The following is a 57,671-nucleotide window of genomic DNA, read 5'->3' on the forward strand; positions in this document are numbered from 1 at the left end:
CCAAGAGTTGGACACGCAGCAGCGGATCGGGCGGTTTCGAAATAGTGACTTTACTTTCCGCGGCTCGGTCAACGCGGTCGCTCTGGCATTGAAGATCGAGAAAAGTGGCAATGAGCGGCGATGTTCCCGACTGGCGTTCCGGTCGGAATCGCGAACCAAACGATGCACGCCCAGTTCACGCATTGTTGCGATCGACGGACCCTTCCACCGTTACGACACTTGCCCCTCGTCACCGCCAACCGGTTGGCCTGTAAGCGGTGTGATCGTCATCGTTCGCGCTGCATCACCGAAAACCGGAATTCAACTATTAATCTTTCTTTATGCCGTTTGAAGTGAATGGAGTAATGAGTCGTGTGTACACGTATTTTGTGGAACACCAATGGTTTGATGACGTCCGTCGGGCGAACAATGGATTGGGCGGAATCGACGGAACCGAAGCTCTACGTCTTTCCGCGAGGAATTTCGCGGGATGGCGGTCGGGTCGGGCCGGTTGAGGTCGTCGAGGTGAATCCGGCCAAATGGACTTCGAAGTACGGATCGGTCATTGTTTCCGCCTACGGACTCGCTTCGGTTGACGGGGTGAACGAAGCAGGGTTCGCAACGCACCTGTTGTTCCTCACTGCAACGGATTTTGGACCGCGCGACCCGAACAAAGCGGGTGTTCATGCGGGACTGTGGGGGCAATATCTGCTCGACAACGCTTCCACTGTTGAGGAGGCGTTAAGGCTGATGAAAGAGATTCAACCGATTATGGTCGAGCACGGTGGTTTTAAAACGTCGCTGCATCTGGCGATTGAAGACGCGACGGGAGATTCGGCGATCATCGAATACGTGGATGGGAAACCGACGATCTACCACGGGCCCGAACATCGAGTCATGACAAATGACCCACCCTATAGCGACCAATTGCTGGAACTGGAGAAATGGAATTTCGAGGACGCGACGCGCGAGACGCCGCTGCCGGGAAACGTCAATCCAATCGACCGTTTCGTGCGGGCCAACTACTTCCTGAAGACCCTTCGGAAACCACAGGATGAACGAGCCGCAATTGCGACTGTCTTTTCCCTTGCCCGCAACGCGTCCGTCCCTTTCAATGCACCCTACAAGAATCCCGGAACGATTTACGACACCGAGTACCGTACGGTTGCCAACTTGGACGCGAGGCGGTACTTCTTTGAGCTGACGACCAGTCCAAATGTCATTTGGGTGGACCTTGCCAAGCTGGATTTGTCATCGGGCTCTACCGTGGTGTCCCTCGATCCAGACAATATCGGACTATCGGGAAATGTGAATCAGCGGCTCGAAAGGGTGGCCACGCGACCGTTCTAGGTCATCCAGCGCGAGTCAGTAGAGATTTCAACGCGTTTCTAGCGTTGGACGGAGATCGTGAACGGGGGACGCCAGCTGGGTGACAGGCTGGCGTCGTCGATGTTGACCCCGGCTTCGCTGGCGCCGAGGTGATTGAACAACGGGTGGTCGGGCATCGAATCGAGTGCCTCGGCGCGGATGAATCGAATGCTGCCGTCTTCGTACAGCACGTTGATCCCCTGGCCGCTGTGACTGAAACGCAGCTTGCCGGGATCGTCGGCATGGCTGGCCGGCCCCAGTGGGGCATCGGACATGACGGCGAACGAAGCCCGGGCCTCGAATCGCGGCGACGAGAACCCTTGATCGCCGATCACGCCCAAGGTGTAGGCGTAGTGGCCGCCGGCAAGTTGTTGCACCTGCTTGAGTTCGTTGACCGACATCTGGTGAAGTGATTGCACCGAGGGCAAGGTGGAAAGGGCAACCGATGTCGGTTCGGCCAACGTGGAGTCGCCGACGGGGCTGATCGCCGGCAGGTCTGCCGACGGGCACCAACGCAGCTCGGGTTCGTCCAGCAATCCCGCATCGGCCAGGCGGACCGCAAACATCCCGGCAAAGGCTTCCGGCCCACTCTCGGCGACTTCGGGCAACCGTCCGTGCTCGCTGCGATAAACGTATTGCATCAACGCGTTCCAGTTCCGTCGCAAGCGGTCTTCGCACGCCACCTTTCTGGCTTCGAATCTGCCCGCGGCGATCGTCGGCAACAGCAGTGCCAGCAATGTGGCGACCGACAACAGCCCGCCGATCGAGTCCATCATGTTCCAGCGGTTGCCCCCCGCTCCGGCCTCGCCCGACAAATCCACGTCGGTCAGCATCACCGGGGCCGGCGGTCTGGCTGGGCCGTCCGATGCTTCGCCCATCGGCGGGATGCCGTCGGGGATCGCGGCCAGGGTGCGGGCCAGCAAGTCTTCGCTGGGTCCATCGAAATCGGGTCCATCGACGACGTCATCGCACTGTTCCAGTGGTTCCAGGCAGCGCTGGATTTCTGCGAGCTGTTCACGACCTTCGGGATTGTCGCGCAGCCAATCCGAAACGCGTTGCATTTCGTCCGGCTCAAGCGCTCCGAGTAGGTATCCAAGCAGATCTTCGTGCATCGGCAGGAAATGCGGCGGGCGAGTGAAGGATGGACTCTGCTGCGGATGCAGCGGTTTGCGAGTGTTGCTAAGTCCTACGCACAGTGGCCCGAACCGGTTCGGCGGATGGTTCGGGGCACGTTCCTGGTCCCGCGATTTTACAACATTCGCGCTCCCGGCGTGCTCAATCGCGAGGCGCGGCGTGGGATTCTTCCCACATCACGCCCAATCGCTGGACGGCGGCGTGCAACCGGCTCTTGACGGTGCCGACAGGAATCCCCAGGACTTCGGCGGCCTCGCGGTACTTCAGCCCCTGGTAGTAGACCAGCTGAATCACCTGCTGCATGGGCTGGCCGAGCGATGAAATGGATTCCTTCATCCAATCGCCATTTTCCTGCGATGACGCCGCGATCAAGGGGTCCGGGGTTCCGCCGACTAGTTTTTCGGCCCAGCTGGCATTGCGTTGTTCGCTGTCGTTGGGGGTGCGGTCCAGGCTGACCATGCGGTGCCGTTTGTTGCGGCGCTGGACGTCGATGGCCTGGTTGGTCGCGATCGCATACAGCCAGGGGCGGAAACGCCGCGAAGAGTCAAATTGTTGGCATTTCAGGTGAACTTGCAGAAACGTCCCCTGGAACGCGTCCTCGGCCATCTCGGTGCTGCCGATGTAACGCCGCAGGTAGCTGTAGATTTCACGCTGATAGCGTCCCATCAGCTGGTTGAACAACGATCGATCGCCGGTTTTACGATAGGCGGCCAGCAATGCCTCGTCGCTCAATTCCTCGGTTTCGGTTACCGAAGCGGGGCAGACAGAAGCGGTGGTGGAGGACATGGGCCGAGGTTCCGTTTAATCGGGCAGGTGGTCGAGCAGACAGATGGTTAATGGAAACGAGCGGTCCATAGCACGCGTCAAAAGAGCGAAGAAGCCGCCACTGCGAAGGAATAGGGTGCACGGAATTTCCCCTGCACCGTGGTACGTATTATCGCGCCCGATGGCCCATTCGTCAAAGCGCTTTTTCGCCGAATTGTCGCCTCCGGAGGGGGCGACGGCTGGATGACGGCTGATTTCAGGGATAAAAAGCCAAGGCCCGCATGGTTTTCAGACAGAGCCACTAGCCTTGAGGGACCGTCCCGCTCAGGGCGATCATCGTTTTGTGTACGATGGCCCCTGCCGGGCTGTCGTCCGTGGGACATCGGCGCGACGCCCTCGAAAGGACGTCGTCCATCCATCCCCTTTCACCCCCTTTCGCTGCTGTCCCTTTTTTCCGATGAATCTCTCTTGAACGCATCGAATCGAACGGGTCAACACGCCCATCGCTACGAGTGGTTGACGCCCGGTGATGTGAACGCATTCTTTGGGCTGATGCTGGACAACCTGACCGGCCTGTTTCTGGTGGTCATCCTGTTGGGAGGGTTCGGGTTTCCCACCGATTTCGCAATCTCTGCCTTGGTCCCCGGCACGGCCTTGGGCGTCTTGGTCGGCGACCTGGCGTTCGTTTACTTTGCGTTCCGGTTGGCCAGGGAGAAACAGTCCAGCGACGTGACGGCGATGCCGCTGGGGCTGGATACGCCCAGCGTGTTCGGCGTTTGTCTATTGATCCTGGGTCCGGCCTATCGTCAAGGCATCGATGCGTTGGGGTTGTCACAGATGGACGCGGCCTACCGGACTTGGCACATCGGAATCTGGTGCATCGTGATGAGCGGTGTGCTGAAACTGGCGTTGGCACCGGCGTCCAACTGGGTGCGCCGGGTGGTGCCGCGGGCGGGGTTGTTGGGGTCGCTTGCCGCAATCGCGTTGGCGCTGATCAGTTTCTTGCCGCTGGCCGAAATCCTGGGTCGGCCGCTGCCGGGGCTGGTCGCATTGGCGATCGTGCTGACGACGTTGATCGCCCGCGTGCCGCTTCCCGGGCGAGTGCCGGGAACGCTGGGGGCGCTGCTGGTCGCCGGTCTGATTTATTATCTGATGTGTGGATTGGGGATCGAGGGGTACCACTTTCCCACGCTCAGCACGATCGAGTGGTTTCCGACGCGGTGGATGCAATGCTGGGACGGTAGCTGGATCTCGGCCTGGTCGGAGGCGCTGCCTTACCTGCCCATCGCGCTGCCGTTTGCGATCGCCACGGTCGTCGGCGGAATTGATTGCACCGAGAGCGCCGCGGCGGCCGGGGATTCCTATCACACGCCGACGGTGATCGGTGTGGAAGCGGTGGCGACGTTGCTGGCCGGATTGTGCGGCGGAGTGATTCAGACGACGCCCTACATCGGACACCCGGCCTACAAGGCGATGGGCGGACGCGCCGGGTACACGCTGGGGACGGCACTGGTGATCGGGTCGGCGGGGCTGATCGGATACTTCACGTTCCTCAACGACATCATCCCCAAGCCCGCCGTGCTGCCGATCCTGGTGTTTATCGGGTTGGAGATCACGGCGCAAAGTTTTTCGGCGACACCCAAGCGGCATTACGCGGCGGTGGCGATCGCATGTTTGCCGGCACTGGCTGCCTTGGTGGTCAACTTCAGCGGTCAAGTCCTCGGCGATCAAGCGATGCGCAACGCCGGCGTCGGACTGTCGGATCTGAGTCCCGTGTTTCAAGAGAATTTTGCGACCATTTCGATGCTGGCCAGCGGGTTCATCTTGACCAGCTTGCTGTGGGCTTGGGGGTTGGCCGCATCGATCGATCGCAACCTGCGGACCGCGGGGATCGTGTTTCTGGTTTGCGCGGTATTTACACTGTTCGGCCTGATGCATTCGCCGCTGGAAGGCAGCCGGTTGTTTTTGCCGCTGGGGCCGGCGAGTTGGGAGGTGATCGTGTTGGCGGAGGAAAGCCGGGCGAAGGTGTTCGAGTTTGCCGCCGGTTACGCGGTCGTCGGCGTGATGTTGTTGGTATGGCGGCGTTGGATTCCCGCGTCGGATGCTGGGCTGGCCGAAGTGAACGATCCAACGGGACAAGATTGGGAGAACGATGCGGCGCACTGACCGACCAGACGATCAAAAAGCGCTGGGCGACGTGCGCCGGGCGATGGCGTTGGCGATGTCGATCACGATGTTGATTGCGGCGTTGTTGGCGTGGTGGTTTGCCAGCGACAGCACCGGAACGTTTGTCGCCGCAGCGTGCGGCCGGATCGGGTTGGTGTTGGGGGCGCTGTGGCTGGCATGGCCGTCGCTGAAACGTCCGGCGAAATGGCTGCCGGCTAGTGCGCCGGTGATCGGAGTGATCGCCCTGGTCGTGCTCGCCGCCCAGCCGCGGCTGATCATTCCGGCGATCCCGATTGTGGGTGGATTGATCACGGTGTCGGCGTTAGCCCGAGCGTTTCGACGGAAGTGAGGCTAGGTCTGTCGCTGGGAAGGGGGAAGAAGATGGGCCTCGTCGAACAGCCAGCTTGACGTGGTTGGCCGGTGGGGATTAGGGGCAGATGGCAGAATGATGGGGGCAAAACGATGGGGGCAAAACGATGAGTTGGCCGATCGGGTGAGACGTAATCAGCGGAAGGTGGTGCGACGCCCTTTCTAGCCGGTTCGGGTAAAGTCCAGTCGACGACAGCCCGGAAGGGCCATCGTGCGGGGAATGATCACCCTAATCTGGCAGCGTCCGTTTAGACCACCTCGTTGCCTTCGATCAGTGCCATGTCGGCTCCGTCGAGGAAGCTGGCCAGCGATCGGGCTCGATAGGGTTGTTGCAGTTTACGAACCGCTTTGCTTTCGATTTGGCGGACGCGTTCGCGAGTGACTTGGAAGATCCGTCCGACTTCTTCCAGCGTGTAGGTGTAACCGTCGGCCAGGCCGTATCGCAGTCGCAAGATTTCACGCTCTCGATAGTTCAGCGTTTCCATGGCCAGGTCGATTTGAGCCTTCAGGGCTTGGCGGTTGGTTTCCAACAACGGGTCATCGTCGCGGTGGTCTTGCAGAAATTCACCGAACACGCTGTCTTCGTGGTCGCCGACGGGTTGATCCAACGACAACGGCTGGCGGCTCATTTTCAGGATCACGCGGGTATCGTCCAGGCTCAGGCCGCTGCGGGCACAGACCTCTTCGGCCGTCGGTTCGCGTCCGTTCTCTTGAACCAGGTCACGGGTGATTTGACGGATCTTGTTCATCGTGTCGATCATGTGAACCGGGACACGAATCGTGCGGCTTTGGTCTGCGATCGCACGGGTGATCGCTTGGCGAATCCACCAGGTCGCGTAGGTGCTGAACTTGTAGCCGCGGGCGTGTTCGAATTTGTCGACCGCACGCATCAGTCCGGTGTTGCCTTCTTGGATCAGGTCCAAGAAGGACAGGCCGCGGTTGCGATACTTTTTGGCGATCGAAACCACCAGTCGCAAGTTGCCTGCCGACAAGACGCGTTTGGCCGCTTCGTAGTCTTCGCGAAGGGCTTCGCACGACGACACGCGTCGGCCCAACGTCTTGGGCGATTCGTAGGTCATCCGCATCAGGTAGCTCAATTCGCTGCGGAGTTCTTTTTCCGACGGCATGCCGGGCAGATCGGTCGGCGAACCTTCTTGCAGTTGTTTGCGGATTTCGTTCATCCGCCGTGAAGACTTCTGAAGCTTTTGGAAGATCGGCTGCAGTTTTCCGGTGCGAAGGTTCATTTCTTCGACCAAGCGGACGGCCTTGTTGCGGCGGATCACCAGGTTTTTCCAGGCCGCACGGCGTTGACGCATCGGCAGGCGTTTGTTGATCGCGGTGAAGTAATCCACCTTGTTCTGGCTCAACAGGTGTTCGAGCGTGCGAACGTTGGGGACGATCCGCTTCATGATCGCCTTCTTTTCAACCGCGTTGGTCACGCTGACTTCGATCGTGCGATCCAGTCGCAGCTGTTTGTCGCGGACTTGTTGCAGCAGTTTGAGCGAGCCCTGCAACATAAAATCGGTCGCGAGCATGCAGTGGCGGTACTTGTCACGGGTCTTTTCAATCTGCTTGGCCGCCGAAACCTCTTGGTCGCGGGTCAGCAAGGGGATTTGGCCCATTTGCATCAAGTACATTCGCACCGGGTCTTCGGTGGGATCGGCTTCGGATTCCATTTCGTCGGCGATGCCGCGGGCGTCTGCAGGGGCCTCCTCCAGGTGATCGTCGGCGAACTCTTCGCCCATCACCCGGGAGCGTCGGTCGACCGATTCTTCGGCTGCAAAGGCGTCGTCTTGTAAGCTGCGTCCGCTAATCCTGGTACCCATCAACATCGTCTCCTCTGATCCCGGCTTGGAATATTCGGTTTGGTCCGGGAGGGGTACAGCATCAAGGATGCCGGCCCCCGTTGATGAGAACGTATATGGCATTGCAAGTCGTTTGTGGGGTTGGGGTTGCGTTAATGACGCTGGCGTCGGTCGAGGGCGGAGTGTTGCAAAAAGCCCACGAAGGGGCGTCGCAAAAACTCAACGGAGGTGGCAACATTGGGCCTCCGGACGCCGGCAGCGAGTGGTTGCAGCGGGGCCGCTGGTTCGGCGGACAAATCTGGTCGCGTTCCCCCTGGCCGAGCCGGTGATGTTCAAATGTAGGTCACCGGACACGCACTTAACGGAAAACCCTCAGGAATTTAGACTAGGGAGTCCACGGAGAGTTCCCCAGCTTTTTCGCGACGCGGTACGGTTCGGTTGAATCGTGACGCGGAAGCGAGGGGGGGCTGAGTTGGCACGGCGGTAGGCGCTTCCAGATAGTTTTCGATTCCTCGTTCCTGACGATTCCCACGTGAAGCCGCCCATGTCGTCTTCGACCGACCAACCTTCCGACCACCCAGGCCCCGACGGACACGACGGCTCCGCGTTCGATTGGATCGATGTCAATCGCGTCGACGATTGGGCCACGACACGCCATCATCTCGATTCGATTTGGAATTGTGGTGCACCGGCGGATCTTTTGGACCTGCTGCGTGTTCGTTTGCAGCGTCATTTCGAAGATCTGGACGAGCTCGACGCGACGATCATGAACTTGGATCGTTTTATCGCGGCCAGTCGTTCGCCGACCTCGCTGCTATCCTTGTTCGAGCGTGACGAGGTGGCGTTGTCGGCGCTGTTGCAGATCTTTGCGACCAGCCAAACGTTGGCCAATCGTTTGATCGCCGACCCGGAAAGTTTTGACTTGATGCGGGCCAGCGATGGTCAGCCTGCCGAGCGAAAGTTCTTGGTGGACGAATTGGTCGCCGAGCTCGAAATGCTGGACAGCCCCAATCGGGCGGCGCTTGCGATTCGCAAATTCACCAGTCGTGAAATGGTGCGGATCGCCTATGGCGAATTCGTCCGCGATCTGAGCCCGGATCACGTCGGCCAGCAATTGGCGTTTGTCGCCGACGCCGTCTTGGAGGCGGCGCTGGAATTTGTGCTGCGACGCCAAGCCGAACGACTCGGCTTGCCGCGCCGCATCGACGGCCAGAGCGTCCAGTTGGCGGTGATCGGTTTGGGGCACTTGGGCGGAACCGAAATGGGATACGGCAGCCCCTTGGAATTGATGTTTTTGTACGATTCGATCGAAGAAAAGAACGAATCGCATCGCGAGTTCGTCCGCCAAGTGGTCGCCGATGTGATCGCGCTGGTCAGTTCCGAAGACGCCGCGGCACTGAACATCGCGATCGACACGTCGTTTCGACCGCTGGGCGATGACGTCGTCATCGGCAGCAGTTCGCTGACGGCCCGGCGATTGGAGTCCGAAGGACGGACCTGGCAGCGGATCAAATTGACCAAGGCACGCGTGGTCGCCGGCACGCATCAGTTGGGCCAGGATTTCCTGAGCCGATTGGAGCCTTGGATTTACCGCCGCTTTATGAGCCGCCAAGATTTCGCCGATGTGCGTTCGCTGCGACGCAAACTGCAACGCCGTTTTGATTCGCAGCAGACCGAAGGCGATGACGTCTTGATGGCGCCCGGCGGTCGGCGTGACATCGAGCTGATGATCCAGTTTCTGCAACTGTTGCACGGCGGAGAAATCAAATCCGTCCGCGTCGGCAGCACCGCCGAAGCGATCGATGCACTCGAGAGAGAAGGTTGCCTGACGCACCAGGAAGGCAGTTTGTTGTCCAAGGGCTACGCCAGACTTTGCCGATTGCAGCACCAGTTGTCGGTCATGTTCGGGCGTTCGACCAGCTGTTTGCCCAACGACGATTTGATGCGTCGACGTGTTGCCTGGCATCTGGGCATTCGCGACGCCCAGGGGCGTGCCGGCGATTTGGAGCGTTTCCAGTCGCAGTTGCGCGAGACGTTCCAGTTGAACCGCAAAGTGCTCAATCACCTGATGGTCGAAGCCCCTCGGGGTGACGATTCGGATTCGCCAGAAGACTTTGCCATCGAAACCGAGCTGGTGCTCGATCCGTCGCCGGATCCGGAACTGGTTCGCCAGACCCTGTCGCGTCACGCCTTGCGCGATCCCGAACGCGCGATGGATCACATCCGATCGCTGGCCACCGAATCGATTCGCTTCCTTTCGGCCAGACGCTGTCGTCATTTCTTTGCCTCGCTGGCGCCGCACCTGTTGGCGGAGATCGCCAAAACACCCGATCCCGATCGCACGCTGATCACGCTGGCCGAAGTGGCTGATTCGATCGGCGGCAAATCCAGCTTGTGGGAATTGTTCGGCACCAACCGGGCAACCATGCAGTTGATGATTCGGATGTGTGCGGCGACGCCGTATCTGAGCAACATCTTGATCGAGATGCCGGGCATGATCGACGAATTGATCGATTCGCTGTTGATGAACCGGTTGCCTTCGGCCGAGCGGCTGGACGCGCGTTCGAGTGATCTGTGTCGGCGTGCCAGCGACATCGACGTGGTGTTGCACGGTTTCAAAAACAGCGCGCATCTGATGATCGGCGTGCGGGATATTTTGGGCAAGGAGTCGGTGCAAGCCACGCATCGATCGCTGGCCGACACGGCGGAAGCCTGTGTGCGACGCGTCGCCGAGTACGAACAGGAACAGCTGGCGTTGCGCTTCGGTGATCCGGTCGGTGCCAATGGTCAACCGGCAGAGTTGTTGGCGGTGGCGTTGGGGAAATTTGGCGGCCGCGAGCCGAATTACCACAGCGATCTGGATGTCGTTTTCTTGTACACCGGCGACGGGCAAACCGAACGCCGTATCGGTGGGCCGCGCAAAACGATCACCAACGCCCAGTTCTTTAATCAGCTCACTTCGGCGATCATGACGCGGATCAACCGACCGGGCGAATACGGGCGGTTGTACGAATTGGATGGTCGGTTGCGGCCCACCGGCGAAGAAGGCGTCCTGGCGGTTTCTCTGGATCAGTTCACCAACCGATTCCAACGCAACATGGCGCCGCTGTGGCAACGGCTGGCGCTGTGCAAGGCCCGCGTGATTTCCGGATCGCGTCACGTTCGGCGGCACGCCGGCGAAACCATGCTGCGGATCTTGGCCGCAACGCAATGGCGACCGTCGATGGCCCAGGAGATCCGCGAGCTGCGTTTACGGATGGAAAAGACCGCCAGCGAAGAAAACTTGAAACGCGGCGTCGGCGGAACCGTCGATGTCGAGTTCATCGCCCAGAGGTTGACGCTTCAGCACATCAGCCAACATCCCGAGGTGCATGCCACCGGCACCATCGACTCCTTGCAACGCTTGTCCGACGCGGGGCTTTTGTCGGCGGACATTTCGCTGCGGCTGATCAACAATTATCGGACCCTGCGCCGCGTCGAAGCGAACCTGAGGCTGATGAATGTTTCCGCCCGGCACGAATTGCCGGATAAAGAATCGCAGATGCGGGATCTGGCGTTTTTGATGAACGAATCCGATCCGAAAATGAACGAAGCGTTGGTCCAGCAAGCCCGGGCCAGTAACCGTAAACTATTCAACGAGTTGTTTGACGACTGACACCATGCCCCAAAACTCTTCCCACGATCCGACACGTCTGCGTTCCCACCGTTGGTTCGGTCCCGACGACATGCGATCCTTCGGTCATCGTTCACGACTCAAGGGCATGGGGTTTGACGACATTGATTACCAGAACCGACCGGTCGTCGCGATCCTGAACACTTGGAGCGAGCTGAATACCTGTCATTCACACTTTCGCGATCGCGCCGACGAGGTCCGCCGTGGGATTCTGCAATCGGGCGGGTTCCCGGTCGAAGTGCCCGTGATGTCGTTAGGCGAAATGTTGATGAAGCCCACGACCATGCTGTACCGCAATCTGCTGGCGATGGAGGTGGAGGAGGTCCTGCGCTGTCACCCGATCGATGCGGCAGTGTTGATGGGGGGCTGTGATAAAACCGTTCCGGCGATGTTGATGGGGGCCATCAGTGCTGATATCCCATCGATCTTTCTGCCCGCCGGACCGATGTTGAAGGGACGCTGGAAGAACGAGACACTCGGCAGCGGCAGCGACGTTTGGAAGTATTGGGACGAACGGGTCGCCGGCAACCTGTGTGACCAGGATTGGAAGGGCATCGAAAACTGTATCGCTCGTTCGGCCGGGACCTGCATGACGATGGGGACCGCCAGCACGATGGCCGCGGTGACCGAAGCGATGGGGATGTCGCTCGGCGGGGCCGCCTGTGTTCCCGCGGTGTTTGCCGATCACAGTCGGCTGGCCACCCAGACCGGTCGCCGTGCGGTGGACATGGCGTGGGAAAACCTCAAACCTTCGGACATCCTCACGCGTCAATCGATCGAAAACGCTTTGATGGCTTCACTGGCGATCGGCGGCAGCACCAATGCGATCGTTCACCTGATTGCGATCGCCGGACGGTTGGGCATTGAACTGACGCTGGATCATTTCGACGAACTGTCGCGGACGACTCCGGTGCTGGGCGATATTCGTCCCGGCGGACGGTTTTTGATGGAGGACTTTTACAACGCCGGCGGTCTGCCGGCGCTGCTGGCGCGAATCAGCGATCTGCTGCACACCGACTGTCGCACCGTCGGCGGTGGAACGTTGGGGTCGCAAATCGAAGGTGCCGAAGCGATCGACGACGAAGTCATACGCACGCGTGAAAACCCGGTCTCGGCCGCCGGAGGCACCTGTTTATTGAAGGGCAACTTGGCGCCCAATGGTTGCGTGATCAAATCGATCGCCGCCGATCCGAAGCTGTTGACTCACCGCGGGCCGGCACTGGTCTTTGACGACTATCCGCAGATGAAGGCGACGCTCCATGACCCCGATTTGGACGTCACCGCCGACAGCGTTCTGATCCTTCGCAACGCCGGTCCGCTCGGCGCACCGGGCTTTCCGGAATGGGGCATGCTGCCGATCCCCAAGAAACTGTTGCAAGCCGGCGTCCGGGACATGGTGCGGCTGAGTGACGCGCGGATGAGCGGCACCAGCTACGGAACTTGCGTGCTGCATATCGCACCCGAAAGTGCCGCCGGCGGACCGTTGGCACTCGTCGAAACCGGCGACGAAATCGAAATCGACGTGCCCAATCGAGGGATCCATTGGCATGTCAGCGACGATGAGATTGATCGTCGACGCCAATCCAAAGACTTGGGCACGCTGCTGCCCGAGCGCGGCTACGGGCACCTGTATGCCAAGCACGTCACCCAGGCCGACCGGGGCTGCGATTTCGATTTCCTCGAAGGCCGTTCGCCGGGCCAAGAACCCGGGATTCATTGACGCAGCCGTGGGACAGGTCTTCTCGTATGCCGCCGCAGCTTGGTTCTCGCGTAGCGGAACTCGCCAAGAGTTTCGCACTGGCGCGGCGACGACAAACCGGGGAACCGAAAGCCTTGGCGGCTTCCGCTACGATACGAGCCCGATAACGAAGCTGGGGTAGACTGCGAGTGCTGCGACGACAGGCTGGAAGCCTATCCCACTGGCGTTGGCTTACGCCTTTGCGGTCGCGCGGCGTTTGTTCCAGCCGCCTTTGGCATAGCGTTTCTTGTGGTGAGGTCGCGATCCGTTGCGGCCGTTCGGCTTGCGCGATGCCGTCGCGTTGCCGGTCGGCTCGCTCAGCTTCGCGCCCGGGTTTTGGACTCGCAAGGGTTGGCCGATCAGTTTCTCGATCTCGCGAAGCTTGTCGCGCTCATCCGCGGTGCAAAACGAAATCGCGATGCCTTCGGCGCCGGCGCGGCCGGTTCGACCGACGCGGTGGACATAGCTTTCCGGATCGACCGGCATGTCAAAGTTGACGACGTGGGTGACGTCATCGATGTCGATCCCGCGTGCGGCGACGTCGGTCGCGACCAGGACGGAGATGCGGTTGTCACGAAACGCGCCGAGTGCTTTCTGGCGGGCCGACTGGCTTTTGTTGCCGTGGATGGCGACCGCGCTGATGTCGTTCTTTTCCAACTTGCGCGTCAACGCGTTGGCGCCATGCTTGGTGCGGGTGAAGACGATCGAGCGAATCACGTCGCCACCACGAAGCACCTTGACCAGGCGGTCCACTTTCTCGCTTCGTTCCATCATCCGGACACTTTGATCGATCTTGGCGACGCTTTTTGTTTTCGGCGTCACGTTGACTTGGAACGGGTTGAACAACAACTTGTCGGCCAGTTGACGGATTTTCGGCGGCATGGTCGCGGAAAAGAACAGCGACTGACGATCGTCGGGCAACTTGGCGATGATTTTGTTGATCGCCGGCATGAATCCCATGTCCAACATTCGGTCGGCTTCGTCCAGGACCAGGATTTCCACGTCGGAAAGCTGCACGTGGCCTTGGTCCATCAGATCGATCAGTCGCCCCGGGGTGGCGACCAAGACGTGGGCGCCTTTTTTCAACGAACGCACTTGTTCATTCTGCCCCACACCGCCGTAAACCAGGGTCTGGCGAAATCGGACATGTTTTCCGTAGGTGTGAAAACTTTGTCCGATTTGAATGGCCAGCTCACGGGTCGGTGCCAGGACGAGCACCAGCGGACATCCCGACGCGGCGCGGGGGGCGTCATGGCCCAGGTAGTCCAGGATCGGCAGCGCGAACGCGGCGGTCTTGCCGGTGCCGGTTTGGGCGCAACCCAAGACGTCTTTGCCTTCGACGGCGGCAGGGATCGTTTGTGCTTGAATCGGGGTCGGGACGGTGTAGTCCAGTTCGGCCAATCGTTTTTCCAGCGGCCGGTACAATTCCATTTCTTGAAATGATTTCAACGTTCGTCTCTTCAGTCGTTTGGGGAGGTGCGGAAACCATTCGTCCGCAAGATCCCGATGTGTGTTGATTGGCCGAATCTCGATAGACCGGCTCGGTGTTTCGATGCATGGCCGGCCAATCGGATCGTCCTTTCACGACGTACCGCGGGCATTCACTGCAATGCTCGATTCGCTCCCGGGCAAACAAGAAAGTCCCGGGGAGGGTTGCATCGGTTGATGCAATCAGCATTCAAAGAGCGGCCACCGTGGCCGAATGAAGGCAGCAAGGAGGGGGGCGTCTTCGCTCCAGTGGAAGATCGCACAGCGGGCCGCCGAGCATCCAGCTCAACTTGATCGGCTCGCGTCGGCCAGCAAACGTCGGTGACGTTTCTCGTTTTGATCTGGCCGGTTTTGATAGTGCAGCGAGCGCCTTGTTCGTCTCACTGATGCCGCAAGCGTACACGCGCCGTAAGGAACGGCCAACATGAATTCGGAGGAGATTTGCCGAATGTCGCGGATTGTCCCCTTGTGCGGTGACTATTCAGAGGATCAACAGGACTTCTGGGACACTGACGTCCCGTTTGTCCCGTTTGTCCCGTGTGTCTCATTGAGTTCTGACGATTCAGGTCCCGCAGCGTTTTCGGTCAGCAGGGTGGGTTAGGACACCGCCGGGCTCAAATGATCCGGTGCCGGTCGCGGCGGGGCGACGGTGTAGAGCCGTTCCAGTTTTTCGGGGCATTGGACGTGATGGTTGACCATTTGTTGGCACAACGCGTCGGCGTCGGCTTCCGCCTTGATGCAGTTCAACAAGCCGTCTTCGGCTGCCAGTTGATAGGGGAACAGGCCTTGCCGGCTGGCCAGTTCCGCCGCCCGCCGAAACGCCTCGATCGCTTCTTCGGGCGCGTCGGATAAACGCCGCTCAATGCCGCCGAGCAGTGCCGCGAGCATCTGAGCATACTCCGACGGCAGATTGGACAATCGACGCAAGCAGTTGGCGACCACGGCGGGATCCGTCAGCGGATCGTCGGATTGTTGATCGCGGAGGTGCAGCGAAACCAGTGCGGTCAGGTGGTCCAAGCAGACTCGCACCAAAGGCATCCGCCGGATCGGCGATTCGCCGATGGATTGTCGCATTTCGATCACCTGCCGCGAGGCCGAATCGAACTTCGCCAGGTAGATCGATTGCTGGACCGATTGCACCCACTGGAAGAAGTGGATCAGTTCCATTCGTCCCGTGTCGGTCATGATGCGACCGTTGTCCTCGCATCGCTGTCGCAGTTCATCGACATTGTCGGTCAAAAGAAACGCGTTGCCGCTGAACCCGACCGTTGCGACCAGCTGTTGATAGGAGTCGTTGCGGCGTCGGGCGTCATCGACCATCTCGTGGGCCATCGATCGCATCGTGTCCCAGCGTCCCAGGTGCCATTCGGACCACAGCCGCAACCATCGGGTGCGAGCGATTTCGAACCGCAGGGGTTTTTCGTCGGCGATGTAATCGACGATGCAGGCGTCGACGGCATCGGGAACGGCGCCCCACCGCATTGTCAAAGTTTCAACGAACGCGATCGCCGAGCGGATTTCAGCGGTCGACTTGCCGGCCGGTTGGGCATCTGCGCGAGCCAACATGTCGTCGAGCGCGTCACGATTTTGCTGCGCGGAGTCGATCTTGCGGCCGCAGAGCATCACGGACCAGATTTGGGCCATCGCGCCCTGGTGAATTCGGTCATTCATCGAGCCATGCTCCAGGGCGCATCGGGCGCCGTGCAGCACCAGCCGCATTGTGCCTTGAAAGTCCAACATCGCCATCGAGCGGCTGATTTCATTGCAAAAGTGCAGCTCGCATGCTTCGGTGGAATCGGCAACGTCGTTGGACGCATGGGGCGTTGCCTGATCCTCGGCATCGGCCAGCGGGGCGGCGTCCGGCGGAGGTGTTTCGATCAGGTTGACTTCCCCCAGGTCGCGCAGCCGCGCGGCCAACTGGGAAAGTTCCGCGCGGTCATCGAGTGATGGGCGCTCGGAACTGGGGGCGAGATGGATGTCAAATCGGCCCGCCAGATCGGCCAACAGCGGGCGAGCGCGATCCATTTGCCCGCTGCGAACAAGCAACTGGAGCGCCAGGGTTTGAAACCGCAGGCGTTCGTGCAGATCGGTCGACGACTCGGAAAGCGTCAGGTAGTGCTGGGCGGCTTTTTCCGGCAGGTCGGCCTCGTGGAAACAGCGTGCGGCATCGCGGAGGTGTTTTTCACGGGCATCCCCGGCGACCTGCCGCAGCACTTTCTCATGCCACTCCCCGGCCTCCGATTTGGCGAACGCGCGGTCGGCGTTTTCGGCGGCCATGATCGCGAACGGCAGCGCGGCGCCGTCCTGGTCGGCGGCGTAATAGTGGCCGGCGATTCGCGCCGCGAAGTCGCGTGGCCGATTCAGTTTCGATAGCAGGTCCGCCCAGGCCAGATGAGCTTGGTGCAGTTCGTCCCGGTCGAGGTTCTCGATCAAACCGTCGGCGATCTTGTCGTGGACGACCGTGATGCACTCGGTGCCGGTGGCATCGTCATTGACCAGGCGCTGATTGACCAATTCAACGATGGAGACGTCGACTCGGTCGCCATGCCCGGTCAAGTCCGCGAGTTGGCTGATCGAGACCGGGGCGGCGGCGGTCACGATGAACGCCAGAATCGACTTCGCATCGTCGCTCAATCGTTCAAACCGGGCGCGCCAGAGCCGATCGACATCGCCGAGATTCGAGTTGGCGGCATCGTTGGATTCTTCGACCTGGTGCAGCATGCCTTCGGGGCGAAACTCTTCGGCCAGCTCTTGCAATCGAAAGGCGTTGCCGCGGGCGACTTCGATCAGTTCTTGCAGGCCCGCCGGATTGATGTTGGCGTCCCAGCGTGTTGCCGCCGTCTGCAAGAACGCGAGCGCCGCGTCGGCCGGCAGCGGGCCGACGTAAACGCGTTCGTCGGCCGGTTGGCGTTGATTGGTTTCTGGGTTTCGCGACGACGTGATGATCCCCAACGATCCGTCGGTGTCCTTCTGCAGTTCGTCCCAGACCGTGTTGCTGTCGTGATCGGACCACTGGGCGTCGTCGATGATGATGATCAATGGGCCGACTTTCCGCAGTTCACGGCTCAATCGCGATGCCGCCGAAAGCGCGTCCAATCGTTCCGGCGCCGCGGAGAACAGTCCCGATGTTTCGGCCAGATCCGTGACGATCACGTGTCGCAATTGGGGAAAGGAGTGGATCAAGATCGACGCGCTGACCGGATCCAGTTTCAGCGATTCGCGATCGGTGCGCGCGTACCGCTGGGCGATCTGGTCGGCGATCTGGTCCAACACCTGTAGCGTTTGGTTTTCACGCGACCGGCATTTGACGCGGAACACCTGGCCCCAGTTGTTCTGTCGCAATTGCCGCTCGAGCTCATCGAGCAAACGTGTCTTGCCGGCGCCGGCTTCGCCGTGAATATGAAGTCGGCCGGTGCGGCCGCGGTAGATCTCGCGGATCCATCGCTGGCACTGTTCCAGTTCCCGTTCGCGGCCGAACAGGTGGTGGGTCGTGACCAGCCGGATCGGATTGTCATCGGTTTTGGTCATCGCCACCAATTCCAGTGACGAAGGGCGTTTGGTGCGGTCGGCGCTCAACATCCCTGCGACCGCCATCCGCAGCAGCGGCGGGATGTCCTCGTTCATACCCGAAACGGCATCGGCGATCGTTTGCTCGTCTTCATCCCGCACCCAGTCGGCGAAGTCGCCCTGACGCAGCCACTGGTCGCTTCCAGAGATCTCGTTCAAGCAATCCAGCATCACCAAGCCCAGGCTGAACACATCGCCGGCCGGTGTGTAGCTTTGTTCCCACAAGGCTTCCGGAGAGAAATAACGCGGCGTCCCGGCGATGTAGGGACGCAAGCCGTCGGGATCGGTTTCCGGATCGCAGTTGGCCACCAAGCCATAGTCCACGATCACCCCGTGACCGTTATTGCGGACCATCAAGTTGGTCGGTTTCAAATCGCGATGCACCAAACCGCCGAAGTGCATGACGGCCAGCCCCACGGCGTAGTCGTGCAGCAACGAATGGAGCCGGCGATAGGCGTCCTGCGGAGGCAAGTCCTTCATCCGCAACGCCGCCGAATACAACGTCTCGCCCTCGATCTCCTCCATCGACAACACCGTGTGCTTCTCGATGATCTCGATCCGGTCGGTGCGCAGCAGGCAAGGGTGTCGAAACGGCGTCATGCGGCGAAAACCCAACTTGTTGCGATACAAGTCGTGCGACGACATGCGGCACAGCAGCTTGAGCGCGCAGCGCCGCTTGGCCAACAAGTCATCTGCCGAATAGACGAACCCCGCTTTGCCGCGACCGATCAGCCCACGAATGCGAAAATCGCCGAACCGCTGCCCCGCCTTGAGCGGAGAACGCATGCTCGATTCGAGCGAGTTGGACAAACGCGTTTCGTCGTTGCGGGACGGGCGACCGAAGGTTTCGTCGGACGGATTCGCAGAAGGATTCTCGGGAGGTGCATCCATCGCTGTGGCGCTGGCAACATGCTCGGGAAATTCGGCGCGAGTTCATTCGTTGGGGCGAAAACGCGACTTCGCCCCACGATAGCCCTCTTGGCTCTGACTTTTCCTGCCTCAAAGTTCGATGGCGAAGGGTCGCCAGAACGCCGAGCAGTATAGACGACTCGGTTGATCCGCTGGAGGTAAAAATCCGCTGTGCGCCAAAAGATGTTGCCAGCGGCGTTTGCGCACAGCACATTGCCGCAAGGTGTCCCCACCGGGGCCGTTGCCTGCCCTTGGCGAGTCGTCTCCGGCAGCTTCGTCTGCGATGGGGCTGGAAAGTCGCCGTCCTCCCCTTGGGGCGGCGTCGGGCAAAGCTTCGCTTTTTCGCGCACGCCGAGTTCGGAGAACACGGCGACAGTCCCAACGCGGCGTCGATCTTATGATCAGACCGCAAAGAACGCGTAGAGTGAGATCGCAAACAGAATCAATCCGGCGCCGACATAGGGAGCCGCTTTCCAGGGCGTCAGATCCACCGCCCCGACATCTCTCTGGACGTACGGCTGGCTGCGGCGGAATCCGACCGCGCCGAGCGTCAATTGCAACACGACCAATCCGAGGAACACCACCCCCATGAAGTGGTACCCCGATCCGAACGTCCCGACCACCCAGCCGGGTTCCGTTTCACTTTGGCCGCTCAGGAACGTCCCGACCGACATTGCGGTCAATCCAACGATCAGGGTGATCAGGGCCGACATGCCGTCGACGGTGCGATTGAGCAGTCCGACCAGCATGATGGCCAGGATCGGAATGAAGTAGATTCCGTTCAGTTTTTGAAAGAATCCGAAGACCCCCTCGCGGCCATGGAAGAACGTGGGGGCGGCGATCACCGCGAACACGGCGACCACGAAACTGCACAGCTGGCCGGAGATCACCACCTGTCGCGTGGTCGCTTCGGGCCGCAGGAATCGTTTGTAGATGTCCAGCGAAAACAGGGTCGCGCTGCTGTTGAGGACCGAGTTGAACGTCGACAGGATCGACCCGACAACCACCGCGGCAAAAAATCCGACCAACGATTCCGGCAGCACCGAGACCACCAGCGCCCCATAGGCGCGGTTGGCCGCCCCGTCGCTGGTCGCTTGGACGCGATCGGCGAAGGCAGAGTCGGTTGCGACCAGGTACGCCGCGGCGATTCCCGGCAACACCAGGATCAGCGGCGCCATGATTTTAAAGAACGCCGCCAACAGCACGCCCTTCTGCCCCTCGGCCAGATTCTTTGCCCCGAACGTCCGCTGGATGATCTGCTGGTTGGTCGACCAATAGAAAAAATTCAACAGCAGGACGCCGGTGAACAGTGTCGGCCAGGAGACGTCTTCGTCGGCCGTTCCCAGCGATCGAAAGGCGTCGGGGTCGCGGTCGGCGATCAGCGAGAACGCCGAAAACAGACTGCCTTCGTCCCCGGCGATCTTGGACAGGGTGAAGTAGGTGATCATCAATCCGCCGATCAACAACCCGGCTCCGTTGAAGGTGTCCGAAACCGCGACCGCTTTCAATCCGCCCCAAATCGCGTAGCCGCCACCGACCGCCGCGATGAAGATGATCACCGTCCAGATCGTTTGGATCTGTGTCAGCCCCAAACGGGATTCCAATTCCAACATTCCCGACAGCCCGTTGGCGCCCAAGTACAGCACGAAGGGCAGCAGGATCAGCATGTAGGCGATGACAAACAGAAACGTCGTCAACGTCCGCACGCCGCTGCCGTATCGCTCTTCAAAGAACTGTGGGATCGTGGCGATCCCTGATTTCAAATAGCGCGGCAGGAACACCAATGCCAACGCGACCAGCGAGATCCCGGCGACGACCTCCCATGCCATCACGGAGAGCCCTTCGGTGAAGGCGGCGGCATTGAGCCCGATCAATTGTTCGGTCGACAGGTTGGTCAACAGCAGCGAGCCGGCGATGAACACCCCCGTCAGCGAACGCCCGGCCAGGAAGTAACTTTCGTCCGTCGATTCGCCGCCGCCGCGGGTGACCCACCAAGTTGCACACGCGACCAATGCGGTGAAAAACAGAAACGTTGCGATCGTCATGGCGGTGATCCGGGCGGGAGAGGAGAGCGAGGAGGCGGAAGGGGAGTTGTTGCGGGGGCTTCGCAGCGCGGCGCGGTGCAGCAGGGTTGCCCCCGGCGGTGTTACGGCCGGTTGGTTCGATCAGCCGCACGGCGCTAGCCGCGGTTCTCGCCGCCGCAAGACCGGGGCGCTCGCGCCCGTCGGCTGATCATTTGATGGTTCATTTCGAGTACACCAACAGGCCGGCTAGGAGGAGACGTTGAGCGGGACCCGTTGTCCGTCCAGCGAATCGCTTCGTCGGCAGGCGTCCAGGATCCGCTGGGTCTGCAAGGCCCGCTGGGCGAGCGCGGGTTGCAGGTCGCCGGAATTTGCGATTTCGTTGAAGGTCCGCATCATTTCCACTTCCTGGGCGTTGGCTTCGCCGCTGTGGTATTCGTCACAGGCAAACGTCTCGCTGCGGCGACGGAAATTCCAACGCCAGTTGTCGATCTCCAACTCGTGGCGGTGGATTTGGTACTCGGTCTTGGAGTCGTACAGCGGCAACACGAAATCGTCGATCGTCAAGTAGCCGGCGTCGCCCGAGAGGGTTGCGAGTTGTTGGTTGGCCGTGCAGAACGAACAGAAGAATCCGGCCGTCAGCCCGCCGTCAAACACCAGTTCGCCGGCAAATTCTCCCGGCACCCACTCGTCGGCCCCCTCGCGCCGCAGCGGCGTGATCGTGCGTCCGGAAACTTCGATGGGATCGCGAAAGCCGCTGGCCCACAGGATGAATCGGATGCAGTACCAGCCGAGATCGCCCAGGCAGCCGTGGGGTTCCAACACGCTGTCGGTGCGGATGTTGGCGGATTGGAATTCCGAGTCGCCGCTGAACGAAAAATGGGTCTGAATCCGGCGAAGCTGGCCCAGGGATGCCGATCGGACCTGCTCGCTGACGGCGCCGATTCGCTTGCCATGGTCGAACATCACGCCGTCCATCAATTGGACGCCGTTGGCGTTGCAGGCGTCGAGCATCTGTTGGGCATCGGCGGCGTCGACGGCGACCGGTTTTTCGATCAACACGTGCTTCTTGGCTTCCGCTGCGGCAATCACCCATTGCTTCCTGACGCCCGTCGGCATCGGCACATAGACCGCGTCGATGTCGTCGCACGCCAACAACGCCTGATGCCCTTCAAAGGCTTCGGGCACGGTTTCAAAGGGAGCGTCCCATTGGCACTCGTCGATGAATTGGCCCGCCCGCTCGCTCGATCGACTCGAGACGCCGCGGACGACCCCGTTGCCGCTCAACCGGATCGCTTGCCAGTTCTTTCTCGCAATATTGGCCGTGCTAAGGATTCCCCAACGACACTGCGGACTTGTCATCGCTGCTGGTATTCTCTAATCGTGTTTGGCTTGCTGTGATTCCATGGCTTGGAACGAATCGCAAGAGAATAACACGGAACACGCCACCTGTGCTGCCGGCACGCCTGGATTGGGAACGGATCTCACCGGATCGGCAACCGATCTCACGCGATTCGACTTAGCGACGCTCGCCAGAGCTTGGAACCACCCGGGGCACCACCTTCTGGCGAAGGTAGCTACGCTCGCCCGCCGGCTCAGCTGTAGTCGGCGAATTCGACTTGGATGCGAACGATGTCCGAGGCGCCGGCAAAAAACGCGTCCAGGACATCGGAATCGAAGTGGGTTCCCCGTCCTTCTTCCAAGATCGAGAAGCACTTTTCGCGTGGCATCGCTTTCTTGTAGGGGCGTTCGGAGGACAGGGCGTCAAAGACGTCGGCCACCGCGGTGATCCGGCCTTCGATCGGGATGTCATCGCCGGCCAGACCGATCGGATACCCCGTGCCGTCCACCTTCTCGTGGTGGGTCTGGGCGATGCTGGCCGCCAACCGCATCAAGGACGTGCCGTCGGAGAGGATTTCCGAGCCGGTCTGCACGTGGCTGCGCATCGTGGCGGCGTCGTGGGCGGCGAAGGGTTTGATGATCTGGCGTCCGTGTTTGACGTGCCCCTTGATGATCTCGTACTCCTCCGGTTCCAATTTGCCGGGCTTGAGCAGGATCGCGTCGGGGATCGCGATCTTTCCGACGTCATGCAATTGGGCGGCCAATTCAAGGTCGTCGACGAATCGTTCCGGCAACCCCAGATTGCGGGCGATCACGCCGGCATAGCGGCCCACGCGGATCACGTGGTTGCCGGTGTCGTTGTCACGCAGTTCGGCCGCGCGGGCCAAGCAATAGATCACTTCGCGTCGTGACTTTTCCAGTTCCTTTGTCCGCCGCAAGACGATCTTTTCCAGCTCTGCGGCGTGATAGAACAGCTGGTCGTGATACATCTTGCTCTGCAGCGCGTTGCGGACCCGCGGGGCAAGTTCCATCGGGTCGATCGGCTTGATCAAAAAGTCGGTCGCGCCCAGTTCCAGACAGCGCAGTTTGACCTCGCTGTGGGTGTTCGCGGTCAAAATCAACACCGGCAGGCGTTTGAATTTGTCGACGCTGCGGATCTGCGACAGAATCGAAATCCCGTCGACGTGCGGCATGTTGATGTCCAACAGCACGACATCGGGCTCACGGGTGTGAATCAGATTCATCGCGAGCGTCGAATCGGTGGTCGTTTCGAAATCGTTGTGCCCGGCCTGCGACAAGATCTTTTTGGCGACCATGACGTTGGCGATCTCGTCGTCCACGATCATGATCTTTCCCGGCGGCACATCCTGAGGCCGCTCGACACGGACGTGCGCATCGACCACCAAGGGCGCGTTGACCGTCGGGACGGGGATTCCGACACAAGTGGATTGGGGATCGATCGAGGAAACGCTGGAACTCATGGCACTCCGCCTGACAAAAGAATGATTCTGCGGAAGTGTGGGTTCCGGGCTTAGGCGGCCCTGTCGCATTCAACGGCCGCCGCTGCTTTTGACGGTTTTCATTCTCCCGGTTAAATCGGATAGGAAGGTCGCGCCTGATCGGTGGAATTTTCGCAATCAGACCGTCGCAGGGCCGGTTGCTCGACCCTGTGGCGCCAGGCGGGCGATGCCGTCGCGGGCCGGTTCGACGGTTGCAAGGCGGATCATCGACAATCGGTGTCCGATTGCTTCCATTGTCTCGGTTGCGATTAAATCAGCAGGCCGGTTCAGCGGCAGCCGATCTGTGGTAGGTTCTTCGCTGAAGTGAACGCACGAAATCAGGAGACCATCACGATGCAAAAACGCCCCTTGGGAAACACCGGTTTGGAATTGTCTGTCCTCGGATTCGGGGCCTCGTCCATCGGAGCCGAATTCCGCCCGATCGACGTGTCGGAGGCGCTGCGCTGTGTCAATGTCGCACTCGACCGCGGCATGAACTACATCGACACGGCCGCCTATTATGGCCGTGGGATGAGCGAGATCATGCTCGGACGCGTGCTGCCGCAACTGCCACGCGAATCATTTTACCTGAGCACCAAACTGGGCCGATTTGCCCCCCAGCACTTTGACTTTTCCGCGCGGCGGGTCGCCGAAAGCATCGACATTTCGCTCGAACGGATGCAACTGGATCACCTGGACATGGTGTTCTGTCACGACATCGAATTCGTCGACCTGGATCAGATCGTCAACGAAACGATCCCCGCGCTGCAGAAAGAAAAGGAAAAGGGCAAGGTCCGGTTCATCGGCGTCAGCGGCTATCCGATGAAGATCTTTCACGAGATGATCCGACGCAGCGAGATGGACGTCATCCTGACCTACAACCACTACACGCTGCAAAACGACATGGCGCTCAGTTTGATCGATCCGTGTCGTGAGTCCGGCGTCGGCTTGATCAATGCCGCGCCGTTTTCAGCACGCTTGTTGACCGACGCGCCCTTGCCGTCGTGGCACAAGGCGACCGAAGAGGTCCGCAAAGTCGCCAAGGCGGCCGCCGATCACTGTCGCAATGCCGGCAGCGACATCGCAAAGCTGGCACTGCAGTACTCCGCCGCCAACGAATCGTTCGCCAGCTGTGTCGTCGGATCGGCCAACCCCGATCGCGTCGCCGGTTGGTGCGATTGGCTGGAAGAACCCCTTGATGAAAACCTGGTCGCCGAAGTCAAAGAGATTCTCAAACCGATTCACAACTGGGTCTATGTCGAAGGTCGACCGGAGAATAATGACGGGTGAGGTTGGGAGTTGGGAGTTGGGAGTTGGGAGTTGGGAGTTGCTACCTTCGCCAGAAGGTGGTTCCGCTGTGTCTTCCTCGCTCCGGCGAGCGTCGCCGCATCCCACGTTCGCTGCCCCGTGCGAACCCTAAAATGAATTCACCGACGATAGTTCTATTTGTTCTCTTTTAATTTGGCGGTCTGATGAAATCTTGTATCACCATTTCTTTGGTCGAAGAAGCTCGTGGCGGTCCGTTCGTGTTGTGGGACGGGCTGGAAAAGTCGATCGCGTTTGCGGGAGAACTCGGCTATGACGCGGTCGAAATCTTTGCCCCGTCGGTCGAATCGCTGAATTTGGATTCTCTGGGCAATCTGCTTGACGCAGCCGGCGTGCGTCTGGCCGCACTGGGCACCGGTGCCGGATGGGTCAAACATCGTTTGCAGCTGGCCGATCCGGATCCGAAGAAACGCGCCGATGCCCGCGCGTTCGTGCGAACCATCATCGATGCGGCCGGCGGATTTGGCGCGATGGCGATCATCGGTTCGATGCAGGGACGCAGCGAGGGGGACGTGGACTCCAAGACCGCCCTGGCCTACCTGGCCGAAGCCCTGGAGGACGGCGGACAGCATGCCAGCCAGTACAACGTGCCGCTGATTTACGAGCCGCTGAATCGCTACGAAACGAATCAGTGCTGTACCGTCGCCCAGGGCGTGGAATTGCTGCGTTCGCTGTCGACTTCCAATGTGCGGCTGTTGTGCGACCTGTTTCACATGGGCATCGAAGAAACCGACATCGCCGATGCGTTGGTGACCGGCGGTGATTTGGTCGGCCACATCCACTTCGTCGACAGCAACCGCCGACCGGTCGGCTACGGCCACATGCAATACGGTCGAATCATCGAAGCCTTGCGGACGATCGGCTATCGAGGCTACTTGTGCGCCGAAGCGTTCCCCTGGCCCGATCCCCACGAAGCGGCCCGCCAAACCATGCGGGCGTTCCGATACTGGACGCAGTCGGATTGACGTCAGCGTTTCTTTGCCGTTGCAACATCGGGACGATCCGTAGCGGAAGCCGCCAAGGCTTTCGGCGAGTCGCCGGACTATTTTGCCGGCGGTCGAGACAGTTGACGGGCTTGTTGATGTGTCAGCCGTATGGCGCGAGCCTGCGGGCCCGGGCGGTTTTTCTTGGTCGTTGAGGCCCGTACGCTAGTGCGAAACGGCTAATCCCACGGATGATCAGATGACGTCAACCGGCCCTTGGTGAGTTCCGCCACTTGCGAACCAAATTGCGACGAGTCCCTAGGCCGAGGCCAGCGACGCCGTCGGATCGACATAGTCGTGGTGCGAACCGATGAATTCCGATTCGCTTTCATCGGTCGCCGGCGAGACCGTGCCGAAGTACAGCAGGCACGTCGTGGCGATCCCCATGCTGATCAACGTCCAGAACGGTTGATACGACGGCCCCAAATCGGTCTGGGTCAGGAACACCGACGCGCCCGCCCAGCCGCTTTCGGTGATCCGTTCCAGTGACACCGACAACGCATTGTTGGTGAAGTGGATCAGGATGCAGGGGAGGATGCTGCCGGTTCGCAGCGTGATCCACCCGAGTGCGATGCCCATCACCGATGCGGCGATCGATTGCTGCAGGACGCCGTGTGAGATTCCGAACATGATGGCGGTCAACACGACCGCGCGCAGTTTGCCTTTCTCGCGGACCAGCCCGCCGAAGATGAACCCTCGAAAGGCGAGTTCTTCGCAAATCGCCGGCAGCAACGCCATCAGCAGCACGACGGTCGTCCAGGGTGCCGATGCGATCTGCTCGGCGAACGGCTTCATCGCCGCGGCGGCTTCTTCGCTGACCGGATAGACGTGGTTGATCATCTTGGACAGCATCACGTAACTGGGGTGCAACGTGACGCCGAACAGGACGGCCAACGGCAGCGTCGTCCAGTGAGGCATGCGGATTCTTAGGCTTTGACGAACCGACTTGGTCATCATCGTCGCCATGATCAGTGCCGGAAAGACGATCAACACCTGGGGCATCATCACCAGTTTCGCAATCCCGGTCAGGTCTTGCGGCATTTCGGTGATGGTCAATCGGGCGAAGAACAGGGTGACCAGGATGATCGCGCCACAGGCATAGGCTTGCGCGGGCGTCGCGGCGAGTTGTCGGTCGCGCCACAGGTGACGCACCCACATGCCCAGTTCCCATTGTTCGCCGCCGCCGAACAACACGGATTCGTCTTCGAACTGGCGACGGGCCCAGCGGGCCGCCAGCCACAAGCAACACCCGGTGACCGTCGCCACCATCGGGACATAGAACAATGCCGTCGCGTATTGGCCTTCGACCAGGGCGCGGACCAACAGAAACATACCGGAGACGGGGATCAGGCTGGTTCCGATATTGAGTGTCGTGCCGGGCAACATCGGCAACATCACCAGCGGCAACGTCACCATCATCAGCGGCATCAGGTAGTACTGGCCCTCTTTACTGCTTTGCGCCATCGCCGCGACCGCCAGTGCCAACGCGCTGAACAGGCAAGACAGCGGGACCAGGGCGACGAACAGCCACAGCATCGGGACCAGGGGCGGCGCGCCCAGCGAGCCGCCGGCGGCTCCGACGCCCATGTGTTGGAACACCAGGGAACTGGTCACGAGCATGCTGCCGGCATTGAGTAGCGCCGTCAGCATGCTGAACGAAGCGACCGCGCCGAGTTTTCCCCACACGATTTCGCTCCGCAGCGCCGGGCTGCACAACAAGGTCTCCAGCGTCCCGCGTTCCTTCTCTCCGGCGACCAAATCGACGGCCGGATAAAACGCGCCGGTCATCGCCCAGACCAACATGATGAACGGCAACAACTTGCTCCAGAACGCCGCCTCACGCGTGCGTTCGGGGGCGATGTTCTGGTCGGACCACTCAAACGGCAGCAACACTTCGGCGTCGATGCCGACGCCGGAGAGCCGCTCCTTGATCCACTCGGCGCGCCAGGCGGCCAACACGCCGGCCACGCGGCCTTTGGCGACGACCGACTGATCGCTGCCCACGTTGAACAGCAACTCGATGTCCGCACCGACCTCGTTGTCGTTCGGGGGCGACTTGATTTCCCCGCCGACGAAGTCCCCCATCCGTCCGATGTCGCCCATCAGGCCGATCTCTTTGAAGGCGGGCGGGATCAACACGACCAAGTCGAACGCGCCGGTCTTGACCCACTGATTGGCCTTTTCGCGAACCGGTCGGTCGCCGGAAAGTTCGTCCCAGCGATACGTCAACAGCTCCAACGCCGCGGGTTGTTCGATCAGATTCGGGGCGAAGGTTTCGCCGTCAAACAGCTGTGGCGCGTCGGCGATGTTTTCGGTGCCGACGACACAGACCGACGTCGGGTTTTGACGCGTGAATTGTGCGATCTGCAGCAACAGCATGCCGACCAGCGGATACAGCATGATCGGCAGCACGGCGATCGTGAACAGCGTGCGGCGGTCACGCAGTTGGTCGCGCATTTCACGCAGGTAGATCAGCCAGACCGCGGCCAGTCGCGGCTTTCCTGCCGTCGCCGCCCTGCGCCGAATCGCCTTGGACGAATCGCTCATACCAGGTGCTCTCCCGCCGCTCGTTCGGCCATCGACGCGGGCTCGTTTTGTCCGCCGATCCGCATCTCGTGTTCGTGTTGGCTGAGCAGCCCAAAGAACAGCTCTTCAAAATCGTCTTCGCGATGGCGGTCACGGAGTTCTTCCAAGGTGCCGCTGTCGAGAATTTTGCCGCAGTACATGATCGCGATCCGATCACACAACCGTTCGACTTCGCTCATGATGTGGGTTGAAAAAATCAGGCACTTGCCGGCCTCGCGGAGCGAGCGGATCACGCCCAACAGATTGCGGGCGACCAAGACATCCAAGCCCAACGTCGCCTCGTCAAACACCAGCACCGGCGGGTCGTGAATCATGGCCCTGGCGATCGAAACCTTCTGCTTCATGCCCGTGGACATCTTGCCGCCGGGGACGTCGCGAAAGTCGTTCATCCGCAACTGGTCAAACAGGTCTTCTAATCGGTCCTTCAAATGGTCCGACCGCATGCCGTGAAGACGCCCGAAGTACTCCACCATCTCCCAGGCCGTCATGCGGTCGTAGATGGCGGTGTTGTTGCTGACAAAGCCGATGTTGCGACGGACCTCGGCCGAGTCGCGGACGACGTCATAGCCGGCGACCGTGGCGATTCCTTCGGTGGGTTCGAGCACCGTACTGAGCATCCGCAGCACGGTGGTCTTGCCGGCCCCGTTGGGGCCCAGCAGCCCAAAGATCTCGCCCCGCTGAACCGAAAACGAGATGCCATCGACCGCCACGAAGCGCCCCCGTTGGAGATCCTCGTACGTCTTGGTCAGATGTTGAACGTGGATCATGCGCGAGAGCGGGCCCCAAGAGCGGTCGGTCAGAACTGGTTTCTCGAAACTAGCTCATCGAACCGGCCGTGTGCTTCAAATCCTCGCTCCACGCCGCAGGATCGGCTAATCATCAACGGCACAACCGACAGAAGCGGCAATGCTTATTGGATCCTGTGACGGAGCCCGGGAAGGAATACTTTCGCGATTCGTGACGGATTAAACTCGGGGTTGACGCGTTGCCTATCAAGACAGGGGCGAATGACTACATTTCCGCCGCCAGAGCGCGGGGTTAGCACCATGCCGAAATCATCAAAGTTGCACGCCAAGCTGAAGGCCGCCGACCGTCGCCGTCGGCGTCGAAAGTTGTCCGACCAAGGGCAAGGACCGGAGTCGAAACCGACCGAGACGCGGCGGCAAGTCTCGGACGGTGCCGACGCCCCCCGGTTGATGATCGAAGCCGCGCTGGCCGTCGCCGATCGAAACGCCCAACTGAACGATTCGGCGGTGATCGGGGCGCTGCGGGCGATCAAGAATCAGACCACGTCGCAATCCAGTTTCACTGTGGCTGTGATGGATGAAATGACCGCCAGGCTCGATGCCGCCGGGGTCACTCCATCCGACCGCCGCTCGGCAGCGAGCGAACTGTTGGCGATCGCGGTGCAAAACGTGGATTCCGAATCGCCCCGGGCGTTGATCGGCTACCTTGAGTTGATCGCGTCGTAACCTCGGTTTCTTCACACCGCCTTCATGGGATCTTCATCGAGGGCCGGAAGGGTGAAAAGATGCGACGGTTGTTCGCGAAATGACAGCCGAAATTGTCAAAGCGTAGCGACGCTCCGGGTTGTGCGTTCTGAGCCGTGATGAACGGTCGGTCGCGTGCTCCGACCACCCTTTCCGGCTCCGGCCAAAATCTCCGTACACCGGCAAATCGTTGATCCGAGCAACGGACGATGCCAGGAATTGTTGGCGGGGGCCAAAAGGATGTACCGACGGATCGGTACACAACGCTCGTCACGACTGCTCACGGATGACAACGAAGCGATGAAAAAGACTCTTGGTGTGCGCACGCGGCGCTTTTCGCTCGCGCTTGCGCTGGCGACGTGCTTTGGCACTGCGGCGGCAGACGCCGACGACAATCTGTTTGGCTTGCCGAGCGACAACTCGGCGCCGATCTATCGCACGGCGACGCTCGGCTCGGCCGATGCCGGGGCGCTGATCGAGTCCGAGCCTTCGGCTTCGGACGCGGTCGTCGATGGCGGCACTGTTCCGCTGGAAGACTATGAAAAACTGCTCGGGCGGGTCGGCGATTTGGAATCGTCCTGGCAGAAGTACCAGGACAAACTCAAGAGCGAAGCCGACGCCAAGAAAAAAAAGCCCGTCCTGAAGTTCAACGGGCGGGTTCACCTGGACAACTGGAACTTCCTTGATAGTGACGCAGGGATCAACGAACTGGAAACCGGCGATCCGACAGACGACCCGGAAGATCGTTGGGACTTCCGTCGAATTCGGATGGAGCTTTCCGGAGACGTCCCCGGAAACATGGAATGGCGGATCCAGATCGACTTCAACAATCCCAGCTCGGCGGAAATGAAGGACGTCTATCTGGGGTTCAACGAGTTGCCGCACAATCAAGTCCTGTTGATCGGGAATCAGAAGCGACCGATCGGTTTGGACCACCTCAACAGTAGCCGTCACAACGTGTTCGCCGAACGGCCGCTGGCGGTTGAAACGTTCAACGAAGATGCACGTCGGCTGGGCGTCTGTATGTACGGTTTGACCGACGACGAATCGATCCATTGGCGCTACGGTGCATTCTTGCTGGAAAACATCAGCACCGACGGACGCTATCGCGGTGACTTTGACGAGGCGGGATTATATGGCCGTTTGTCGGCCAGTCCCTGGTACGACGACATCAGCGGCGGACGCGGTTATTGGCACTGTGCCATCGCCGGGTCGGTCAACCAAACCGACGGCGACGGCCAGCTGGATAACGACCAGAATGCCAACGAAGCACGTTTCCGTACCCGACCGGAGGCGCGAAGCGATTCACGGTGGTGGAACACCGGTCGAATCCTCGGTGCCGAAGGCTACCAACAACTCGCTTTCGAATCGATGTTGAACATCGGCGCGCTCCAGATCACCGGTGAGTACTTCACCACCTGGCTGCAACGGGATGCGTTGGGCGGATTCAACGGCAGCGACCTGACGTTCCACGGCGGCTACCTGTTCGCGCACTACTTCCTGACCGGCGAGCATATCCCGCTGAAGCGAAGCGCGGGAACGATCGATCGGGTCAAACCCTTCGAAAACTTCTTCGTCGTCGATCGCTGCACCGGCGGAACCGGACGCGGTTGGGGGGCACTGGGCCTCGGTCTGCGTGCCGACTACTTGGACCTGTCCGACTCCGATATCCGCGGCGGACAAGGGTACACGGTCACGGCCGGTCTGAACTGGTACTGGACGGCGTACTCCAAGATTCAAGCCAACTTGGTGATGGGCGAAATCGAAAACGCCGGTCAAGGTCGCTCGGCCGTGCCGCTTGCCGCCGGCATCGACGGTGACTTTAGCATTCTCGGTTTCCGCTACATGATCGACTTCTAACGATCCAACCGCATGTCCAACGTCTGCCACGGCGTTTCAACAAACCATTCCATTTACCGAACGAAGTCATGTCCATTCAAAAAACGATCCAGGCCGGGCTGCTGCTGGCAGTGGCCCTTTACTTGACCAGTTCCAACCAAGCGCTGGCCCTGGGCGGAAAACTGCTCGATCAAACCGGCTGTTCTTGCTGCCCCGTGTGTGACCACGTTTGCAAGCTCGATGCAGAGGTGGTTGACGAAGAAAAGACTTGTTTCCACGTCGAATCCAAAGTGATTTGCATTCCCCGCGTCGTGTTCCCCTGGCAAAAAGCCAAGAAAGCCGCCTGTGCCTCCTGCAACGCCTGCGACGGTCTCGGCTGCACCAATTGCGTCCACAACGGTGCTCGCGTCCGCAGAATCTGTGTGCTGAAACCGGAGAAATACACCTGCCCGGCTTGCAAGTACACTTGGACGGCGGAAAAGAAGCCGTGTGGCGGTTGCGGCACGGCTGGTTGCGGAACAGGAGCCTGCTGTGGCGGGCACGGTTGCGACAGCGGTTGTGCCGCCGCACCGGCGGCGCCGATGCCCACCCCGACGCCCGCGACCCCATCGCCCGCCATTCCGGCACCGGTCGCCGCACCCCAGGCCGAGCCCACCGTCGATGCCTCCGACTACTATCGCCAATTCGGCAGCGGCATCTCCGCGATCCCGGCGCCGGTGGCCTTCTGATCGGCTGATTCAATTCTCGGGTTCCAAAACCTCGTCTTTGCCCTCTGGCAGAGGCGAGGTTTTTTCGTGAACCGCTGCGTCATTGGTAGCAACGCTTGCCAGAACGTGGTGGCCTCGGCGATTCCCACGCTCTGGCAAGCGTTGCTACGGCTGACGTGCATGCCCTCCGCATCGATCCGATCGGCTAAACTCACCGCGTCAATCCACAACCACAAAAGAGGCTTCACAATGTCGCGAGCGTTATTGGTGATCGATGTCCAGCGGGAATACTTCGACGGGGCGCTGCCGGTCACGCATCCCGCCGGTCACCTGGAATGCATCCTGGATGTAATGGACCGCGCAGCCGACGCCAAGGTGCCCACGGTGGTCATTCGCCATCACCAAGCCGATCCCGAGTCACCGATCTTTCGCAAGGATTCCGAGATGTGGCAATTACACGACGAAGTCAACGCGCGTCCCCGCGACGTGTTGATCGACAAGCAGTTGCCGGGATCGTTCACCGGGACAAATCTGGACCAATGGCTCAAGGAAAACGGAATCGACACGGTCAGCATCGCCGGCTACATGACCCACATGTGTTGCGACACGACGGCCCGGCAAGCGTTCCATCGCGGTTACAAGGTCGAATTCTTACGCGACGCGACCGGGACGTTGACCGTCGAAAACGATGCCGGCAAGGCGACCGCCGAAGAACTGCAGCAATCGATCCTGGTCGCCCAGCAGATGTTCATCAGCGAAGTGATCAGCAGCGACGTTTGGAAGCAACGCGTGGGGTGAACAAGCCAGTCGGCAGCTCGCATCGAAAATCGAAATCAGCCTTACCGGTCTCGAGGGGCATGGGCATCAAGTTAAGACGAAACCCTCACTGGCAGAGGTCATGCGGTTTCTAAGTCTTTAATTCGAAATGGTTTTTGCAGATTTTTCTGGCCGCCCTGAACCACAGGGAGGTCGATTGCCCACGGTTAGCAGCGCGAACCCACAGTTCCCAGTCCGCATCACATCCGTGGGTTCGCGCTGCGATCCTTGGGGGGGCGGTTCCTCCAGGCCTCCTGTCCGAACGCACCGCCTGAAAGCAAGCTTGCTGCCAGGGGGGAGGCGCGCATACGCCGTGTATCGATGAGATTAAAAATCGCATGACCTCGGCAGGGAGGGTGTCTTCAGGAGTTCGCCGCCGCCGCATCTTGATTTGATGCGCATTCAGGGCGAGGGGTTTCGGAGGGAATCCGCATCCGCGCTTGGGGGGCAGCCGGCACCAATCCCATCCGCCATCATTCTGCCCCGAATCATTCTGCCTCGAGCAGTCTTTCGGGGCATTTTTCGTTTCCCGATCCCGTCGCCGTGCTCGAAATCCGGTCAGAACCGGGCTTTTCGGCCAGTTATCGGCGCTGCCCTTGCTGGCCGGTGCTCGCAAAATTATCCTACCGGGCTCAAATTTCAGGACTTTCTTTCTCCAAACACGGTCAAAACCGGTCAGATGCCCAGCCCCACTCAGCGACACGTTCTCTCCGCTCTGGTCCAGAACGTTCCCGGGGTACTCGCCCACATTTCTGGGATGCTTGCCTCGCGTGGCTTCAACATCGACTCGCTCGCAGTCGGTGAAACCGAAAACAAAACGCTCTCTCGCATGACTTTCGTCGTCGTCGGTGACGACCGAGTGCTAGAGCAGGTACGCAAGCAGCTGGAGAAGATTGTCACGGTCGTACGCGTCATCGACGTCAGCAGCCGAGATTTCGTCGAACGCGATTTATTGCTGTTGAAGGTCCAGGCACCTTCGGGCCCCAAGCGGGCGGAGATTCGTGAGTTGGTCGATATCTTTCGCGGCCGCATCGTCGATGTCGGTCCGGAAGAATTGATGATCGAAATCAGCGGTCGCGAGAACAAGGTCCAGGCGTTCATCGAACGCGTTCGGCCCTACGGGATCACCGAATTGGTCCGTACCGGTCGAGTCGCGATGGTCCGCAGCGATTCGGAGATCGCGATCGCCGACGAAACGACCCAGGCGACCGCCTAGCGATGACCGGCAGGCCGACCGCCTGATCCACCCGCCGTGACCGCTGCGTCGCCGCGGGCCGTCAACATCGGCGGAATGAACAACACACCGTCTCGCCGCTGCGGCGAGAAACAGGGCCAGCGAAATCTCCCTGGACCATCTCCCTAGAAACCACCCTTCCAAACACGATCGAGACCATTTCTCTCATGGCAGCCACAATCTACTACGACAACGACGCCGATCTTTCGCACCTCAAAGGCAAGACGGTCGCGATCCTCGGCTACGGATCCCAAGGCCACGCCCAAGCACAAAACCTGCGCGACAGCGGCGTCAATGTGATCATCGGTCAACGCCCCGGTTCGGCCAACTATGACCTGGCCGTCGCTCACGGCTTTGAGCCCAAGTCGATCGCCGAGGCGACCAAAGAAGCCGACGTGATCAACATCCTGTTGCCCGATGAAGTCCAGGCCGACGTCTATCGCGAATCCATCCAGCCGAACCTGTCCAAAGGCAACGTGCTGATGTGCTCGCACGGGTTCAACATCCACTTCGGTCAGATCGCGCCCCCGGAAGGGATCGACACGCTGTTGGTCGCCCCCAAGGGCCCGGGACACCTGGTCCGCAGCGAGTACGAAAAGGGCGGCGGCGTGCCGGCCTTGATCGCACTCGGCGAAGGTGCCTCCGAGACCACCAAGCAAATCGGTTTGGCCTATGCCAAGGGCATCGGCGGAACCCGCGGCGGCGTCATCGAAACCTCGTTCATGGAAGAAACCGAAACCGACCTGTTCGGCGAACAAGTGGTGCTGTGCGGCGGCGTCAGCGAGCTGGTCAAGGCAGGGTTTGAAACGCTGGTCGAAGCCGGCTACCAGCCCGAAATGGCCTACTTCGAGTGCATGCACGAGCTGAAGCTGATCGTCGACCTGTTGTACCAGGGCGGATTGAGCTACATGCGTTACAGCATCAGCAACACGGCCGAATACGGCGATTACGTCACCGGCCCCCGCATCATCACCGACGAAACCAAGGCCGAGATGAAGCGGGTCTTGGAAGAGATCCAAAACGGCACCTTCGCCCGAAACTGGATCCTGGAAAACCGCGGTGGAGCGGCGTTCTTCAAAGCCACTCGCCGTCGCGAACGCGACCACGGCGTGGAGCAGATCGGTCGCGGACTGCGAAAAATGATGTCCTGGATCGACGAAAAAGAAGTCTCCTGATCCAAACGATTTGATCGAACGGGTAAGCGGTGGCCGTCGGAGGGGCGTGCGACGTCCTTTCTAGGTCGTCGCGCCGAGCCCCACGGGCGTCGGTCCGGAAGGGCCATCGTACCCTGAGAAAAAAGATCGCCCTAAGCTGGTCGGTCCTGTGGCCGACGTTTGTCGCTGCCAAGCAGCGACAGGGGAATCGCCGAAAGGTTAGAACACCAGCGTTTGCCGAATCTCTTCGTCGGATTGCTCTCGCCACCGCTTGCGAGAATCCGCACAATGGGGCGCAACCTGTTGTTCCCTCGCTCGCCCCGGCTTCTTTCCGGTACCCCCGCACCATGTCAGCATCCACCATCGCGGCAACCCAATTGCCACCGGTTTCAGAAATCACGCAGCTGCAAATCGACACCGTGGTCGATTGGCACCAGGGGCCGATCGAAAACGGCTACGACGGGTTCAAGCAACTGGTGTGCAAGCAGCACGAATACAACTATCGGCTCTGGCACCAGGAGGACATCGCCCGCAGCCCGACCGCCGACGACGTCAAGATCGCCGAGGTGAAGCGGGCGATCGACCAACTGAATCAGCAACGCAACGACATGATCGAGAAGCTGGACGACGCGATCACCGAGCTGCTGGAAAAGCGGCACGTCCGGCCGGCCGACGGCGCGCCGATCAACACCGAAACCGCGGGCAGTGCGATCGATCGTCTGTCGATCATGTCACTGCGGTTGTACCACTACCGCGAGCAACTCGAACGCGACGATGCCGATGCGGCGCACCGCGCGATGGTTGCCCAGCGCATCGATCTGTGTGAACAGCAACACGCCGATCTGTCCAATTCGCTGCAGGAATTGCTGGCCGATCTGTTGGCGGGAAAGAAGCGACACAAGACGTATCGCCAGATGAAAATGTACAACGATCCGTCGCTGAACCCCGAGATCTACAAGTCGTAGGGCGGGTCAGACGGTCGAGTGGTCGCCGGAGGGTTCGGTCTGGGGGCCGCCGGGCAAGATGACCGCGCCGTCACGAAGCTTTCCCGCCGGTCGCGGTTTTCGATCTGTCGTCCCGTTGACGCGTTGGTTCGGTGGGATGACCACGCCGCAACTGACGACGAACTGGATCGCTTCGTCGACGGTCATGTCGATGTCGATGGTGTCGCTGCGGCGGACCGTGACCGTGAACCCGGTCATCGGCATCGGGCTGGTCGGCATCAGCACGCTCATCATCTCATCGCCGGTCGCGTCGCGCAGCTGGCGGACGCTGTTGCCGGTGACGAATCCCAGCGACCAAATTCCCTTGCTGGGGTACTGAACCGCGACGACGTTGTTGAATTCGATCTCCCGTTCACTGAACGCGAAATCGGTCACCTGCTTCACGCCGCCATACACCTTGTTGACGAAGGGGATCCGCAGGATGGCCGAATCGAACCCGCGAAAGAACCAGCGGCCCAGCCGAAAGGTGAACAACCGTCCCATGAAATAAAGCACGGTCAGGAACACGATCAGAAACACCGGGACGACGTACTGGCGCTGCATCCAGCTGAGTTGGATGTAGCGGTGCCAGTAGGCGTTGGCCGAAACCAACGGTTTGGCATCAGCGGTAAACTGGTCGGCGTTCTCGTGGACGGTGTCGACGATCTCTTCGGGCAGATAGCGGCGTCCGGTCGGGTCCGGCACATACTTGCTGTAGCCCAAAAACGTGTACGTGCTGAACCCGCCGTCGGGCTCCGTCACGGCGCCGTCGGGGATCTCGGTCAGGGTGCCGTCAAAGTATTCTGCGCCCAGGACCAGCCCCTCTTGGACGACCCATTCGGTCGGCCGCAGGACATACGTTTCGATCGTTTTCCAGGCCCAGATCAGCACCAGAATCGTCAGCAACGGTGGCAGCACCACCCCCAGCCCGCGAACCAAAATGTTTCGCACGCTGACCGATCGTGAGGCGTGGTCGATTTCGTCGTGTTCGTTCACAGCGAGTGCGTTTGAATTTGGTGCGTTTGAATCAGGCAAATCGAAATCAGTGCGTTGGTGGTGAGAAGCAACTGTACGCTACGGTGGCAAGTCGTGATCGGTTTTCTCGGCGGCGCCGGCCACTCGCCCCCGCGGATAACCCTCAAAGTACGCACATTCGACATCTTCGCAAGAATCATCGCATCGAAAAACCAGACTTCCAGCCCGTCTCGGCGTCGCCGATCGGTCGGATCGGTCACAAACCCCGCCTACAATCCCTTCTCTGCGATTCGGCCAAAGGTCAGGATTCTTTCCGATGAAATTGCCGAAAACACGACACTCGGTCGTCACGAGCAGGCGCGTGCAACGACGGCGACGGTCACACGGCGCGCCCCGGCCTGTTTAAGCACCTTGGCATTTTCCGCCGCCGTGGCACCGGTGGTCATCACATCGTCAATCAGCAGAACGTGCCGTCCGGCGATCCGGTGGCGGCCGCCTGGCCAAAGCGGGCGGGAGACACAAAAAGCGCCCTCCACGTTCCGGCTCCGCTCCTTTTCCCCCAGCCAGGCCTGTTTCTTGGTCTTCCGGGTCGTGGCCAGCAGGTTCCCGTGCCGCAGCCGGGGCCATTCCCGGCGCAGGGCCCTGGCGACCGTCCGGGCCAGCACGCGGCTGCCACCGGCGCCTCGCTGGATGCGACGCCACAGGTGCGAAGGGACCGCGGTCACCAAGTCCGGGACGTCCAGCGATTGGGGGTCGTTTGGCCGGGGTTCGCTTGGCAGGTCGCCGGTCGGGATGTCCTGGCGGCTGCGCCCGAGGCCGCCGATCACATCGACGATGCATTCGGCCAGCCGCCGCCCCAACGCGTCGGCCAGTGACACCTGGCTGCCGTATTTTGCCGCGACGACCGCGTTTCGCACCAGTCCGTCGTAGCTCCACAGGGCGATACAACCGTCAAACGCATACGACTCGCGCCGGCAACGCTGGCAGCGGTCGGAGCCGGTGGCCTGGTCAGAACACGCCGCGGCGGCCTCTTCGGAAGCCGCAGTGACGGGCATCGCAGTGACGGGCATCGCAGTGAATTGGCCGGCCCCGGGGTGCCCACAGCGTCGGCAAGCCGACCGCATCCGCTGCTCACTCGATTGGAGCTGGACCTGGCATTCGCCGCAAAAGTCTTGGCCGGGGGCGACGCAGGCGTCACACAGCCGGCAGGTCGACGGCAGCAACAATTCAAGGGCGTGGCGGCCGAGCGGGCCGCCGATCTGTGCTCCCAGCCGCCAGGCATGCTGCCAGGGGAGCCGACGCAACTGCCGCGATTCGGGCGAGCGGGCCGCTGTCGGCGTTGAACTGTCTGCACGCATGGGGGCCAAAACAAAAATTGATTTATTTTCGCGCGAACCTTTCTTTTTCGGTTCACTCTGTACGATCAACTACCACAGGCACGTGAGATTTCACTGGCTTTTGGAGTCGACGTGCGTTACCGTTAACGCAGGTCCGCAGACCCCGCCATCAAGCGGCATGTTACCGCATCCGCAGCATCGCGTCTTTTCGGGCGTGATTGTCGGCAGGTCCGCTCATTCATTTTTTTCGTCTTTGCTCCACGCCGCACCACTCAACGGTGCCGGGAGGTTTGAAATGCGTTTTGAACAAATCATCGCAGTTGTCACACGTAGCCTGAACATTGCAGGCGTCCGTGAGATTTCCAGCGCCGATGCATTTGCACACGCATCAGACCTCCAGCTCTGTATGGCGTGTGTATCGCCCGGGAACGGGGTGTATTCGGGACCACAAACCATGCTGATGCAATGTCAGCCCGGTGGTGGCCATCCGAGTCCGCCGACGTCCCACGGTTGGCTGGCCACGGTCGCCAATACGGCCGGCGGTAAACGGAAACGTTTACCGCTCACCGTGCGGCTACTCGGACTGGCCAAACGTGGCTCAGCTGCTCTGCAACGCAGAGGCTGAGAGAGAGAAGGAAAGCTTGCCAGAGGCAGGTTTTTCATTCCCACCGCGATTGCCAAGCCGATGGTCCGTGCCGAAACCGGTGTCGCCGACGACACGGGTTTTTCAAACCGGACTCGATCGGTGATGTGTTTGACGAGTTGTACCTGAAATCGCCTGATTTCAAGTCATCCCTGCTGCTCGACCGGCCCGCTTTGCTGGCCTGAGCTGGGAATCAAGCCATCGCACCGATTTCGGAAACCAGACGTTTGTCAGCCGCGACAGATACATCCAAGCCGAGCGTGTGAACGACCGCCATCTGAGGCGGGACCGCTTCTCACGCTCCGCCTCGCCTCAACCTGACGATCAACCTGGTTTGATCAATCACCGTGAACGCGGAGCGCCACCAAACGAGCGCGACGTTGCGATCACGGCGATCAAGCCGACACCCGAAGACGCTGATTTTCCCCGTGCGGGCTCCACCGCCATCCCGGTCAGCTTTCGGAAGGAACCGAGCGATGAACACCACGACTGAAAACCCAATGGATCTGCGACAATTGAGCGTTGCCGAACTGGTCGTCCGCGCCCAAGGCGGTGACCGAGATGCGTTCGGCGAACTGTTCGACCGATACCGATCCGCAATCGTCGCCGGGGCGATGAGCCGGGTCCGCAACGCGGACGAGGCCGACGAACTGGCCCAAGACGTTTTCATCCAAGCGATGCAAAAGATCGACCAATTGCGAGTGCCCGAGGCGTTCGGCGGTTGGTTGCGACAGATCGTGCACCGCATGGCCATCAACCGCGTGACCCGCAATCGATCGGCCATCGCCTGCGATCCAGAAACCCTGGAAGCGACCTGCGTGACCGACGACGCACCGGATGAAGTGGCCGAGAGCCGCGAGCAAGCCGCTGCGGTTCGATCCAGCATCGATCGCCTGGGCGCGTTGGATCAAGAAACGTTGACCGCGTTCTACCTGAACGGTCAAACCCTGATCGAGATGAGCGACGCCTTCCAGGCACCGATCGGAACGATCAAGCGACGTTTGCACGTCGCGCGAAAGCGTTTGGCCAAGGAAATGGACTTGCTGGGCGCGGCCGTCTGAAACGCTCCACCCGTAGCGGAACTCGCCAAGAGTTTCGCTGCCGCGGGAAGCTTGGTCACGATCGCCAAGAAGGCATGGCGACGCGTGCGGATCAGGGGGCCGCCCCCTGGTTCGCACGCGTTTTTGTTTGCGCGTGTTTCTTATTCCAGCTCGCGCTGATTCAGTTCGTCGCGCAACTTGGCCGCCAGCTCGTATTGCTCCTGTTCGACTGCCGCGGTCAGTTTCTCGCGGAGCGTCTGGCCGACCTCGTACTCGCTGCGAAGCGTTTCTCGCAATTCGACCAAGCGGACGACCAATTCGTCCTCCTCGAAGTGCTCGTCGGCTTCGTGTTTTTCAAAGAATTGGCGGATCGTTTCCAGTCCGGCGTTGATCGCCATCACCGCCCCTTCACCGGACTCCTCTTCCTCCAACGCGCCCAGGGCGGCCGCCTGTGTGCGATGGAACAGCACAAAGGGGCGGTACTGTTCGTGCGATCGCGACCACTCCTCGTCCGGGCTGACCCGCTCGCTGACATCCATCAAACGCAGCGTGTGATCGGCGTCCATCACCGCGCGGTTGTAGTACTGCAGACGCAACCAACAGATCCGGCGGTGGTAGAACTGCATGAATTCGCGATCGACTTCCATGCATTGGTCTTCGTCCAGTTCTAAATCGGGTTCCTCCAGGACCGCCTCTTGCAGGTATTCCAAATACGTCGGATGGCCTTCGATCGGCGTACCATCGGGGCGCCCAGTCGTCTCCAGTTGCAGCACCCCCATGTCCACCCGCATCTGGATCACATCGCGTCCGTCGTTTCCTTTCACCATCCGGACGTTCAACGTGTGGGGATTGAATTCCCAGTCCTTCAGTAGGTCGTCTAGGTGCATCGTTCGTTTCATCGCTCTCTTCTATATCGGCAAGCCGCGCTCAATTCCTCAGCCGCGCCCGCCCCGCATCTGGAGTATAGCACCGGACCTGTCGCGGTCGAATGACCAGCCGTGTCAGACCCGGCGCTGATAACTCTACCAGCGTCAGGAAGACACGCCGACCAGGGCACCTGTCTCAATTCGCGACAAGCATTCCAGGATGAGTTATTAACGCACGACAGGCGGTTGCCAGCAAAGCCGCTTTTGCCTCTCGGCGATGTCGAAAAGTTTGACTTTTTTGGGCGGATTTACTCAAGTTCGCCGATGTTTGGACATGCTTTGCGTGTTCTGAGCTCGCAATTGGCACGCGGTTTGTACTTCCGTTCCGACGCAATGAACGTTTTTAGACTCCCCAAGATCAAGGAAGAAAGCTCATGTTGGTTCTCAGTCGCAAAGCCGGTGAAAAGTTGATGGTTGGTGATGACATCATTCTGACCGTCAATCGGATCTCGGGAAACCGAGTCGCCATCGGCATCGAAGCGCCGCGAAACGTCCGAATCGTACGAGGCGAATTGCAAAAAAGTCAGGTCGCTCCCTCGGGAAACGCCCCCAACACCGCGCCGATGGGCGAAGCAACCATTGCCGTTGCTAGCAAGGCAGAGGCGTGATCGGCGGGCTGTCGGTTCCCCGGTAGCGGAACTCGCCAAGGGTTTCGGTTCCCGGTGGATCACGACGAAAGTCTTGGCGACTTCCGCTATCGCCCCGATGTGAAAACACCGGGGCTCCGAGGGCATGCGCCCATTCTGAATCACGGCGACGGGTGCACACCGAGCTTGCTGATCGTGATGCGGCCGTCGAAACAGTGTTGCACGTCGCGGCCCGGTTCACGAGGCCGACCGTGAAAATCGAGTTCAAACCGGACGCGCCCCCCAGGTTCGATCCTTCCCGTTCGATCGATCGGGCAACGGTCGACGTCGCATTCGGTCCGCTCGGGGATCCGGACGGTGTCGGGCGACACGGCTGGCAGGTTGACGTTCCAGAGTGGCGGGGCGGGGTGGTCGTCGCGCCGGTCGACTGCCGCACACAAAAATTCCTCGATGGTCTGTTCCAACCAAATCGACGTGTGTTCCCAGGTGCGCGGGACGTCAGGCCGGCGATAGTGTGACGCCGCCAGCGCCGGGATCCCCAGCAGACAGGCCTCACGAGCGGCCGCAAATGTGCCGCTGATCATCAGGTTTACGCCCAGGTTGGCTCCGGCGTTGATCCCCGAAAACACAATGTCCGGCTGAAATTCCATCGCGTAGTGGGCGACCCGGATGCAGTCGACCGGCGTCCCGTCCACGCTGTACCAGTTTTCGCGAACCGTTTTGACCGTCAGCGGGTGTGACGTGACGATGCTGTGCCCGCATTCGCTGCGGCATCGATCCGGCGCGACGGCAATGATTTCGACGTCTTCGTGTGGCCGGTGCACCGCGATCGCGTGGCGGACACTTTCGTGCAGGGCGTGGATCCCCGGCGCGTCGATGCCGTCATCGTTGGTCAGCAGAATTTTCAGCATTTGGCTGCAATGATGGCGTCCAGCTCTTGTCGCAAGCGTGGCAAGATTTCGTCGTACCCGAACGCTCCCAACGCTTCGGTGCCACGCTTCAGATTCACCTTGGCGGGGCCACACCATAGCCCCAGGTCGGCATCATCGGTTTCCCCCGGGCCGTTCACGCGGCACCCCATCACCGCGATCGTGATGTCGTGATCTTTGGCGTACTCGGTCATTTCTTTGACGCTTTGGGCCAGATCGATGAACGCTTCGTTTTCCACCCGCGAACAACTCGGGCAACTGATGATGTTCAGCGATTGCTCGTTCAGTTTGACGACGGTGCGAACACGTCCGGCATAGATGTCGTCGACGATGTCACGTCCCGCCGCGATCTCTTCGGGTTTGCGGTCGTTGGGCAGCGTCAGCGAAACGCGAACGGTATCGCCGATGCCGTGACCGATCAGCTGTTCAAACGCGATCCGCGTCTTGATGATTCCCTCGGGCGGCATCCCGGCTTCGGTCACCCCCAGATGCAGCGGGATCTCGCTGCGTCGCTCGGCAAAGCGTCGGTTGCCTTCGATCACCTTTTGCGGATCGCTGTCTTTGAGTGAAACGACGTAGCGCTCGAATCCCAGCGAATCGACGAATTCACAGTGTTCCAGGGCGCTTTCAAGCATCGGCGTGATCGAATCGGCCGGGTCGTATTTAGCTTTCTTGTCCGGGTCGACGCTGCCGCAATTGACGCCGATCCGGATGGCGCAGTCGTGCTCTTGGGCTTGTCGAACGATGAACCGGACCTTGTCTTGCCAAGGTTTGTCACGCTGGTGGTGGTACAGGTGTCCGGGGTTGTAGCGGATCTTGTCGACAAACGGGGCGACATTTTCGGCCAACCGAAAGTTCTCTTGCAGGTCGACAGCCAGGTTGGCGGTGGTCTGTTTCCGGATCTCGGCCAGTGCGGCGGCGTCTTTTTCGCTGTCAACGGCGATTCGCACGACGCCTGCCCCGGCCTGACGATAGGCTTCTGCCTGGGCCACGGTGGCGTCGATGTCTTGGGTCTTGGTCGCCGTCATGCTTTGCACGGCAATCGGGTTGCCGTCGCCGACGACGATGTCGCCGATCGCGACCGGGCGAGTTTGATTTCGCTGGATAGCCATAGGAATTGGGTTGGGGGAAAGGGGCAGCGTGCGCATTCCACAGGCGTCCATTTCATTGGACGCACGCGAGAGTCCGACGCCACCGGGGGCTGTCTTGCCCCCATACGCAATCAGTGATTGGAAAGATCGCTTAATTGTACGCCCAGGGATACCGGGACGGGACCCGGCGTTCAATCTCCACCGGCGTTGCTTGCCGCATCGAGGTCTTTGGCACGTTCGAGGTCGATCGCCAGTCTCTGTCGCAGATCGTCCTGCCAGCGATACGCCCTGCGAACATGCATTGCAGCGACTGCAACAAAGAAGCCGCTTGCCAGTCCGAACGAAACGGCCGCAATGGGTTCACCACGCATCATGCAGACCAGGGGCGAGGCAATCGCGAAACCGACGCCACCGACCAAACCGGCCCAAGCGGTTGCGATGCGGTCCCACGATGTCGGGCAATTCTTCCGGAGCAAAATATTTCCAAGGATGATGATCCAAGTCAATCCGAGCGCCGACATCGCGGCGAAGGACGTGTGCAAATGCACGGGCAATGGACGCGGTTCGGTGATCCAAAGCGCCAAGACGATCCCCGTCATGACAATCGCACTTAACAATGCAAGTCGCTGAACCGATCGTCGCTGCGCCGACAATTCTCGTTGTACGATCGCGAAGATTTGGTCATCGGTTTGATTCGTTGCTGGGGGGCTATTCATTGATGAGTTTCGTTCTCGAGGTATTGGCGAAGTTGCCGGCGAGCCCGTTGTAAGCGAGACTTGATCGTGCCGACCGGTGTTTGACAAACGTCGGCGACCTCGGCCACCGTCAGATGTTCGAAGTAATGCAGGTTGATGACCAGTCGATCGTGCCGGTCGAGCGAACGCATCGCGATCATGATTTCGTCGGACTCAATCCAACGGTCCAGAGTCTCGTCTGACGCTGAAGGTTCTGTTGCGATGGAGTTTGGTTCCAGCGACGGCGACCGATATCGCTGACGCAACTGATCGTTGAGCGTGTTGCGGGCAATGCGATAGGCCCACGGTGCGAAACGATCGGGTTGTTCGAGACGGGTGATGGTGCGAACGAGACGCAGCCATGTGGATTGCAAGAGGTCGTCGGTTTTGTGGGAATCGTCTGACATCCGGCCTAAAAATCCGATCAGTCTCGGGTTCCAACGCTGCACCAATTCACGCCAAGCGTCCTGATCGCCAAGCTGGCATCGAATCACAAGATTCGCTTCGTTCGGTCGTTCTGGCGCTGGGTTGTTCATGGTTCTCCATTGCGTTCACCGGTACAGTCGCTGAAACGGTCGCCATGGATGACCAAACTTTTAGAAATCGCGAAAATTCAGACCGATCGATGGAAAACTTCTTGCGGAGAAACAAATCCAACTGTGCCCAACAGGATGGCGGGTCCCGCCCCCTGACATCAGACTCATTTCAAGCGAGGACGCTCACGTTGAAGCATGGATGAAACTGATCGGCAAGGCTCGCAAGCAGAGCCAAATGCCGGTATTGTCGGTCAGGCGTGACGGCGGCACGGACGTGTGTTGACGTCAATCGTCCGTCGTTGCATCGATTGGATTCAACCCCCGTCCCCTTTGCTCGGTCGGGGGTGCCCGCAAGGCGGTCACGGGGGAACAGTTGGGGACAACGGTTCTACACTTGCGATCGGTAGAGTGTTTCGTAGCGGTCGAGCATTTGGCGGTTGGAGAAGTTCTGCTCGAGGTGTTGTTGGTTGGCGTCGGCGATGGTTTGGCGAAGGTCGCTCGAGCGGAAGAATGCGTCGGCGAGCCGTGCCATGGCGGGACCGTCACCAGGGTCGAAGCCTTGAGCCTTGCAGCGCTGGCCGGATGCGTCGCCGAGCAGTTCGGCGCTGCCTTCGACACGGCTGCAAACGGTCACGCATCCGGCGGCCATCGCCTCCATCACGATGTTCGGCATGCCCTCGTAGTGGCTCGGGAGCAACAGCAGCGTGGCCGCGTTTAGAAACGGTGCGACGTCGTTTTGCCACGGCAGAATTTGGACTCGGTCGTGCCCGATCGCATCGGCCCATTGCATCAACGGCTCTCGCAGCGGGCCGTCTCCGATCATCAGCAGTCGCCGGTCGGGGTGGGCGGCGAACAGGGAGTCGTATTGTTGCTGAATCAACTCGATCCCTTTCTGGGGATGCAGCCGTCCGACAAAGATCGCGACTTGGCTGTCGCCGGGCCAGCCGATTTGTGACCAGTCGGTTGCGACCGCGTCTCGAAACGTCGCGATGTCGACTCCGTTGGGGATGACCGAACAGGATTGAGGGTTGGCCGACAGCTGCTTGATCGCAAACGCCCGGACTTGTTGGCTGACGCAGACGACGTGATTCATCCGCCGCAGCGCTCGAGCCTCCACGGACAATCGGATGCGTTTGGATTCTGCGACACGAAGCCCGCCGATGACGTGCGGGACGCCGGCGCGTTTGGCCGCGGAGGTTCCCAAGCAGTTGGCATGAAAGAGGAAGGTTTGGCACAGCTCTGCGGGGCAGTCGCGAAAGCGGCGTACTAGCCATCGTCGTGCCGCTAGCATTTGACTCCAGTGATCAAAGCCGCCGAATTCGAGTGGCACTGATTCAGCAGCCAGTCGATCGACCAATCGAGAACGCTCTGGCGTGGGTTGCGAGCCGATCGAGAGGACGCGCACGCGATGCCCGCGGCGATGCATCCCGAGGGCCAATTCGGTCAGCGTTTTCTCGGCACCGCCGACGTTCAACTCGGTGATCAAGAAGTCAATTTTCATGCGGTGCACTACGCTTTGAAATCGGGCTTGGTTTTTCCGTCACATTGGTTGTAAGTTCCCTCTAATCGTCTCAACCGTCCTGCCGTGCGGACCTTGATTGCCGGGAACGTCAAATCAAACCGAAGTGGGGCGGTGCAATAGGCGAGGTTGTTCAGTGTGCATCGCCATTCGCTACCGCTCGCCGAACCACGGCGGGCATTTTTCATAGGTTAAAAGATGATCACTCCATCTACCTGGTCGGTTCTGCCAAGCTTGACGATCGAGTCCGTTCATGGGCTGAAAGAAACCTTGGTCGTTGGCCCCGCTGGGATCTGGCAATCGCCGTCGTCTCGTGACGCGTCCAAAGGCCAATCGGGCTCGCCGGGCGATTCGACCGCCAAGCGTCCCGTGGCGGAGCGATCCGACCGCCGGGACGGACCGGCCCAAGAAAGCTGAGGCGGGCGTCACGCTCCTGTCGCCCCCAGAGGCATCAAGTTAGGACATGGAGCGATCAAGCAAGTAGTTCACCCTCCCTGCCAGGGAGGGTTTTGTGCTAGCTCAGCGTCTTTGCCTCTCCCTTCGCTCGACGTTGCGGTGGTTTGGTCAAGCCGATGATCTGTCGACCGGTCGCCGCAAGGATTCCCGAGCGAGCCGCGGCTGGTTTGTAACGGGAACGTAATAAATGCTCCGAATTGTCGCCGAGGCACTGCGTCGGGATCGGCCCTAAATCCTTGGCCTGCCATGCTTTGGGGTTCGCCAGGCGTGTCGGGGCCGATTTGACGGCGGGGCGAAATTTGCAATGCTGTCCGCTACAGACTAGCCGAAAACATCGGGTGGGGCGTCGCGCCGTAAACGCTCCCGGTGTCGCTATACTAGCCCACCAACCATCCCACCTGGCGTTCGCCGTCCGAGAGCAATTGTTGATGAGCACTGTCACGCCGCACCCGCAAGATTCCAAAGACAAGTCCGATCCGGAGCATAAACGGTCGCGAGTCCCCCACGCGGCGAAGCTGTATCACAACCTGGTGCCGGCCTACCAAGCGTTTTGGCCCGCCGTGGCCGGGAAGAATATTCGCTCCGCGGTCGGCGCGATGCCGTTGCCCGAAGGTGCCAAGGTTTTGGAGGTCGGCGTCGGCACGGGGCTGTCACTGGCAAGCTATCCTCGGCACATCCAATTGACCGGCATCGACTTGTCGGAATCGATGCTGGCCGAAGCGCAAACGCTGATCGACCGGAAGGGCTGGGGGCACATTTCGGTTCAGCCGATGAATGCCGAGGAGCTGATGTTCGCTGACAACCAGTTTGACGTCGTGACGTCCTTTCACACCGTCAGTGTCGTTTCCAATCCGGCCAAGATGATGCGAGAGATGGTTCGCGTCTGCCGACCGGGTGGGAAGATTTTAATCATCAACCACTTTCGCAGCGACAATCCCTTGATCGCCCGCGTGGTCGATTCGGCGGGCAATGTGACCAAGCGACTCGGTTGGCGGACCGATTTGGAGCTTGAGGAGGTGTTGCGTGAATTGCCGATTCGCATCGACCAACGCTACAAGCCCAATCCGTTTTCATTCTTCACGATCATGAAGGCGACCGCCAAACCGGATCAGGTGTAGCGCGAGGGTTGCGGTAAAAGTCTTGGCCGTGTTGAGCTATTCGGCGCGTTGGCATCCAAGTCGTTTTGCCAGCCCGACGCGTAAGCGAGGGGCGCCGTCTGACCCCTCGCTTACGCGTCGGGCTGGCATTGAAAGGTTCATCGTCACGCACGGCGTGGGCGACAGCTACGGCTTCAGGTGTGCGGCGTAAACCTTGGCGATGTCGCCCATGTAATTTGCCGGTGCGTGTTTGGCCGCGATGTCCAGGTGCTTTTTTGCGGTCGCGGTGTCTGCCAGGGCATCGGCGTAAAGGCCCCGATAGAAATGGCCGTAGAAATTGGCCGACCGCGCCGCAGCCGAACCGGGGGCGAATGAATTCATGCGTTGTTTGACCGGACCGCTGTCGCCCGAGCGAAGCATCTGCAAGACCTCCTCCATGGGGGCGCGGGAATCGTTGGGGGCGGGCAGCAGCAGTTGCTTTGCTTTCTCCGGAGATTCGGCTTTCGCAACACAGAGGAAATGCCAGGCCGCATTTTCGACATCGTTGGGATTCACCGTGCGGTGGACTTCGAACAGCTTGGCGCCGTCTTTGAATCGTCCGTCGAAGTAATAGGCGATGCCAAGTTGCCACAGGTAGGGGCGGTCGTTGGGGCGTTGGGTCAGGTACTGCTCGAACAGCTCGATCGCGCGTTTCGATTCGCCACAGCGAAGCAGCGTGTCCGCGGCGACGCGTTGAAATTCGTCCGTTGCCGGTGCCTCGGCGATCTTGCCGGCGGCTTCGGATGCCGTCTTGTAGTCTTGTTGGTCCAGGGCCCGGCGTGCTTCGATCGCCCACCGTTGGTTTTCTGCGATTGATTGGGCGGCGCAGGTGGTGGCGAGGAAGAGTGGCAGGCAGGCCAGGGCGAGCGATCGGAGGGGATTGGGCATGGGAAGCATGTGGTGAGAATTGACAGGCTGGAAGCCTATCCCACGGGGCGGGTCACTTGGCGACGACTTCCAGCAGTTCGATGGCGGGTTCGCCGTCGCAGTAGATCAGTGCGGTTCGCCCGTAAACGGTGTCTCCGGCTTCGGCGTGCAGCAGGCTGGCCAACGCCGGTCCGGCCTGGATTTCCCAGAGCTCACAGAGTTGGACTTCGCGCAGCACATTGTGTTCGATCAAAACACGTCCGAGCGGTGTCTGTCGCGATTCGATCTGTTTCCAGACTTCGGGGGCGAGGGCGGAGACATTCAATCGGACGATTCCGTACTGGACGACCTTGCCGCTGGTCTGGGTCTTCAGCGTGATCTCGCGGACGTACCAATCGCCGTGGTCATCGGCATGGCGGTGATGACGGTGCACGACGACGTCGACCTTGTCGCCATGATGTGACTCGACGGTCACGGTCATGTGCGAATGATGATTGAGCAATTCGTCGTAGGGCGAGGGCATCCGAAGTGTCGAACGGCACTGCCCCCACTGGGCGAACCCCGCCTCGGGATCATAGAACTCTGCCAACAGCGTTTCGATTTTTACGTCGGCGTCGTCTTTGGAAAGCCCAGCAACCATGAATCCGCTCGGGGGACGTTAGAAGAAAGAAGGGATGGCTTGTGCGTCGACCGACTCACACCGTGGCCGCGGCGATGCCCAGCGAGACGACCTTGGGGGTCTGGATCTCGGGGCGTTCGAGCACGGTGTCGACCAGGAAGTACAGCAGTCGCCGCAGCGAGTCGGGTTCGATTTTATCGGCGACCTGTTCGGCGCGTTGCTGATGTTTGTCGACCAGCCGGAATGCGGTGTCAAAGACGCCGGCTTTTTCGTACAGCCCACGGACGGCGCTCAGTCGTTCGGCGTCGCCGAGTGTGCAATCGGCACTGGCCAGACCGAGCAGTTCGTGTTGGTCGTGCTCATTGAGCGAATCGAGCGCCAACGCCCACAACAACGTCGGTCGCCCGCCGAAGATGTCGCCGCCGGCGGAGAGCTTGTTGTCATTGTCGCCGGCGAAATCACCCAGGTCGTTCAGGATCTGGAAGGCGACGCCCAGGTTTCGGCTGAAGGTGCGGATTGACTCGCGGTATTCGTTCGCCTTGCCGTCGGCATCGTCGCCACAGCCCAGGCGAACGCCGCTGAACAGAGCGGCCTCGAATGCCGGAGATGTCTTGAGCGCATAAATCTTTAACGCATCCAGCGGCGTCAACCGGCGATCGGTGCCGTCACGCCACAGCAGTTCGGCACCCTGGCCTTCACCGAGTCGCATGTGCGCGGCGGCCAAGCAATCCATCACATCGATTTGGGCGGCCGCACCGGTGCCGGCCATCGCACTGCGGTCGCTGATCAGGCGGTAGCCCATGCCGACCAGGAAGTCACCGACGTTGATGGCCGTCGGGATGCCAAAGACTTTGTGCAGCGAGGGTTGGCCGTAGCGAAAGGCATCGTCGTCTTCGATGTCGTCGTGGACCAAGCTGGCTTTGTGAAACGTCTCGATGCTGAGGGCGGCCCTGCGGACCGATTGGGGCAGCTCGGCGATTGCGCGGGCCGCGTTGCTGCCGGTGCAATCGCCGCCGGTCATCGCGTCGTAGGCTGCGAGCGTGATGAACGGTCGCGAATGTTTTCCGCCGCGAGCGAGGAAGTCGTACGCGATGTGTTCGGTGGCTTCGACCGCATCCATCGCGGCAACGCTCTGGGCAGAGAGGTCTCCAGTGCCGAACGCCGATTTGCCACGCAAACGCGGCGCGTTCGCTTCGAGCGTCTCGGGCAGGAACAGATCGCCCGCGGCGCGCATCAGGTGCACGTAGCTGCGGGTCTCCTGCTGGGCCGGCTTGTAGGGCGTGCGGATCATTTGGTCGACCCACGCTTCGTCGACTTTGGTGTTTCGGCAATCACTGCTCAGCAGCGGAACGGCCATGCAGGGGATCCCCGCCAACAAGACCTTGTCGATCGCCTTTTCCAGGACGTTCAAACAAGCCACGCCGATCACCGCATCGACGTACCCGCCGACGATGATCTTCATCACCACCGGTGAACCTTCGGCGACCAGCACGCGGTAGCCCATTTCTTCGGCCAGTCCGCGGAAGTCGGCGATGCTGCACGCCCCGCATTCTTTGCAGTTCATGCCGAACTCATCGTACTCCGCCGGGCACCCCTCGGCGTGTTTCAGGCAGTGAGGCAACAGGAACAAGCGGCGCTCCGGCGGAACCCCTTCCAGGGCGTGACGCCAGAACGAGGTGCTGATCATCACCATCACCCAGCCGACCAGCGATTCGGGCAAATCGGCTTCTTCCAGCGTTCGCCGGGCGACTTGCTCCAATTCGTCTTTGGTCATCGGGACGCTGCGGTCCAATCGATCGGCGACCTGTTCACAGCGGGCGCGCAGACTTTCGCGCAGCTCCAGTGTTTCGGGGACCTCCTTCAAGTGGCTCGTCTTGCGGCGTCGGCTGCGTGATCCTGCGCTGGCGTCTGAGGATGCGGAATCCGACGGCGATGGGGGGACGGTTTGGCTGGCAGTGGCATCGCTGGGGCTGTATCCGGTCGACAAACCGATTACCTCGGGGCGAGAAATGGTGCGGGAATCTAAGGTGGGTTCACTGTAGCCTGGGACCGGAGGACCGATCGTCATCGAGGCCAATTCGGGTCGTGATTCTCGGCCAACACGCGGAGCGTTTTTCCCAGCGCGGCGGCGGTGAAGATCAGCGGATACAAGCGTTCATGGTACCAGAGCTTGGCAAAATAGAATCCGATCGGCCATGCCACTTGATGTCGCCGATCCTCGACACTTTGCATCAAGAATTCGACCCCGCGTAGTATAGCCGCCACCAAGGCATCGTTCACAGCGGCGGAACTGTCTGCGGCAGAACATTCTGGTCGTTGCCTTGTTAACCCGTCTGCCAAGCGATCGGATCGCAGATTCGCGGTGACGTTTTCAGATTGCGGCCCGACGGCGGGGGGGGCGTCTCGGTGGCGGAGGATCACCGTCGCGAGCGCTTCGACGGCGAGCCCCGTTTCTTCCACGCTGCTTTGCAAACCAGCGGGGATTTTCGGGGCGATCGAGCCGACCTCGGAATCCGATTCGACCAGGGAGCGTATTTTTTCCGCGACCGATGGTCCCCCGCCCCAGCCGCCGTCGGCGTTTTGGTTCTGCAACAGGTAGTCGCATGCCGCCGCTTCTTGGCGGGGGGCGATCCCGCCCGCGATCAGGACTTTTGCCGTTCCGTAGATCGGGTTGGATTCGTCCTCGCGATCTTGGTTGCCGAACCAAAGCGGCATCCAGGACCCATCGGCCTGTTGTTGCCGTGACAAATATCGCAACGCTTTGCGGTTGGCCCGGTCAAAAACCGCTCGGCTCGGTCCCGGCCCCCGTGTGTCTTTCGGGCGAACAGGAATCGACCAAAGAGCCCGCAGTGCGTGGGCGGTCAGATCGGTGCTGCTGCGATCAAAGGGCAGTTTTCCCCAGCCGCGGCAGAACGTCGGCCAGCCGCCGTTTCGGTTTTGCAGCCGGATCAGCCAGCGGCTGCCGCGAATCATCGCGGCGTGCATTTGGGTCTGTCGATTTGCGTCCGCGTGTGGACGCATCAGTCCGAGAGCGAGGATGGCGGCCGGCGTGTCATCGCTGTCAGGGACCGCGCCGCTCAAGTCCGTCCAGCCCCAGCCCCCCGGCTCGGCACCGGTAAACGGATGTCGCGTCAGATGCTGGCAACCCAGGTGCCAGTCGGCCAACTGTTCGCTGTACCAATTACCGTCGTCCGCCGGGTCACAGGCCAACGCGTGAATGGATAACGACGTCGCCCAGGTCGCCAAATTGGTATCGATCGGCCAGCACCCGCCGTCAAGCATCGATTCGGTTAGAAAACGCAACCCGTTCCGCACGACGGGCAAGTCGCATCGTCCGGTGGCCGCCAGGCTCATCACCACAAACGCGGTCAACGGGGTCGCTTCGAGATAACCACCGCTGGCCGGTTGCATCCGTTCCAACACCGCGAGAGTTCGCCGGACGCACAGCGAGCGGATCAGCCGGACCGGGGCGATCGCGCGGCGACCGAGGAAATGACGTGCTTGGCCGATCGCCACCAGCGCGGGGATCGCATAGCTGACCACTGGCATCTGCAAAAAGCGATACATCGATTGCGGAAACACAGCCGCTTCAAACGGCAGCGCGGCGACCTGGTCCCAGGAGATCAGTCCGGCGATCGCCATGTTGTTCATGATCGGCACGACGAACGTTTTGTCCGTCCCGTAGCGTCGGCGGAGTCCGTCCAGTCGACCGGCTTGGTCCAAGTACCGGTTCAGTTGCTGCACGGCGGTCGGAGCGAGCGGTGATTCGCCGATGGTTTCGGCTAGCGTTGAGGCCGATAGGACCAGGTAGCTGGTCGCGATGTTGGAATGACTGCGGTCGGTGTCGCCGAATCCGCCGTCCGGATTTTGCTGGGTTTGCAGGTAGCCCATCCCCTGGCGGACCATCGCTCGCAGCGATTCGCCCCCGGGCGGATCACCGTTGATCAGGACAGCCGAAAACGCGCTGACGGCGGTGGCGGTGCTGAGCGCGCTGGCGGCCAACTGACCGGTCCAGTGCCCGGCGTCGTTACGGGCGGCCAGCAATTCGCTGCGAACACGATCCAGCGTTTGCCGGCATTTTTGTCGCACGGCGTCGCTGGCGGTCGGAGATGAAGGCAGCGTGGACAAAACGGATACGGCGAAATCGGGGCGGCGGGCTAAAGGGGCGATCGGCGAGTCGTCGGACGCATCCGTGACGGGCTCGCCGCGAAATTCAAGCGAATCGGAACACCATCGGGAGGCGATCATCGTGTCGGCGGCGGCAACGGATTGGCTCAGTTTACCGGAATGACCGGACCCCGGACGTGCCCCGCCACCCACCCCGCTGACCATTGATCGGTGATTTCGTAACTGGTACCTTCGGGCGTTCGCGGACAGGTGATTTCTATGCACCTGAAACCTACCCGACCAGTCTGACCCCACCGGCAGCCAGCACAGTGATCGCCCCCAATCTCGCCTCTGAATTACCCGACGACCAGCGCATCGTCATCACCGGAATCGGATTGACCGCCCCCAACGGAAACGACTGGGGCGAGTATCGCGAGGCCCTGTTGGAGAAACGCAGCGGCGTCAAACCCTATGAAATCCGCTACTTCGGCAAGACTCTGGCGGGCATCTGTGACTTCGACACCCGCCGGTACCAAACCAAAAAAGACCTCCGCCGCGGGACACGTGCCGGCAGCGTCGGCGTTTACGCGGCCAACGAAGCGATCAAGCATGCGGGGATCGACTGGGAAAACACCGACAAATCACGCGTCGGCATCTACGTCGGCGTGACCGAACACGGCAACGTGGAAACCGAGAACGAGATCTATGTGATCAAGGGATTCGACTACGACACCAGTTGTTGGTCGCACCACCACAATCCCCGCACGGTGGCGAACAACCCCGCCGGTGAAATCGCGTTGAATCTGAAAGTCACCGGGCCGCACTACACCATCGGGGCCGCCTGTGCCGCCGGCAACGCCGGGATCATCCAGGGGGCGCAAATGCTGCGGCTGGGCGAATGTGACGTGGCGATCGCCGGGGGGACCAGCGAAAGCATTCACACGTTCGGGATTTTCGCCAGCTTCAACAGCCAGAACGCTTTGGCCAGCCATGAGGATCCCGCCAAGGCGTCGCGTCCGTTTGACGTCGACCGCAGCGGCATTGTGGTCGCCGAGGGCGGCTGTCTGTACACGCTCGAGCGGCTGGGCGACGCAAAGAAGCGGGGCGCGGAAATCTACGGCGAACTGGTCGGGTACGCGATGAATACCGACGCGACCGACTTTGTGTTGCCCAATCCCGAGCGGCAGGCGGAATGCGTGCAGATGGCGCTCAAGCGGGCCGGGCTGCAACCCGACCAGATCGACATCGTCAGCACGCACGCGACCGGAACGTCCAGCGGAGACGCCCAGGAATGCTCCGCCCTGCGGAGCGTCTTCGAAGGTTGCGAGAATGTGCGGATCAACAACACCAAAAGCTACATCGGGCACGCGATGGGCGCCGCCGGGGCGTTGGAACTGGCCGGCAATCTGTCGTCGTTCCGCGACTCCGTCGTCCACCCCACGATCAACGTCGACACGCTCGATGAAGATTGTCGTTTGCCCGGGTTGGTGCTCAACGAAGCCCAGGAGCACCGCAAGGTCGATTACGTCCTGAACAATTCTTTCGGCATGCTCGGGATCAATTCGGTCGTGATCATCGGCCGGGTGTGATTCGGCAGCGCCTTGATTTCAGACGCTGCCTGGGGCGAAGTGAATGTCTCTCGCAGGGCTTGGCCCTCCTTGCAGACATTGTGTCTACGCAACTTGAAATGGCTCCCTTCTCCCCCGGCTTTGCGCACAGAGAAGGGCTGGGGATGAGGGGGGCAGCCGGCCGGAACTTGGTCGGGTGTAAGGCCCCTCACCCCCAGCCCCTCTCCCCAAAACAGATCGCAGTCACCGTCACTCTGCGGTCAAAATCTGTTTGTGCGATCTGTTTTGGGGAGAGGGGTGCCATGCGTTAAATTGCGGACCGATTCGTTTGGCCATCGATGCCTGCCGGAAGGGTTTTGCCTAAACCCACTGAGCTCCTCGGTGAAGAAGTGGTTCTGCTCGCTGGCCGCGGCGGGGAATCCAAATTTCGTCGCTCTCGGGCACTTCGAAATTTGATCTCCAGGCGGTAAGATGGGCGGCCCGGCAATTCCTGCTTCCGCACCGTTTTCAATCCGCCCGCTTTCAACCCCATCTCGAATAGCAATGACGCCTGCCGAAATCCGCGACGAAATCCTGGACATTCTCGAAGACATTTCGCCGGACGAAGACCTGGACGATCTGAAAGACGATGTTGCGTTCCGGGAACAGCTGGAACTCGATAGCATGGATTTCCTGGACATCGTGATGGAGCTGCGGAAGCGGCACCGCGTCCAGATTCCCGAAGAGGAGTACGGGGAGCTGGCCAGCATGGCGTCCACAGTGGCGTACCTGGAGCCCAAGATGCGTGACATCGTCAAAACCTGATCCCGCGGCTTTGGCCGTCAAAGCGTTGGAATTCTCGTGACCGAGCCGTCCGTAGCCGAACATTACGACACGATCATCATCGGCGCCGGGATGAGTGGCTTGGCAGCCGGGATCCGTCTGGCCCACTACGACCAACGTGTCTGTATTCTTGAACGCCACTACACGATCGGCGGCCTGAATTCGTTTTACCGCATGGGGGGGCGCGACTATGACGTCGGCCTTCATGCGATGACAAATTATGCCAAGCGGGGGACGAAGAAGGGGCCGCTGGCAAAGCTGATTCGGCAGCTGCGTTTCCGCTGGGATGATTTCAAGCTTGCCGAGCAAATCGGGTCGTCGATCCGCTTTCCCGGTGTCTCACTGGATTTCAGCAACGACATCGGGTTACTGGAAAACGAGATCGCGGAGCGGTTCCCCGGCCAGGTCGATGGATTCCGCTCGCTGTGTGACTCGTTGTTGGATTATTCCGACATGGACGGGACCGACGAGCGGTTCATGCGGTCGGCGCGCGAGGTGATGGCGGAGCATTTGAGCGAACCGCTGCTGATCGAAATGTTGCTCTGCCCGTTGATGTGGTACGGCAACGCCCGTGAAAACGACATGGACTTCGGCCAGTTCTGCATCATGTTTCGGGCCTGCTATCTGGAAGGATTCGGGCGTCCGTTCAAGGGTGTGCGGGTGATCCTGAAGAATCTGGTCCGCAAGTTTCGTGGGCTCGGCGGCGAGCTAAAGCTTCGAAGTGGCGTTTCGAGGATCCATGTGGAAAACGGCCGCGCCGCCGGTGTCGTGCTGGACAACGGGATCGAATTGACTGCGACCCGGATTCTGTCTTCGGCCGGCAACATCGAAACGATGCG

General features: G+C 60.5%; 45 protein-coding genes (1 of these 45 running past the window's edge). 23 read left to right on the plus strand and 22 right to left on the minus strand.

What is annotated here, in order from left to right; translation table 11 throughout:
* Positions 1 to 331 (plus strand): hypothetical protein (locus tag H1B37_RS33370; RefSeq protein ID WP_220498181.1); only part of this gene is annotated, 331 nt, incomplete at its 5' end.
* 20 nt (positions 332 to 351) lie between these two features.
* Positions 352 to 1,329, plus strand: coding sequence for a linear amide C-N hydrolase (locus tag H1B37_RS12535; protein WP_182867010.1), 978 nt, complete (start codon positions 352 to 354; stop codon positions 1,327 to 1,329).
* A gap of 38 nt (positions 1,330 to 1,367) precedes the next feature.
* Here the strand turns inward: H1B37_RS12535 and H1B37_RS12540 are convergent, their stop codons facing one another.
* The gene (locus tag H1B37_RS12540; RefSeq protein ID WP_182867011.1) at positions 1,368 to 2,408 is read right to left on the minus strand and encodes a hypothetical protein; all 1,041 of its coding nucleotides are present in this window, start codon (positions 2,406 to 2,408) and stop codon (positions 1,368 to 1,370) included.
* A gap of 214 nt (positions 2,409 to 2,622) precedes the next feature.
* Positions 2,623 to 3,267 carry an RNA polymerase sigma factor gene (locus H1B37_RS12545; RefSeq protein WP_182867012.1) on the minus strand — a complete coding sequence of 215 codons (645 nt, stop codon included), beginning with the start codon at positions 3,265 to 3,267 and terminating at the stop codon, positions 2,623 to 2,625.
* 447 nt (positions 3,268 to 3,714) lie between these two features.
* On the opposite strand from H1B37_RS12545, the gene H1B37_RS12550 reads away from it, so the two are divergent.
* Positions 3,715 to 5,412 (plus strand): permease, encoded by a 1,698-nt coding sequence (locus tag H1B37_RS12550; RefSeq protein WP_353620826.1) that lies wholly within the window; start codon positions 3,715 to 3,717, stop codon positions 5,410 to 5,412.
* Positions 5,399 to 5,761 carry a hypothetical protein gene (locus tag H1B37_RS12555; RefSeq protein ID WP_286177687.1) on the plus strand — a complete coding sequence of 121 codons (363 nt, stop codon included), beginning with the start codon at positions 5,399 to 5,401 and terminating at the stop codon, positions 5,759 to 5,761. The genes H1B37_RS12550 and H1B37_RS12555 overlap by 14 nt, the downstream gene beginning before the upstream one ends.
* A gap of 268 nt (positions 5,762 to 6,029) precedes the next feature.
* Here H1B37_RS12555 and H1B37_RS12560 read toward each other — a convergent pair whose 3' ends face one another.
* Positions 6,030 to 7,607: a sigma-70 family RNA polymerase sigma factor gene (locus tag H1B37_RS12560; RefSeq protein ID WP_182867013.1), complete on the minus strand. Its 1,578-nt coding sequence runs from the start codon at positions 7,605 to 7,607 to the stop codon at positions 6,030 to 6,032.
* An 83-nt stretch (positions 7,608 to 7,690) separates the two neighbouring features.
* Here H1B37_RS12560 and H1B37_RS12565 point away from each other — a divergent pair, with 83 nt between their 5' ends.
* The 3 genes from H1B37_RS12565 to araD all read left to right on the plus strand — a co-directional run bounded on the left by H1B37_RS12565 (position 7,691) and on the right by araD (position 12,979).
* Positions 7,691 to 7,915, plus strand: coding sequence for a hypothetical protein (locus H1B37_RS12565; RefSeq protein WP_182867014.1), 225 nt, complete (start codon positions 7,691 to 7,693; stop codon positions 7,913 to 7,915).
* Positions 7,916 to 8,130: 215 nt separating this feature from the next.
* Positions 8,131 to 11,241: a [protein-PII] uridylyltransferase family protein gene (locus H1B37_RS12570; protein ID WP_182867015.1), complete on the plus strand. Its 3,111-nt coding sequence runs from the start codon at positions 8,131 to 8,133 to the stop codon at positions 11,239 to 11,241.
* A gap of 4 nt (positions 11,242 to 11,245) precedes the next feature.
* Entirely contained in the window at positions 11,246 to 12,979 is a 1,734-nt protein-coding gene (gene araD, locus H1B37_RS12575) for an L-arabinonate dehydratase (RefSeq protein WP_182867016.1), read from the plus strand.
* Between the two features lie 210 nt (positions 12,980 to 13,189).
* Here araD and H1B37_RS12580 read toward each other — a convergent pair whose 3' ends face one another.
* The 5 genes from H1B37_RS12580 to H1B37_RS12600 form a co-directional block, all read right to left on the minus strand.
* Positions 13,190 to 14,446: a DEAD/DEAH box helicase gene (locus H1B37_RS12580; protein WP_286177689.1), complete on the minus strand. Its 1,257-nt coding sequence runs from the start codon at positions 14,444 to 14,446 to the stop codon at positions 13,190 to 13,192.
* A gap of 636 nt (positions 14,447 to 15,082) precedes the next feature.
* Positions 15,083 to 18,838, minus strand: coding sequence for an ATP-binding protein (locus H1B37_RS12585; RefSeq protein ID WP_182867017.1), 3,756 nt, complete (start codon positions 18,836 to 18,838; stop codon positions 15,083 to 15,085).
* Positions 18,839 to 19,362: 524 nt separating this feature from the next.
* On the minus strand, positions 19,363 to 21,006 hold the full coding sequence (locus tag H1B37_RS12590) for a solute:sodium symporter family transporter (protein WP_182867018.1): 1,644 nt from the start codon (positions 21,004 to 21,006) through the stop codon (positions 19,363 to 19,365).
* Positions 21,007 to 21,231: 225 nt separating this feature from the next.
* Complete coding sequence (locus H1B37_RS12595) at positions 21,232 to 22,344, minus strand: Gfo/Idh/MocA family protein (protein WP_182867019.1); 1,113 nt, start codon at positions 22,342 to 22,344, stop codon at positions 21,232 to 21,234.
* A 233-nt stretch (positions 22,345 to 22,577) separates the two neighbouring features.
* A complete protein-coding gene (locus H1B37_RS12600; protein WP_182867020.1) occupies positions 22,578 to 23,804 on the minus strand; it encodes an HD-GYP domain-containing protein in 1,227 nt (408 codons plus the stop codon).
* 372 nt (positions 23,805 to 24,176) lie between these two features.
* Between H1B37_RS12600 and H1B37_RS12605 the strand changes: the two genes are divergently transcribed.
* Both H1B37_RS12605 and H1B37_RS12610 read left to right on the plus strand, forming a co-directional pair.
* Complete coding sequence (locus H1B37_RS12605) at positions 24,177 to 25,112, plus strand: aldo/keto reductase (protein WP_182867021.1); 936 nt, start codon at positions 24,177 to 24,179, stop codon at positions 25,110 to 25,112.
* Positions 25,113 to 25,294: 182 nt separating this feature from the next.
* The gene (locus H1B37_RS12610; RefSeq protein WP_182867022.1) at positions 25,295 to 26,113 is read left to right on the plus strand and encodes a sugar phosphate isomerase/epimerase family protein; all 819 of its coding nucleotides are present in this window, start codon (positions 25,295 to 25,297) and stop codon (positions 26,111 to 26,113) included.
* A 276-nt stretch (positions 26,114 to 26,389) separates the two neighbouring features.
* Here H1B37_RS12610 and H1B37_RS12615 read toward each other — a convergent pair whose 3' ends face one another.
* Positions 26,390 to 28,678, minus strand: coding sequence for an ABC transporter permease subunit/CPBP intramembrane protease (locus H1B37_RS12615; RefSeq protein ID WP_182867023.1), 2,289 nt, complete (start codon positions 28,676 to 28,678; stop codon positions 26,390 to 26,392).
* A complete protein-coding gene (locus H1B37_RS12620) occupies positions 28,675 to 29,484 on the minus strand; it encodes an ATP-binding cassette domain-containing protein (protein ID WP_182867024.1) in 810 nt (269 codons plus the stop codon). The genes H1B37_RS12615 and H1B37_RS12620 overlap by 4 nt, the downstream gene beginning before the upstream one ends.
* A gap of 279 nt (positions 29,485 to 29,763) precedes the next feature.
* On the opposite strand from H1B37_RS12620, the gene H1B37_RS12625 reads away from it, so the two are divergent.
* The 7 genes from H1B37_RS12625 (at position 29,764) to H1B37_RS12655 (ending at position 36,922) form a co-directional block, all read left to right on the plus strand.
* Positions 29,764 to 30,189, plus strand: coding sequence for a hypothetical protein (locus H1B37_RS12625; RefSeq protein ID WP_182867025.1), 426 nt, complete (start codon positions 29,764 to 29,766; stop codon positions 30,187 to 30,189).
* A 318-nt stretch (positions 30,190 to 30,507) separates the two neighbouring features.
* Entirely contained in the window at positions 30,508 to 32,067 is a 1,560-nt protein-coding gene (locus H1B37_RS12630) for an OprO/OprP family phosphate-selective porin (RefSeq protein WP_182867026.1), read from the plus strand.
* 68 nt (positions 32,068 to 32,135) lie between these two features.
* Positions 32,136 to 32,774: a hypothetical protein gene (locus H1B37_RS12635; RefSeq protein ID WP_182867135.1), complete on the plus strand. Its 639-nt coding sequence runs from the start codon at positions 32,136 to 32,138 to the stop codon at positions 32,772 to 32,774.
* Positions 32,775 to 33,002: 228 nt separating this feature from the next.
* Positions 33,003 to 33,551 (plus strand): cysteine hydrolase family protein, encoded by a 549-nt coding sequence (locus H1B37_RS12640; RefSeq protein WP_182867027.1) that lies wholly within the window; start codon positions 33,003 to 33,005, stop codon positions 33,549 to 33,551.
* Positions 33,552 to 34,248: 697 nt separating this feature from the next.
* Positions 34,249 to 34,785 carry an acetolactate synthase small subunit gene (gene ilvN / locus H1B37_RS12645; RefSeq protein ID WP_182867028.1) on the plus strand — a complete coding sequence of 179 codons (537 nt, stop codon included), beginning with the start codon at positions 34,249 to 34,251 and terminating at the stop codon, positions 34,783 to 34,785.
* 185 nt (positions 34,786 to 34,970) lie between these two features.
* Positions 34,971 to 35,978 carry a ketol-acid reductoisomerase gene (gene ilvC / locus H1B37_RS12650; RefSeq protein WP_182867029.1) on the plus strand — a complete coding sequence of 336 codons (1,008 nt, stop codon included), beginning with the start codon at positions 34,971 to 34,973 and terminating at the stop codon, positions 35,976 to 35,978.
* A gap of 326 nt (positions 35,979 to 36,304) precedes the next feature.
* Positions 36,305 to 36,922, plus strand: coding sequence for a DUF4254 domain-containing protein (locus tag H1B37_RS12655; protein ID WP_182867030.1), 618 nt, complete (start codon positions 36,305 to 36,307; stop codon positions 36,920 to 36,922).
* A gap of 6 nt (positions 36,923 to 36,928) precedes the next feature.
* Here H1B37_RS12655 and H1B37_RS12660 read toward each other — a convergent pair whose 3' ends face one another.
* Both H1B37_RS12660 and H1B37_RS12665 read right to left on the minus strand, forming a co-directional pair.
* The gene (locus tag H1B37_RS12660) at positions 36,929 to 37,936 is read right to left on the minus strand and encodes a DUF502 domain-containing protein (RefSeq protein WP_353620827.1); all 1,008 of its coding nucleotides are present in this window, start codon (positions 37,934 to 37,936) and stop codon (positions 36,929 to 36,931) included.
* Between the two features lie 326 nt (positions 37,937 to 38,262).
* Positions 38,263 to 39,273, minus strand: coding sequence for a ComFC family protein (locus H1B37_RS12665; RefSeq protein WP_182867032.1), 1,011 nt, complete (start codon positions 39,271 to 39,273; stop codon positions 38,263 to 38,265).
* A 1,098-nt stretch (positions 39,274 to 40,371) separates the two neighbouring features.
* On the opposite strand from H1B37_RS12665, the gene H1B37_RS12670 reads away from it, so the two are divergent.
* Positions 40,372 to 40,956 carry an RNA polymerase sigma factor gene (locus H1B37_RS12670; RefSeq protein WP_182867033.1) on the plus strand — a complete coding sequence of 195 codons (585 nt, stop codon included), beginning with the start codon at positions 40,372 to 40,374 and terminating at the stop codon, positions 40,954 to 40,956.
* A gap of 140 nt (positions 40,957 to 41,096) precedes the next feature.
* On the opposite strand, the gene H1B37_RS12675 is transcribed toward H1B37_RS12670, so the two are convergent.
* Positions 41,097 to 41,834 (minus strand): UvrB/UvrC motif-containing protein, encoded by a 738-nt coding sequence (locus H1B37_RS12675; protein WP_182867034.1) that lies wholly within the window; start codon positions 41,832 to 41,834, stop codon positions 41,097 to 41,099.
* 401 nt (positions 41,835 to 42,235) lie between these two features.
* Here H1B37_RS12675 and H1B37_RS12680 point away from each other — a divergent pair, with 401 nt between their 5' ends.
* Positions 42,236 to 42,469 carry a carbon storage regulator gene (locus H1B37_RS12680; protein WP_147866680.1) on the plus strand — a complete coding sequence of 78 codons (234 nt, stop codon included), beginning with the start codon at positions 42,236 to 42,238 and terminating at the stop codon, positions 42,467 to 42,469.
* 140 nt (positions 42,470 to 42,609) lie between these two features.
* Here the strand turns inward: H1B37_RS12680 and surE are convergent, their stop codons facing one another.
* The 5 genes from surE to H1B37_RS12705 all read right to left on the minus strand — a co-directional run bounded on the left by surE (position 42,610) and on the right by H1B37_RS12705 (position 47,239).
* A complete protein-coding gene (surE, locus tag H1B37_RS12685; protein WP_182867035.1) occupies positions 42,610 to 43,359 on the minus strand; it encodes a 5'/3'-nucleotidase SurE in 750 nt (249 codons plus the stop codon).
* Positions 43,353 to 44,489 carry a (E)-4-hydroxy-3-methylbut-2-enyl-diphosphate synthase gene (ispG, locus tag H1B37_RS12690; protein WP_182867036.1) on the minus strand — a complete coding sequence of 379 codons (1,137 nt, stop codon included), beginning with the start codon at positions 44,487 to 44,489 and terminating at the stop codon, positions 43,353 to 43,355. The genes surE and ispG overlap by 7 nt, the downstream gene beginning before the upstream one ends.
* 170 nt (positions 44,490 to 44,659) lie before the next feature.
* Entirely contained in the window at positions 44,660 to 45,184 is a 525-nt protein-coding gene (locus H1B37_RS12695) for a hypothetical protein (RefSeq protein WP_182867037.1), read from the minus strand.
* Positions 45,181 to 45,738 (minus strand): RNA polymerase sigma factor, encoded by a 558-nt coding sequence (locus H1B37_RS12700; RefSeq protein WP_182867038.1) that lies wholly within the window; start codon positions 45,736 to 45,738, stop codon positions 45,181 to 45,183. Before H1B37_RS12700 ends, H1B37_RS12695 begins: the two co-directional genes overlap by 4 nt.
* A 388-nt stretch (positions 45,739 to 46,126) precedes the next feature.
* Positions 46,127 to 47,239: a glycosyltransferase gene (locus H1B37_RS12705; RefSeq protein WP_182867039.1), complete on the minus strand. Its 1,113-nt coding sequence runs from the start codon at positions 47,237 to 47,239 to the stop codon at positions 46,127 to 46,129.
* Positions 47,240 to 47,455: 216 nt separating this feature from the next.
* Between H1B37_RS12705 and H1B37_RS12710 the strand changes: the two genes are divergently transcribed.
* A complete protein-coding gene (locus H1B37_RS12710) occupies positions 47,456 to 47,674 on the plus strand; it encodes a hypothetical protein (protein ID WP_182867040.1) in 219 nt (72 codons plus the stop codon).
* Positions 47,675 to 48,141: 467 nt separating this feature from the next.
* The gene (locus tag H1B37_RS12715) at positions 48,142 to 48,831 is read left to right on the plus strand and encodes a class I SAM-dependent methyltransferase (protein WP_182867041.1); all 690 of its coding nucleotides are present in this window, start codon (positions 48,142 to 48,144) and stop codon (positions 48,829 to 48,831) included.
* Positions 48,832 to 48,996: 165 nt separating this feature from the next.
* Here the strand turns inward: H1B37_RS12715 and H1B37_RS12720 are convergent, their stop codons facing one another.
* The 4 genes from H1B37_RS12720 to H1B37_RS12735 are packed head-to-tail and all read right to left on the minus strand — an operon-like array spanning position 48,997 to position 54,667.
* Positions 48,997 to 49,737: a tetratricopeptide repeat protein gene (locus H1B37_RS12720; RefSeq protein ID WP_182867042.1), complete on the minus strand. Its 741-nt coding sequence runs from the start codon at positions 49,735 to 49,737 to the stop codon at positions 48,997 to 48,999.
* A gap of 52 nt (positions 49,738 to 49,789) precedes the next feature.
* Entirely contained in the window at positions 49,790 to 50,356 is a 567-nt protein-coding gene (locus H1B37_RS12725) for a hypothetical protein (RefSeq protein WP_182867043.1), read from the minus strand.
* 55 nt (positions 50,357 to 50,411) lie between these two features.
* Complete coding sequence (locus H1B37_RS12730) at positions 50,412 to 52,403, minus strand: DUF116 domain-containing protein (RefSeq protein WP_182867044.1); 1,992 nt, start codon at positions 52,401 to 52,403, stop codon at positions 50,412 to 50,414.
* The gene (locus H1B37_RS12735; RefSeq protein ID WP_286177693.1) at positions 52,400 to 54,667 is read right to left on the minus strand and encodes a prenyltransferase/squalene oxidase repeat-containing protein; all 2,268 of its coding nucleotides are present in this window, start codon (positions 54,665 to 54,667) and stop codon (positions 52,400 to 52,402) included. Before H1B37_RS12735 ends, H1B37_RS12730 begins: the two co-directional genes overlap by 4 nt.
* Positions 54,668 to 54,771: 104 nt before the next feature.
* Between H1B37_RS12735 and H1B37_RS12740 the strand changes: the two genes are divergently transcribed.
* The 3 genes from H1B37_RS12740 to H1B37_RS12750 all read left to right on the plus strand — a co-directional run.
* Complete coding sequence (locus H1B37_RS12740; RefSeq protein ID WP_182867045.1) at positions 54,772 to 56,031, plus strand: beta-ketoacyl-[acyl-carrier-protein] synthase family protein; 1,260 nt, start codon at positions 54,772 to 54,774, stop codon at positions 56,029 to 56,031.
* Positions 56,032 to 56,553: 522 nt separating this feature from the next.
* Entirely contained in the window at positions 56,554 to 56,814 is a 261-nt protein-coding gene (locus tag H1B37_RS12745; RefSeq protein WP_147866671.1) for an acyl carrier protein, read from the plus strand.
* 36 nt (positions 56,815 to 56,850) lie between these two features.
* Positions 56,851 to 57,671: the 5' portion of a phytoene desaturase family protein gene (locus H1B37_RS12750; RefSeq protein WP_353620828.1), read on the plus strand. 598 nt of this gene lie beyond the right edge of the window; only the first 821 of its 1,419 coding nucleotides appear in the window; its start codon is at positions 56,851 to 56,853; the stop codon falls past the right edge of the window.

This window comes from Stieleria mannarensis (genome assembly GCF_014154935.1).
GTDB lineage: Bacteria > Planctomycetota > Planctomycetia > Pirellulales > Pirellulaceae > Stieleria > Stieleria mannarensis.

Excerpts from the sequence above, each read along its gene's own strand:
- H1B37_RS12540 (WP_182867011.1), bottom strand. The coding sequence starts at position 2,408 with ATGCAACGCGTTTCGGATTGGCTGCGCGACAATCCCGAAGGTCGTGAA.
- H1B37_RS12545 (WP_182867012.1), bottom strand. The coding sequence starts at position 3,267 with ATGTCCTCCACCACCGCTTCTGTCTGCCCCGCTTCGGTAACCGAAACC.
- H1B37_RS12555 (WP_286177687.1), top strand. The coding sequence starts at position 5,399 with ATGCGGCGCACTGACCGACCAGACGATCAAAAAGCGCTGGGCGACGTG.
- H1B37_RS12560 (WP_182867013.1), bottom strand. The coding sequence starts at position 7,607 with ATGGGTACCAGGATTAGCGGACGCAGCTTACAAGACGACGCCTTTGCA.
- H1B37_RS12565 (WP_182867014.1), top strand. The coding sequence starts at position 7,691 with ATGAGAACGTATATGGCATTGCAAGTCGTTTGTGGGGTTGGGGTTGCG.
- H1B37_RS12570 (WP_182867015.1), top strand. The coding sequence starts at position 8,131 with ATGTCGTCTTCGACCGACCAACCTTCCGACCACCCAGGCCCCGACGGA.
- araD (WP_182867016.1), top strand. The coding sequence starts at position 11,246 with ATGCCCCAAAACTCTTCCCACGATCCGACACGTCTGCGTTCCCACCGT.
- H1B37_RS12585 (WP_182867017.1), bottom strand. The coding sequence starts at position 18,838 with ATGCGTTCTCCGCTCAAGGCGGGGCAGCGGTTCGGCGATTTTCGCATT.
- H1B37_RS12590 (WP_182867018.1), bottom strand. The coding sequence starts at position 21,006 with ATGACGATCGCAACGTTTCTGTTTTTCACCGCATTGGTCGCGTGTGCA.
- H1B37_RS12595 (WP_182867019.1), bottom strand. The coding sequence starts at position 22,344 with ATGACAAGTCCGCAGTGTCGTTGGGGAATCCTTAGCACGGCCAATATT.
- H1B37_RS12600 (WP_182867020.1), bottom strand. The coding sequence starts at position 23,804 with ATGAGTTCCAGCGTTTCCTCGATCGATCCCCAATCCACTTGTGTCGGA.
- H1B37_RS12605 (WP_182867021.1), top strand. The coding sequence starts at position 24,177 with ATGCAAAAACGCCCCTTGGGAAACACCGGTTTGGAATTGTCTGTCCTC.
- H1B37_RS12610 (WP_182867022.1), top strand. The coding sequence starts at position 25,295 with ATGAAATCTTGTATCACCATTTCTTTGGTCGAAGAAGCTCGTGGCGGT.
- H1B37_RS12615 (WP_182867023.1), bottom strand. The coding sequence starts at position 28,678 with ATGAGCGATTCGTCCAAGGCGATTCGGCGCAGGGCGGCGACGGCAGGA.
- H1B37_RS12620 (WP_182867024.1), bottom strand. The coding sequence starts at position 29,484 with ATGATCCACGTTCAACATCTGACCAAGACGTACGAGGATCTCCAACGG.
- H1B37_RS12625 (WP_182867025.1), top strand. The coding sequence starts at position 29,764 with ATGCCGAAATCATCAAAGTTGCACGCCAAGCTGAAGGCCGCCGACCGT.
- H1B37_RS12630 (WP_182867026.1), top strand. The coding sequence starts at position 30,508 with ATGAAAAAGACTCTTGGTGTGCGCACGCGGCGCTTTTCGCTCGCGCTT.
- H1B37_RS12635 (WP_182867135.1), top strand. The coding sequence starts at position 32,136 with ATGTCCATTCAAAAAACGATCCAGGCCGGGCTGCTGCTGGCAGTGGCC.
- H1B37_RS12640 (WP_182867027.1), top strand. The coding sequence starts at position 33,003 with ATGTCGCGAGCGTTATTGGTGATCGATGTCCAGCGGGAATACTTCGAC.
- ilvN (WP_182867028.1), top strand. The coding sequence starts at position 34,249 with ATGCCCAGCCCCACTCAGCGACACGTTCTCTCCGCTCTGGTCCAGAAC.
- ilvC (WP_182867029.1), top strand. The coding sequence starts at position 34,971 with ATGGCAGCCACAATCTACTACGACAACGACGCCGATCTTTCGCACCTC.
- H1B37_RS12655 (WP_182867030.1), top strand. The coding sequence starts at position 36,305 with ATGTCAGCATCCACCATCGCGGCAACCCAATTGCCACCGGTTTCAGAA.
- H1B37_RS12665 (WP_182867032.1), bottom strand. The coding sequence starts at position 39,273 with ATGCGTGCAGACAGTTCAACGCCGACAGCGGCCCGCTCGCCCGAATCG.
- H1B37_RS12670 (WP_182867033.1), top strand. The coding sequence starts at position 40,372 with ATGAACACCACGACTGAAAACCCAATGGATCTGCGACAATTGAGCGTT.
- H1B37_RS12675 (WP_182867034.1), bottom strand. The coding sequence starts at position 41,834 with ATGAAACGAACGATGCACCTAGACGACCTACTGAAGGACTGGGAATTC.
- H1B37_RS12680 (WP_147866680.1), top strand. The coding sequence starts at position 42,236 with ATGTTGGTTCTCAGTCGCAAAGCCGGTGAAAAGTTGATGGTTGGTGAT.
- surE (WP_182867035.1), bottom strand. The coding sequence starts at position 43,359 with ATGCTGAAAATTCTGCTGACCAACGATGACGGCATCGACGCGCCGGGG.
- ispG (WP_182867036.1), bottom strand. The coding sequence starts at position 44,489 with ATGGCTATCCAGCGAAATCAAACTCGCCCGGTCGCGATCGGCGACATC.
- H1B37_RS12695 (WP_182867037.1), bottom strand. The coding sequence starts at position 45,184 with ATGAATAGCCCCCCAGCAACGAATCAAACCGATGACCAAATCTTCGCG.
- H1B37_RS12700 (WP_182867038.1), bottom strand. The coding sequence starts at position 45,738 with ATGAACAACCCAGCGCCAGAACGACCGAACGAAGCGAATCTTGTGATT.
- H1B37_RS12705 (WP_182867039.1), bottom strand. The coding sequence starts at position 47,239 with ATGAAAATTGACTTCTTGATCACCGAGTTGAACGTCGGCGGTGCCGAG.
- H1B37_RS12710 (WP_182867040.1), top strand. The coding sequence starts at position 47,456 with ATGATCACTCCATCTACCTGGTCGGTTCTGCCAAGCTTGACGATCGAG.
- H1B37_RS12715 (WP_182867041.1), top strand. The coding sequence starts at position 48,142 with ATGAGCACTGTCACGCCGCACCCGCAAGATTCCAAAGACAAGTCCGAT.
- H1B37_RS12720 (WP_182867042.1), bottom strand. The coding sequence starts at position 49,737 with ATGCCCAATCCCCTCCGATCGCTCGCCCTGGCCTGCCTGCCACTCTTC.
- H1B37_RS12725 (WP_182867043.1), bottom strand. The coding sequence starts at position 50,356 with ATGGTTGCTGGGCTTTCCAAAGACGACGCCGACGTAAAAATCGAAACG.
- H1B37_RS12730 (WP_182867044.1), bottom strand. The coding sequence starts at position 52,403 with ATGACGATCGGTCCTCCGGTCCCAGGCTACAGTGAACCCACCTTAGAT.
- H1B37_RS12735 (WP_286177693.1), bottom strand. The coding sequence starts at position 54,667 with ATGGTCAGCGGGGTGGGTGGCGGGGCACGTCCGGGGTCCGGTCATTCC.
- H1B37_RS12745 (WP_147866671.1), top strand. The coding sequence starts at position 56,554 with ATGACGCCTGCCGAAATCCGCGACGAAATCCTGGACATTCTCGAAGAC.